The 54,905-nt window shown below is 68.5% G+C and carries 53 protein-coding genes, 1 tRNA gene, 1 other RNA gene and 1 riboswitch (2 of these 56 only partly in view); of the genes, 29 read left to right on the top strand and 26 right to left on the bottom strand.

Features of this window, described 5'->3' with window-relative positions; genetic code table 11:
* Window positions 1–453 carry the end of a LysR family transcriptional regulator gene (locus J8I33_RS06375; protein ID WP_209926354.1) on the top strand. The gene continues 483 nt to the left of window position 1, outside the view, so 453 of the gene's 936 nt are visible here — the last part of the coding sequence; the start codon falls outside the window, past its left edge; its stop codon occupies window positions 451–453.
* A gap of 111 nt (window positions 454–564) precedes the next feature.
* On the opposite strand, the gene J8I33_RS06370 is transcribed toward J8I33_RS06375, so the two are convergent.
* The gene (locus tag J8I33_RS06370; protein WP_124593581.1) at window positions 565–1,452 is read right to left on the bottom strand and encodes a LysR substrate-binding domain-containing protein; all 888 of its coding nucleotides are present in this window, start codon (window positions 1,450–1,452) and stop codon (window positions 565–567) included.
* 106 nt (window positions 1,453–1,558) lie between these two features.
* Between J8I33_RS06370 and J8I33_RS06365 the strand changes: the two genes are divergently transcribed.
* Window positions 1,559–2,449, top strand: a complete 891-nt coding sequence (locus tag J8I33_RS06365; RefSeq protein ID WP_209933944.1) for an alpha/beta hydrolase — start codon at window positions 1,559–1,561, stop codon at window positions 2,447–2,449.
* Window positions 2,450–2,475: 26 nt separating this feature from the next.
* On the opposite strand, the gene J8I33_RS06360 is transcribed toward J8I33_RS06365, so the two are convergent.
* Window positions 2,476–3,375, bottom strand: coding sequence for an SDR family oxidoreductase (locus J8I33_RS06360; protein WP_050017516.1), 900 nt, complete (start codon window positions 3,373–3,375; stop codon window positions 2,476–2,478).
* A 44-nt stretch (window positions 3,376–3,419) separates the two neighbouring features.
* Window positions 3,420–4,157 (bottom strand): SDR family oxidoreductase, encoded by a 738-nt coding sequence (locus J8I33_RS06355; protein ID WP_209933939.1) that lies wholly within the window; start codon window positions 4,155–4,157, stop codon window positions 3,420–3,422.
* A gap of 120 nt (window positions 4,158–4,277) precedes the next feature.
* Here J8I33_RS06355 and J8I33_RS06350 point away from each other — a divergent pair, with 120 nt between their 5' ends.
* Window positions 4,278–5,180, top strand: coding sequence for a LysR family transcriptional regulator (locus J8I33_RS06350; RefSeq protein ID WP_050017513.1), 903 nt, complete (start codon window positions 4,278–4,280; stop codon window positions 5,178–5,180).
* Between the two features lie 128 nt (window positions 5,181–5,308).
* On the opposite strand, the gene J8I33_RS06345 is transcribed toward J8I33_RS06350, so the two are convergent.
* From J8I33_RS06345 to J8I33_RS06335, 3 genes are all read right to left on the bottom strand, one after another.
* Window positions 5,309–5,393 (bottom strand) — tRNA-Leu (locus tag J8I33_RS06345).
* A gap of 95 nt (window positions 5,394–5,488) precedes the next feature.
* A complete protein-coding gene (locus J8I33_RS06340; protein ID WP_050012081.1) occupies window positions 5,489–6,664 on the bottom strand; it encodes an ABC transporter substrate-binding protein in 1,176 nt (391 codons plus the stop codon).
* A gap of 64 nt (window positions 6,665–6,728) precedes the next feature.
* Window positions 6,729–7,670 (bottom strand): CysB family HTH-type transcriptional regulator, encoded by a 942-nt coding sequence (locus J8I33_RS06335; protein ID WP_006478072.1) that lies wholly within the window; start codon window positions 7,668–7,670, stop codon window positions 6,729–6,731.
* A gap of 214 nt (window positions 7,671–7,884) precedes the next feature.
* Between J8I33_RS06335 and J8I33_RS06330 the strand changes: the two genes are divergently transcribed.
* The 6 genes from J8I33_RS06330 (at window position 7,885) to cobA (ending at window position 14,062) form a co-directional block, all read left to right on the top strand.
* Window positions 7,885–9,564 (top strand): nitrite/sulfite reductase, encoded by a 1,680-nt coding sequence (locus tag J8I33_RS06330; protein WP_124593591.1) that lies wholly within the window; start codon window positions 7,885–7,887, stop codon window positions 9,562–9,564.
* Between the two features lie 25 nt (window positions 9,565–9,589).
* Window positions 9,590–10,132: a DUF934 domain-containing protein gene (locus J8I33_RS06325; RefSeq protein ID WP_050012079.1), complete on the top strand. Its 543-nt coding sequence runs from the start codon at window positions 9,590–9,592 to the stop codon at window positions 10,130–10,132.
* Window positions 10,129–10,875 carry a phosphoadenylyl-sulfate reductase gene (locus J8I33_RS06320; RefSeq protein WP_209926356.1) on the top strand — a complete coding sequence of 249 codons (747 nt, stop codon included), beginning with the start codon at window positions 10,129–10,131 and terminating at the stop codon, window positions 10,873–10,875. The genes J8I33_RS06325 and J8I33_RS06320 overlap by 4 nt, the downstream gene beginning before the upstream one ends.
* 75 nt (window positions 10,876–10,950) lie before the next feature.
* On the top strand, window positions 10,951–11,913 hold the full coding sequence (gene cysD, locus J8I33_RS06315; protein WP_124554761.1) for a sulfate adenylyltransferase subunit CysD: 963 nt from the start codon (window positions 10,951–10,953) through the stop codon (window positions 11,911–11,913).
* Window positions 11,914–11,935: 22 nt separating this feature from the next.
* Entirely contained in the window at window positions 11,936–13,252 is a 1,317-nt protein-coding gene (locus J8I33_RS06310) for a sulfate adenylyltransferase subunit 1 (protein WP_050012076.1), read from the top strand.
* Window positions 13,253–13,312: 60 nt separating this feature from the next.
* Window positions 13,313–14,062, top strand: coding sequence for a uroporphyrinogen-III C-methyltransferase (gene cobA / locus J8I33_RS06305; RefSeq protein WP_050012075.1), 750 nt, complete (start codon window positions 13,313–13,315; stop codon window positions 14,060–14,062).
* Window positions 14,063–14,146: 84 nt separating this feature from the next.
* Here the strand turns inward: cobA and J8I33_RS06300 are convergent, their stop codons facing one another.
* From J8I33_RS06300 to lptF, 3 genes are read right to left on the bottom strand one after another with little or no spacing between them, the layout of a single operon-like run.
* A complete protein-coding gene (locus J8I33_RS06300) occupies window positions 14,147–14,527 on the bottom strand; it encodes a CbiX/SirB N-terminal domain-containing protein (protein ID WP_050012074.1) in 381 nt (126 codons plus the stop codon).
* Window positions 14,528–14,554: 27 nt separating this feature from the next.
* Window positions 14,555–15,703 (bottom strand): LPS export ABC transporter permease LptG, encoded by a 1,149-nt coding sequence (gene lptG, locus J8I33_RS06295; protein WP_209933932.1) that lies wholly within the window; start codon window positions 15,701–15,703, stop codon window positions 14,555–14,557.
* A 3-nt stretch (window positions 15,704–15,706) separates the two neighbouring features.
* A complete protein-coding gene (lptF, locus tag J8I33_RS06290) occupies window positions 15,707–16,801 on the bottom strand; it encodes an LPS export ABC transporter permease LptF (protein ID WP_050012072.1) in 1,095 nt (364 codons plus the stop codon).
* A gap of 122 nt (window positions 16,802–16,923) precedes the next feature.
* Here lptF and J8I33_RS06285 point away from each other — a divergent pair, with 122 nt between their 5' ends.
* Genes J8I33_RS06285 through J8I33_RS06275 form a run of 3 tightly spaced genes read left to right on the top strand, consistent with a single transcriptional unit; the run spans window position 16,924 to window position 19,667 of the window.
* Entirely contained in the window at window positions 16,924–18,435 is a 1,512-nt protein-coding gene (locus J8I33_RS06285; protein WP_050012071.1) for a leucyl aminopeptidase, read from the top strand.
* Between the two features lie 34 nt (window positions 18,436–18,469).
* Window positions 18,470–18,886: a DNA polymerase III subunit chi gene (locus tag J8I33_RS06280; RefSeq protein ID WP_050012070.1), complete on the top strand. Its 417-nt coding sequence runs from the start codon at window positions 18,470–18,472 to the stop codon at window positions 18,884–18,886.
* Window positions 18,887–18,911: 25 nt separating this feature from the next.
* Window positions 18,912–19,667 carry a DUF2486 family protein gene (locus J8I33_RS06275; RefSeq protein WP_209933926.1) on the top strand — a complete coding sequence of 252 codons (756 nt, stop codon included), beginning with the start codon at window positions 18,912–18,914 and terminating at the stop codon, window positions 19,665–19,667.
* Between the two features lie 145 nt (window positions 19,668–19,812).
* On the opposite strand, the gene J8I33_RS06270 is transcribed toward J8I33_RS06275, so the two are convergent.
* Together J8I33_RS06270 and ilvD are read right to left on the bottom strand one after the other, a co-directional pair.
* Window positions 19,813–20,139 carry a c-type cytochrome gene (locus J8I33_RS06270; protein ID WP_209926371.1) on the bottom strand — a complete coding sequence of 109 codons (327 nt, stop codon included), beginning with the start codon at window positions 20,137–20,139 and terminating at the stop codon, window positions 19,813–19,815.
* 125 nt (window positions 20,140–20,264) lie between these two features.
* Window positions 20,265–21,938: a dihydroxy-acid dehydratase gene (ilvD, locus tag J8I33_RS06265; RefSeq protein ID WP_050012067.1), complete on the bottom strand. Its 1,674-nt coding sequence runs from the start codon at window positions 21,936–21,938 to the stop codon at window positions 20,265–20,267.
* A 136-nt stretch (window positions 21,939–22,074) separates the two neighbouring features.
* Here ilvD and J8I33_RS06260 point away from each other — a divergent pair, with 136 nt between their 5' ends.
* Both J8I33_RS06260 and lgt read left to right on the top strand, forming a co-directional pair.
* On the top strand, window positions 22,075–22,989 hold the full coding sequence (locus tag J8I33_RS06260) for a LysR substrate-binding domain-containing protein (protein ID WP_209933922.1): 915 nt from the start codon (window positions 22,075–22,077) through the stop codon (window positions 22,987–22,989).
* A gap of 89 nt (window positions 22,990–23,078) precedes the next feature.
* Complete coding sequence (lgt, locus tag J8I33_RS06255) at window positions 23,079–23,975, top strand: prolipoprotein diacylglyceryl transferase (protein ID WP_050012065.1); 897 nt, start codon at window positions 23,079–23,081, stop codon at window positions 23,973–23,975.
* A gap of 144 nt (window positions 23,976–24,119) precedes the next feature.
* Here the strand turns inward: lgt and J8I33_RS06250 are convergent, their stop codons facing one another.
* The 5 genes from J8I33_RS06250 to J8I33_RS06230 form a co-directional block, all read right to left on the bottom strand.
* A complete protein-coding gene (locus tag J8I33_RS06250; protein WP_050012064.1) occupies window positions 24,120–24,860 on the bottom strand; it encodes an SIMPL domain-containing protein in 741 nt (246 codons plus the stop codon).
* 181 nt (window positions 24,861–25,041) lie between these two features.
* The gene (locus J8I33_RS06245) at window positions 25,042–25,503 is read right to left on the bottom strand and encodes an EVE domain-containing protein (protein WP_006478090.1); all 462 of its coding nucleotides are present in this window, start codon (window positions 25,501–25,503) and stop codon (window positions 25,042–25,044) included.
* A 252-nt stretch (window positions 25,504–25,755) separates the two neighbouring features.
* Window positions 25,756–25,937: non-coding RNA, 6S RNA (gene ssrS / locus J8I33_RS06240), on the bottom strand.
* An 81-nt stretch (window positions 25,938–26,018) separates the two neighbouring features.
* Entirely contained in the window at window positions 26,019–26,333 is a 315-nt protein-coding gene (locus J8I33_RS06235) for a cell division protein ZapA (RefSeq protein WP_006478091.1), read from the bottom strand.
* Window positions 26,330–26,680 carry an ATPase gene (locus J8I33_RS06230; protein ID WP_006478092.1) on the bottom strand — a complete coding sequence of 117 codons (351 nt, stop codon included), beginning with the start codon at window positions 26,678–26,680 and terminating at the stop codon, window positions 26,330–26,332. The genes J8I33_RS06235 and J8I33_RS06230 overlap by 4 nt, the downstream gene beginning before the upstream one ends.
* Before the next feature lie 154 nt (window positions 26,681–26,834).
* Window positions 26,835–27,084, top strand: a riboswitch (cobalamin riboswitch).
* Window positions 27,085–27,125: 41 nt separating this feature from the next.
* On the opposite strand from J8I33_RS06230, the gene J8I33_RS06225 reads away from it, so the two are divergent.
* The 5 genes from J8I33_RS06225 (at window position 27,126) to cobC (ending at window position 31,508) form a co-directional block, all read left to right on the top strand.
* The gene (locus J8I33_RS06225; RefSeq protein ID WP_209933918.1) at window positions 27,126–28,241 is read left to right on the top strand and encodes an iron ABC transporter permease; all 1,116 of its coding nucleotides are present in this window, start codon (window positions 27,126–27,128) and stop codon (window positions 28,239–28,241) included.
* Complete coding sequence (locus J8I33_RS06220) at window positions 28,238–29,056, top strand: ABC transporter ATP-binding protein (protein WP_050012062.1); 819 nt, start codon at window positions 28,238–28,240, stop codon at window positions 29,054–29,056. Before J8I33_RS06225 ends, J8I33_RS06220 begins: the two co-directional genes overlap by 4 nt.
* 61 nt (window positions 29,057–29,117) lie before the next feature.
* Window positions 29,118–30,173 carry a nicotinate-nucleotide--dimethylbenzimidazole phosphoribosyltransferase gene (gene cobT / locus J8I33_RS06215; protein ID WP_050012061.1) on the top strand — a complete coding sequence of 352 codons (1,056 nt, stop codon included), beginning with the start codon at window positions 29,118–29,120 and terminating at the stop codon, window positions 30,171–30,173.
* A 13-nt stretch (window positions 30,174–30,186) separates the two neighbouring features.
* On the top strand, window positions 30,187–30,939 hold the full coding sequence (locus J8I33_RS06210) for an adenosylcobinamide-GDP ribazoletransferase (RefSeq protein ID WP_050012060.1): 753 nt from the start codon (window positions 30,187–30,189) through the stop codon (window positions 30,937–30,939).
* Entirely contained in the window at window positions 30,924–31,508 is a 585-nt protein-coding gene (gene cobC, locus J8I33_RS06205; protein WP_124631627.1) for an alpha-ribazole phosphatase, read from the top strand. The genes J8I33_RS06210 and cobC overlap by 16 nt, the downstream gene beginning before the upstream one ends.
* A 104-nt stretch (window positions 31,509–31,612) precedes the next feature.
* Here the strand turns inward: cobC and J8I33_RS06200 are convergent, their stop codons facing one another.
* Genes J8I33_RS06200 through cobU form a run of 4 tightly spaced genes read right to left on the bottom strand, consistent with a single transcriptional unit; the run spans window position 31,613 to window position 35,031 of the window.
* Window positions 31,613–32,530, bottom strand: coding sequence for a cobalamin-binding protein (locus J8I33_RS06200; protein WP_209933915.1), 918 nt, complete (start codon window positions 32,528–32,530; stop codon window positions 31,613–31,615).
* On the bottom strand, window positions 32,527–33,546 hold the full coding sequence (cobD, locus tag J8I33_RS06195; protein ID WP_209933907.1) for a threonine-phosphate decarboxylase CobD: 1,020 nt from the start codon (window positions 33,544–33,546) through the stop codon (window positions 32,527–32,529). Before cobD ends, J8I33_RS06200 begins: the two co-directional genes overlap by 4 nt.
* Window positions 33,539–34,483 (bottom strand): adenosylcobinamide-phosphate synthase CbiB, encoded by a 945-nt coding sequence (gene cbiB, locus J8I33_RS06190; protein WP_209933901.1) that lies wholly within the window; start codon window positions 34,481–34,483, stop codon window positions 33,539–33,541. The genes cobD and cbiB overlap by 8 nt, the downstream gene beginning before the upstream one ends.
* Window positions 34,477–35,031: a bifunctional adenosylcobinamide kinase/adenosylcobinamide-phosphate guanylyltransferase gene (cobU, locus tag J8I33_RS06185; protein ID WP_050012055.1), complete on the bottom strand. Its 555-nt coding sequence runs from the start codon at window positions 35,029–35,031 to the stop codon at window positions 34,477–34,479. The genes cbiB and cobU overlap by 7 nt, the downstream gene beginning before the upstream one ends.
* Window positions 35,032–35,105: 74 nt before the next feature.
* Here cobU and J8I33_RS06180 point away from each other — a divergent pair, with 74 nt between their 5' ends.
* From J8I33_RS06180 to J8I33_RS06165, 4 genes are all read left to right on the top strand, one after another.
* A complete protein-coding gene (locus tag J8I33_RS06180) occupies window positions 35,106–36,608 on the top strand; it encodes a cobyric acid synthase (protein ID WP_209926382.1) in 1,503 nt (500 codons plus the stop codon).
* Between the two features lie 82 nt (window positions 36,609–36,690).
* Entirely contained in the window at window positions 36,691–36,828 is a 138-nt protein-coding gene (locus J8I33_RS06175; RefSeq protein ID WP_162838115.1) for a hypothetical protein, read from the top strand.
* A gap of 151 nt (window positions 36,829–36,979) precedes the next feature.
* On the top strand, window positions 36,980–37,393 hold the full coding sequence (locus tag J8I33_RS06170; protein WP_209933898.1) for a DoxX family protein: 414 nt from the start codon (window positions 36,980–36,982) through the stop codon (window positions 37,391–37,393).
* A 146-nt stretch (window positions 37,394–37,539) separates the two neighbouring features.
* Complete coding sequence (locus J8I33_RS06165; RefSeq protein WP_050012053.1) at window positions 37,540–38,202, top strand: ParA family protein; 663 nt, start codon at window positions 37,540–37,542, stop codon at window positions 38,200–38,202.
* A 132-nt stretch (window positions 38,203–38,334) separates the two neighbouring features.
* Here the strand turns inward: J8I33_RS06165 and panD are convergent, their stop codons facing one another.
* The 4 genes from panD to J8I33_RS06145 all read right to left on the bottom strand — a co-directional run bounded on the left by panD (window position 38,335) and on the right by J8I33_RS06145 (window position 40,929).
* Entirely contained in the window at window positions 38,335–38,721 is a 387-nt protein-coding gene (panD, locus tag J8I33_RS06160) for an aspartate 1-decarboxylase (protein ID WP_006484038.1), read from the bottom strand.
* Window positions 38,722–38,764: 43 nt separating this feature from the next.
* Window positions 38,765–39,604: a pantoate--beta-alanine ligase gene (gene panC / locus J8I33_RS06155; RefSeq protein ID WP_089488927.1), complete on the bottom strand. Its 840-nt coding sequence runs from the start codon at window positions 39,602–39,604 to the stop codon at window positions 38,765–38,767.
* Between the two features lie 259 nt (window positions 39,605–39,863).
* A complete protein-coding gene (locus tag J8I33_RS06150; RefSeq protein WP_021164248.1) occupies window positions 39,864–40,736 on the bottom strand; it encodes a ScpA family protein in 873 nt (290 codons plus the stop codon).
* Between the two features lie 4 nt (window positions 40,737–40,740).
* The gene (locus tag J8I33_RS06145; protein ID WP_006478107.1) at window positions 40,741–40,929 is read right to left on the bottom strand and encodes a DUF3460 family protein; all 189 of its coding nucleotides are present in this window, start codon (window positions 40,927–40,929) and stop codon (window positions 40,741–40,743) included.
* 249 nt (window positions 40,930–41,178) lie between these two features.
* Here J8I33_RS06145 and J8I33_RS06140 point away from each other — a divergent pair, with 249 nt between their 5' ends.
* Window positions 41,179–42,993, top strand: a complete 1,815-nt coding sequence (locus J8I33_RS06140) for an autotransporter assembly complex family protein (RefSeq protein ID WP_089488733.1) — start codon at window positions 41,179–41,181, stop codon at window positions 42,991–42,993.
* A 39-nt stretch (window positions 42,994–43,032) separates the two neighbouring features.
* Window positions 43,033–47,073, top strand: coding sequence for a translocation/assembly module TamB domain-containing protein (locus tag J8I33_RS06135; protein ID WP_209933891.1), 4,041 nt, complete (start codon window positions 43,033–43,035; stop codon window positions 47,071–47,073).
* Window positions 47,074–47,163: 90 nt separating this feature from the next.
* Here J8I33_RS06135 and metG read toward each other — a convergent pair whose 3' ends face one another.
* Entirely contained in the window at window positions 47,164–49,320 is a 2,157-nt protein-coding gene (gene metG / locus J8I33_RS06130) for a methionine--tRNA ligase (protein WP_050012049.1), read from the bottom strand.
* Between the two features lie 380 nt (window positions 49,321–49,700).
* Window positions 49,701–50,348 (bottom strand): OmpA family protein, encoded by a 648-nt coding sequence (locus J8I33_RS06125; protein ID WP_050012048.1) that lies wholly within the window; start codon window positions 50,346–50,348, stop codon window positions 49,701–49,703.
* 353 nt (window positions 50,349–50,701) lie between these two features.
* Here J8I33_RS06125 and apbC point away from each other — a divergent pair, with 353 nt between their 5' ends.
* From apbC to J8I33_RS06105, 4 genes are all read left to right on the top strand, one after another.
* Window positions 50,702–51,793 carry an iron-sulfur cluster carrier protein ApbC gene (apbC, locus tag J8I33_RS06120; RefSeq protein ID WP_050012047.1) on the top strand — a complete coding sequence of 364 codons (1,092 nt, stop codon included), beginning with the start codon at window positions 50,702–50,704 and terminating at the stop codon, window positions 51,791–51,793.
* Window positions 51,794–51,926: 133 nt separating this feature from the next.
* Entirely contained in the window at window positions 51,927–52,463 is a 537-nt protein-coding gene (sodC, locus tag J8I33_RS06115) for a superoxide dismutase [Cu-Zn] (protein WP_050012046.1), read from the top strand.
* Between the two features lie 112 nt (window positions 52,464–52,575).
* A complete protein-coding gene (dcd, locus tag J8I33_RS06110) occupies window positions 52,576–53,145 on the top strand; it encodes a dCTP deaminase (protein WP_006398615.1) in 570 nt (189 codons plus the stop codon).
* Between the two features lie 81 nt (window positions 53,146–53,226).
* Window positions 53,227–54,905, top strand: partial view of an arginine/lysine/ornithine decarboxylase gene (locus tag J8I33_RS06105; RefSeq protein ID WP_089488731.1) — the 5' portion only. The gene runs 601 nt beyond the window's last position; 1,679 of the gene's 2,280 nt are visible here — the first part of the coding sequence; its start codon is at window positions 53,227–53,229; its stop codon lies off the right edge, out of view.

Below are 54,905 nucleotides of genomic sequence, written 5' to 3'. Positions count from 1 at the left end.
ACGCTGATCAACTGCGCGAGCCCCGACTACCTGCGCGAATGCGGCGTGCCCGAGCATCCGGATGCGCTCGCGCACGGGCACCGGGCGATCGGCTATGCGTCGCCGACGACGGGGCGCGAACTCGGCTGGGAATATTGCGCGGACGGGCAGCGGCACATGCTGACGCTGCCGAGCCGCGTGATCGTCAACAACGCCGAAACCTACATCGCCAGCTGCGTCGCGGGAATGGGGCTGATCCAGATTCCGCGCTTCGACGTCGAGCATTTGCTGGCAAGCGGCGCACTCGTCGACGTGATGCCCGGCCACCGCGCCGAGCCGATGGACGTGTCGGCCGTGTATCCGCACCGCCGGCATCGCTCGAGGCGGCTCAACGCGTTCATCGAGTGGTTCGGCGCGTTGATGGTGGAGGCATTGAACGACGCGGGCGCGAGCGACAGCGACAGCGGCGACTGAAAGCGGCATCGTGCCGGTATCCGCGGCCGTCCGCCGATCACCGACTCGCGACGCCGCTCGATCGGCGCCGGCGCGAGACGGCGGCCCGTGCGGCGAGCGCGCCGCGCGTGCTCAGTCGGCGAACTGCCGCGTGCGCCCGGTGGCCCGCACCGCGTCGATCAGCGCGGCGCCGACGCCGGCGGGTTTCGACGCAAATGCGTAAAAGCGGGCGGCCGGCAGCGCCGGCAGGCCGTCGTGCGGCCCGCACGCGCGCAGGCCGTCGCGCAGTTGGCTGCGCGCGAGCGCCGTGACCGCGAAGCCGGCGAGCGCGGCCGACATGCAGCCGGCCATGCTCGCGCTTTCGAACAGCACGCGAAACGGCCGCAGCGCCGCCGCGAGCGCGGACACCGCGGCTTCCCGATACACGCACGGTTCCGGAAACAGCGCGAGCGGCACGCGTTCCTCGGCGTCGAGCGCCGTATCGGCCGCGAATGCCCACACGAGCGGCTCCTCCCACAGCAGTTCGCCGGGCGTGTCGACCTGTCGGCACTGCTTGCCGAACACGACGTCGAGCCGGCCCAGCGATTGCTCCCGTAGCAGCGACGCGGTGATGCCGACTTTCAGTTCGATCGATGTGCGCGGATGGCCGTCGCGGAACGTGCGCAGCACCTGCGGCAGCCATGTGCCCGCGAAATCCTCCGACGCGCCGACTCGCAGCGGCCCGTGCGCCGGTGCGCCGCGCAGCCGCGCGCGCACCTCGCGCTCCATGTCGACGATGTTGCGCGCGTACGCGTACAGCGTGTCGCCGGCCGGCGTCAGCGCGATCCGGCGGGTCGTGCGCGCCAGCAGCACGGTGCCGGCCGCCTGTTCGAGCCGCTTGATGTGGCCGCTGACGGCGGACGGCGTCAACGCGAGGCGTTCCGCGGCCGGCGCGAACCCGTGGCTGTCGACGACTTCGAGAAAGGTGCGCAGCAGCGCGATGTCGAGCGCGGTCGACGCGGGATCGGTCGGCGGTTCCATGGATCGATTCAACGCGATATTCGAAGAGTGAATCATGATACTCCGCGAATCGTGATGAAAGGCCGACCTACCATCGGATGTTCATGCTGACCTGAGGGAGTACACGATGACGACCTATACGCATGCGACGACCGCGTCGCTCGACATTGCCTATCTCGAATGGAACCCGCGCGGCGAGCGCGTGGCCGTGCTGCTGCACGGCTGGCCGGACAGCCCGGTCGGCTGGGAGGCGGTGGCCGCGGGGCTGGCCGCACGCGGCTACCGCGTGCTCGCGCCCGCGTTGCGCGGCTTCGCGCCGACGCGCTTTCGCGACGCATCCGTGCCGCGCAGCGGCCAGCTCGCGGCGCTCGGGCGCGACCTGCTCGAATTCGTCGACGTGCTCGGCATCGAGCGGCCCGTGCTGGTCGGGCACGACTGGGGCGCCCGCGCGGCCGCGAACGCGTGCGGGCTGCGCGACAGTGCCGCATCGCAGCTGGTGATGCTGTCGGTCGGGTACGGCACCAACGATCCCGCCCAGCCGCTGTCGCTGCAGCAGGCGCGCAACTACTGGTATCACTGGTTCATGGCGACGCCGCGCGGCGAGCAGGCGCTGCGCCACGACCGCCGCGCGTTCGCGCGCCTGATGTGGGATACGTGGTCGCCGCCGGGCTGGTATCGCGACAGCGATTTCGACGCGGCAGCCGTCGCGTTCGACGGACCCGACTGGATCGACGTCGTACTGCATTCGTACCGGCAGCGCTGGGGCTTCGCGCCGGGCGCGCCGGCCTATGCCGACGACGACGCGCGGCTGAACCCGGCGCCCGTGCTGGCGGTGCCGACGCTCGTGCTGCATGGCGGCGCGGACACTTGCAACCATCCCGACAGCTCGGCGGGGCGGGAGCGGTTCTTCGCCGGGCGCTACGAGCGGCAGGTGCTCGACGGAATCGGGCACTTCCCGCAGCGCGAATCCGCGGCGGCGGTCGCGGACGCGATTCTCCGGTTCTGCGAGCGGGATTGACGCGCGCCGGCCCGGCGCGCGAACGATCAGCCGTCGATGCGCGGCGCGAGCAGGTCGCCCAGGCCGATGTTCCTGAACATCTCGCGGCGGATGCGATCGCCGACGCGGAACACTTCCTCGGCGCCGTCCTGCGACGGGTCGACGAACACGCGGTACGGGCGCTTGCCGGCCGGCGCCGCGACGAGTTCGGCAATCGCCGTGGCGACGGCGCCCGCGTCGGCGTCCGCCGGTTCAAGCGCGGCGAGGCCCTTCAACGCCTGATCGGCGACGCCCGCGTACGGCCCGCCGTCGTAGGCGGCTTGCACGGCGGTATCGGCCGGCTTGCCCGCATGGAGGAAGTGATTCGTGCCCCGCGTGAACGCGCCCGGCACGACGATCGACGTTTCGATGCCCCAGCGCGCGAGCTCGGCCGCGTAGGACACGGCGAGCGAGTCCATCGCGGCTTTCGCGGCGAAGTAGGGCGCGAGGAACGGCGGCGTGCCGCCGCGCGCCGACGAGGACGACACCCACACGAGCAGGCCGCGGCCCTGGCGGCGCAGATGCGGCAGCGCCGCGCGGTTCACGCGCTGGGTCGACACGACGTTGACGTCGTAGAGCTGCGCAAGCTGCTCGGGCGTGAACGCTTCGGCCGGCCCGAACACCATATGGCCGGCGTTGTGGACGACGACGTCCAGACGCCCATTGTCGGCGATCACGCGATCGATGGCGGCGTCGACGGAGGCGTCGTCGCCGACGTCGAGTTCGACGCTGCGCAAGTCGACGCCGTGTTGTTGCGCATAGGCGGCGATGGCGGCGACGCGCGGCGCATTGCGCCCGGCGCTCTCGCGCATCGATGCGTAGACCGTGTGACCGGCGCGGGCGAGCGCCTGGGCCGTCAGCAAGCCGAAGCCGCTGGACGCGCCGGTGACGAGGACGACTTGGTTCATGAGCATTCTCCTGGCGGAAAGATGAGGCGGCGGTGAGCGGTCCGTCAGCACATGCCGCCGTTGGCGCGCAGGATCTGGCCGTTGATCCACGCGCCGTCCGGGCCGGCGAGGAACGCGACGACGCGCGCGATGTCGTCGGGCTGGCCGAGCCGCTCGAGCGGGTTCAGCTTCGCGAGCCGATCGATGAGTTCGGGGCTCTTGCCCTGCAGGAACAGCTCGGTCGCGACCGGTCCCGGCGCGACGGCGTTCACGCGGACGCTGCGCCCGCGCATTTCCTGCGCGAGCACCTGCGTGAGGCTTTCGACCGCGGCCTTGCTGGCGACGTACACGCCGTACGTCGGCATGCGCATGCCGATCACGCTGGTCGACAGGTTGATGATGCGCCCGCCGTCGCGCACCCGCCTGGCCGCTTCGCGGCAGACGTTGAACGTGCCTTTCACGTTGATCGCGAACGTTTCGTCGAACAGCGCGTCGTCGCAGTCGGCGATGGCCGACAGCTTCATCACGCCTGCGGAATTGACCACCACATCCAGACCGCCGAATGCGTCGCGGGTGGCGTCGAACAGCGCGGCCACGGCCGCTGGATCGGCGACGTTCGCCTGCACCGCGACCGCATGGCCGCCGTCGGCGACGATCGCGTCGACCACTTCGCGGGCCGGGCCGGCGCTGCCGGCATAGTTGACGACGACCCGGAAGCCGTCCCGGGCGAGCTGGCGTGCGATTTCCGCGCCGATGCCGCGCGACGAACCCGTGACGAGGGCGACTTGTTCCGATGTGCTCATGTCCTGCTCCTGATGAAGGTTGAATGCCGTTCGATCCGGCGACAGGACTTACTGTAGGCTTCCTCGATCAATAAAAATAATGAATAATCATCAGTCAATGAATGACTGAAAGTATGTCTCATGGGATTCGACAGCAGATTGCTCAGCGGTATCGGCGTGCTCTCGGCGGTGATCGAGGCCGGCACCTTCGCGCGGGCGGGCGAGGCGATGGGGCTGACTCAACCGGCGGTGAGTCGCGCCGTCGCCCGGCTGGAAGAGCGGGTCGGCATCCGGATCTTCAACCGGACGGCGCGCGCGATCACGTTGACCGACGAAGGGCGACGCTTTTACGAGGCGGTCGCGCCGCTGCTGGCCGGCATCGAGGAGGCGGCGCTCGACGCCGGCCAGTCGAAGGCGCGCGTGAGGGGGCGGCTGCGGGTCAACGTGGACGGCACGTTCGGCCACTACGTGCTGGCGCCGCGGATGGCGGAATTTCTCGACCGCTTTCCCGACCTGTCGGTCGAAATCAGCGTGCGGGACCGGATGGGCGACCTCGTCGCCGACGGCTTCGACGTGGCGGTGCGCTTCGGCATCCCGGAGCCGTCGTCATATCGCGCGCGGCTGCTGCTCGAGACGCGCGTGCTGACCTGCGCGTCGGCGGCCTACGTCGCGCGTCATGGCGAACCGCGGCACCCTCGGGATCTCGCGGACGCTCACCGGTGCGTGCTGATCCGCGATCCGGTGACGGGGCGGCCGTACGAATGGGAGTTTCATCGCGGCAAGGAAGTCGTGCCGGTCGACGCCGCCGGCAGGCTGACGGTCAACGATACGGGCGGGCTGCTCGGCGCGTGCCTGGGCGGTGTCGGCATTGCGCAATTGCTCGAGCTCTATGCGCGGGACGTGCTGGCCGACGGGCGGTTGGTGCAGTTGTTGCCCGAGTGGGCGGACGAGACGTTCCCGCTTTATGCGTATCATCACGCGTCGAATCTCGTTTCGGCGAAGGTGAGGGTGTTTCTGGATTTCGTCCGCGAGTTGATGGCCTGAGCGTACCGGGCGGCAGGCCGCCGTCGATCACTGGGTGCGGTGCGGAACGCGCACCATAAACAAAAAACCCGCGAAGCGGCGAGCTTGCGCGGGTTTCGACAAAGGCAGCGCATGACGCTGCGAAAGACTGGTGCCCAGGGCCGGAATCGAACCGGCACGCCTTGCGGCGGGGGATTTTGAGTCCCCTGCGTCTACCAATTTCACCACCTGGGCTTGATCCTGGCCGCGCATACGGTGGTGCGCGGCGAAACGCGGATTATGGCGGAAAACGGGGCACTGGGCAAGCAACCCGGTGCCCGGCATGCAAGTCACTGGCTCAGATAGACGAACCGGCCCTGTTTCACGATCCCCATCACGCTCGCGCGCTGGTCGAGCCCCACGTGATCCTTGTCGCTCGTATTGACGACGCCGTTCGGCACGACGAGCTCGTGCGCGCGTTCGAGTTCGCGCCGCAGCGCCGTGCGGAAGGCCGGCGTGCCGGGCTGCGCGGCCTTCAGCGCACGGCCGACCGCATCGGCGAGGCGCGGATACACGCCCGCCGCATCGCCCGCGAACTGCGTGACCGTGCCGGCGCCGTACTTCGTCTCGTACGCATCGACGAACGCGAGCGCGGCCTGGCGGGCCGGATGGTCGGCCGGCAACGTGCGCGCGACGACGACCGGCTGGGTCGGGAACAGCGTCCCGTCCACATCCTTGCCGCCGAGCTTGATGAATTCCGGCGTCGCGATCCCGTGCGTCTGGTAGATCGCGCCCTTGTAGCCGCGCTCGATCAGCGTGCGCTGCGGCAGCACGGTCGGCGTGCCCGCGCCCGCGATCAGGATCGCGTCGGGTTTCGCCGCGATCAGCTTCAGCGCCTGACCCGTGACGCTCGCGTCGGTGCGGTTGAAGCGCTCGGTCGCGATCACGCGGATCTTGCGCAGGTCCGCGAAGCGCGTGAATTCGTTGAGCCAGCTGTCGCCATAGCTGTCCGCGAAGCCGATGAAGCCGACCGTTTTCACGCCGTGGTTGGCCATGTAGCGCGTCATCACGTCGGCCATCGCGCGGTCGCTCTGCGCCATCTTGAACGCCCAGGTTCGCGCGCCTTCCTGCGGCTCGACGATCGAGCCCGAGCCGACCAGCGTGATCATCGGCGTCTGCGCGGCGGCCACCGCGTCGAGCGCCGCGAGCGCGGCCGGCGTGATGTTCGGGCCGACCACGACGTCGACGTGATCCTCGTCGACCAGCTTGCGGATGTTGCGCACCGCGGCGCCCGGATCGGACGCGTCGTCGAGCACCGTGACCTGCACGGGCTGCCCGGCGATCGTCTTCGGCCACATCAGGATCGCGTTCTTGCTCGTGATGCCGATCGCGGCGGCCGGGCCGGTCGACGACAGGTCGACGCCGACCTTCAGGTCGGCATGCGCGGCCGCGCAGGCCAGTACGAGGGCGGCGCCGGCGGCGCGGCGCAACGAGGCGGGCAGCCGTGGCAGGGCGGGAAGCGTCATGCGGGAATCTCCGTCGGGCAACAAAACGGGGCGCGACAGGCGCCCCTGTGTTCATACCTGTCCGTCAAAGCTCATACGATTCGGCTTCGCCCTTGAGCGCCTGTTCGATCAGCTTGCGGTTCAGCGTCGGCGACAGCAGTTCGACGAGCGTATACACATAGCTGCGCAGGTAGGCGCCCTGCTTGAGCGCGACGCGCGTCACGTTGCTGCCGAACAGGTGGCCGACCGGGATCAGCCGCAGGCCGCGATCGCGCTCGGGATTGAACGCGATGTCGGCCATGATGCCGACGCCGAGGCCGAGTTCGACATAGGTCTTGATCACGTCGGCGTCGATCGCCTCGAGCACGATGTCCGGCGACAGCCCGCGCAGCGCGAACGCATGATTGATCTTCTTGCGGCCCGCGAACGCGTCGTCGTACGTGATCAGCGGGTATTGGGCGAGATCGTCCAGCGTGACCGGCTTGCGTTCGAGCAGCGGATGGTCGGCCGGCACGACGGCCGCGTGATGCCACTGGAAGCACGGCAGCGACACGAGCTCCTTGTAGTCGGAGATCGCCTCGGTCGCGATCGCGAGATCGGCCTGGTCGTGGATCACCATCTCGGCTACTTGCGTCGGGCTGCCTTGCAGGATCGACAGGTGCACCTTCGGGAAGCGCTTCTTGAACTCGGCGATCGCGGCCGGCAGCGAGTAGCGGGCCTGCGTGTGGGTCGCCGCGATGGTCAGGTTGCCCTGGTCCTGCGCCGCATAATCTTTTCCGACCCTTTTCAGGCTTTCCACTTCCTGGAGAATCCGCTCGACCGACGCGAGAATGATCCGGCCCGGCTCGGTGAGGGAGCGCACGCGCTTGCCGTGCCGCGTGAAGATCTCGACGCCCAGCTCGTCCTCGAGCTCGATGATCGCCTTCGACACCCCCGGTTGCGACGTGTAGAGCGCCTTGGCGGCCTCGGTGAGGTTGAAATTCTGGCGGACGGCCTCGCGCACGAAGCGAAATTGGTGCAGGTTCATTTATAACCCTTCCGCATATCAACAGAATTTTTTAGTCGTTTGAAATATAAGGCGAGTTTATTACGATTCACCGGAGTTTTTCAAATATGGATATCTGTTTTCGTCATTAGCAATCCAGCCGGCCTCGGTTGGCGGCGATGACGACGGAACGGAGATTCGGGCGCGACGTGGCTAGGACGTCGCGCGGTCACCACGAAAACCCTGGGGTCCCCGAATGTATCAGTACGACCAATACGACCAGACGATCGTCGACGAGCGAGTCGCGCAGTACCGCGACCAGGTGCGCCGCCGGCTGTCGGGCGAGTTGAGCGAAGACGAATTCCGTCCGCTGCGTCTGCAGAACGGCCTGTACATGCAGCGCCATGCGTACATGCACCGCATCGCGATTCCGTACGGCAACCTGCGCAGCGACCAGCTCCGGATGCTGGCCCGCATCGCCCGCGAACACGACCGCGGCTACGGTCACTTCTCGACGCGCTCGAACATCCAGTTCAACTGGATCGAGCTCGAAGACACGCCCGAGATCCTCGCGAAGCTCGCGTCGGTGCAGATGCACGGGATCCAGACGTCGGGCAACTGCATCCGCAACATCACGGCCGACCAGTTCGCCGGCGTCGCCCAGGACGAAGAGATCGATCCGCGCCCTTGGGCCGAGGTCCTGCGCCAGTGGTCGACGTTCCATCCCGAATTCGCGTGGCTGCCGCGCAAGTTCAAGATCGCGGTGTCGGGCTCGAAGCACGACCGCGCGGCCGTGCAGATCCACGACCTCGGCGTGTACCTGAAGAAGAACGCGCAGGGCGAGGTGGTCGCGAGCATCCTCGCGGGCGGCGGCCTCGGCCGCACGCCGATCATCGGCGCGGTGATCAAGGAAGACCTGCCGTGGCAGCACCTGCTCACGTACTGCGAAGCCGTGCTGCGCGTATACAACCGCTACGGCCGCCGCGACAACCTCTACAAGGCGCGGATCAAGATCCTCGTGAAGGCGCTGTCGCCGGCGAAGTTCGCGCAGCAGGTCGAGGAAGAGTGGCAGCACCTGAAGGACGGCCCGTCGACGCTCACGCAGGCCGAAATCGATCGCGTGTCGCAATACTTCAAGCCGCCCGTCTACGAAAAGCTGCCCGACACCGACGCATCGTTCGAACAGCATCTGCTCGAGAACAAGGCGTTCGCGCGCTGGGTCGAGCGTAACGTCGCGCCGCACAAGGTGCCGGGCTATGCGGCCGTCACGCTGTCGCTGAAGGATCACCGCGTGGCCCCGGGCGACGCGACCGACGCGCAGATGGACTTGGTGGCCGACTGGGCCGACGCGTACTCGCTGGGCGAGCTGCGCGTGTCGCACGAGCAGAACCTGATCCTCGCGAACGTGAAGAAGCGCGACCTGTTCGCGCTGTGGGAAAAGGCGAAGGCGGCCGGTTTCGCGACGCCGAACGTGGGCCTGTTGACCGACATCATCGCGTGCCCGGGCGGCGACTTCTGCTCGCTCGCGAACGCGAAGTCGATCCCGATCGCGCTGGCGATCCAGCAGCGTTTCGACGATCTCGACTACGTGTACGACCTCGGCGAACTATCGCTGAACATTTCCGGTTGCATGAACTCGTGCGGTCACCACCACGTCGGCAACATCGGCATCCTCGGCGTCGACAAGGACGGCGCCGAGTGGTACCAGGTGTCGCTCGGCGGCGAGCAGGGCACGGGCCGCAACGGCGCGCGCCTCGGCCGCGTGATCGGGCCGTCGTTCTCGGCGGAAGAAGTGCCCGACGTGATCGCGAAGCTGATCGATACGTTCGTCGAGGCACGCATCGACGGCGAGCGCTTCGTCGACACGTACGACCGCATCGGCATCGCACCGTTCAAGGAGCGCGTGTATGCGGCGCGCCAGGCAGTGAACGCGTAACCAACCGGGTAGAGGGAATTTGCAGATGGCTTCGATTATCAAGAACCGCGCAGTGATCGACGACGCATGGCAGGTCGTGCGCGCGGCGGAAGACGGTGCGCTGCCCGCGGTCGACGCATTGCCGGCCGGCAAGGTGCTCGTGCCGTTCGCGTGGTGGCAGGCCGAGCGCGCGGCGCTCGTCGCCGCGAAGACGAAGGACGAGCTCGGCGTGTGGCTCGCGCCGGACAGCGAACCGGCCGATCTCGTGGCCGACTTCGGCGCGATTTCGCTGATCGCCGTGGATTTCCCGCGCTTCGCGGACGGCCGCGGCTACAGCATCGCGCGCCTGTTGCGCGAGCGCCATGGCTGGACCGGCGAGTTGCGCGCGATCGGCGACGTGCTGCGCGACCAGCTGCTGTACATGTCGCGTTGCGGCTTCGACGCATTCGCGGTGCGTGCCGACAAGGACATCCACGACGCGCTGAATGCGTTCACGGAATTCACGCAGCGTTACCAGGGCGCGTTCGACGAGCCGGCGCCGCTGTTCCGCCGCCGCGAGGCGGCGGTCGACACGAAGGTGAGCGCATGAGCACCGCCACCGCGCTGACGCCGGAGCTTGCCGCGAAGGTCGAGCGCCTCGACGCGCTGCTCGCGCAGATCGGCGAGCGTCACGACAAGGTGAAATTCGCGAGCAGCCTCGCCGCGGAAGACATGCTGCTCACGCACGCGATCCTGTCGAAGGGCGTGTCGATCGGCATCTTCTCGCTGAACACGGGCCGCCTGCACGCGGAAACGCTCGGCATGATCGACCGCGTGCGCGAGCGCTACGGCTACGAGATCGAGCAGTTCCATCCGCGGCAGGACGCGGTCGACCAGTACGTGGCCGAGCACGGCTTGAATGCGTTCTACGAGAGCGTCGAGCTGCGCAAGTCGTGCTGCCACATCCGCAAGGTCGAGCCGCTGAACCGCGCGCTGGCCGACGTCGGCGCGTGGGTCACGGGCCAGCGCCGCGAGCAGTCGGTCACGCGCGCGGAGCTGCACGAGGAAGAACAGGACGAAGCGCGCGGGATCGCGAAGTACAACCCGCTCGCCGACTGGACGGAAGCCGACGTGTGGACGTACCTTAAGGCGTTCGACGTGCCGGTCAACCCGCTGCATGCGCGCGGCTACCCGAGCATCGGCTGCGAGCCGTGCACGCGCGCGATCCGTCCGGGCGAAGACAGCCGCGCGGGCCGCTGGTGGTGGGAGTCGCGCGACACGAAGGAATGCGGGCTGCACATCACGACGATCACGCCGATTCCCGCGAACGCCGAAGCCGGCGCCGCGCACTGAAGACCGACAAGAAACTGAATATTGCGCCGCCTGCGACAGCGCGCGGCACGAACCCAGAAGAGAAGGACTGAAATCATGAGCACGACGCTCGAGCAATCCGCCTTTGCCCCGCCCACCGGCGACAGCAGCCGCATGGGCCACCTCGACTGGCTCGAAGCCGAGTCGATCCACATCCTGCGCGAACTCGTTGCCGAATGCAGCAAGCCGGCGCTGCTGTTCTCGGGCGGCAAGGATTCGGTCGTCGTGCTGCATCTGGCGCTGAAGGCCTTCGGCCTCGGCGCGAACCGCAAGACGTCGCTGCCGTTCCCGCTCGTGCACATCGACACGGGCCACAACTACGAGGAAGTGATCGACTTCCGCGATCGCCGTGCGCAAGAGCTCGGCGCCGAGCTGGTGGTCGGCCACGTCGAGGATTCGATCAAGCGCGGCACGGTCGTGCTGCGCCGCGAAACCGATTCGCGCAATGCCGCGCAGGCCGTCACGCTGCTGGAAACGATCGAGCAGCACGGTTACACGGCGCTGATCGGCGGCGCGCGCCGCGACGAAGAGAAGGCACGTGCGAAGGAACGCATCTTCTCGTTCCGCGATGAATTCGGCCAGTGGGACCCGAAGGCTCAGCGCCCGGAACTGTGGAGCCTGTACAACGCCCGCCTGCACAAGGGCGAGCATCTGCGCGTGTTCCCGATCTCGAACTGGACCGAGCTCGACGTGTGGCAGTACATCGCACGCGAGAATCTCGAACTGCCGTCGATCTACTACGCGCACCAGCGCGAGATCGTGCGCCGCAACGGGCTGCTCGTGCCGGTCACGCCGCTCACGCCGATGCGTGACGGCGAGACGAGCGAGCTCGCGCAAGTGCGCTTCCGCACGGTCGGCGACATCAGCTGCACGTGCCCGGTCGAGAGCGACGCGGACGACGTCGAGAAGATCATCGCCGAGACGGCGGTGACCGAGATCACCGAGCGCGGCGCGACCCGGATGGACGACCAGGCATCCGAAGCCGCGATGGAACAGCGCAAGAAGCAAGGTTATTTCTGAAGCACACGAGGACATTCACATCATGAGCATCATCGAGAACAACGAAGACCTCGGCGTGTTGCGCTTCATCACCGCGGGCAGCGTCGACGACGGCAAGAGCACGCTGATCGGCCGCCTGCTGTACGACAGCAAGGCCGTGCTGTCCGACCAGCTGTCCGCGCTGTCGCGCGCGAAGAACAAGCGCACGGTCGGCGACGAGCTCGATCTCGCGCTGCTGACGGACGGCCTCGAAGCCGAGCGCGAGCAGGGCATCACGATCGACGTCGCGTACCGCTACTTCGCGACCGCGAAGCGCAAGTTCATCATCGCCGACACGCCGGGCCACGAGCAGTACACGCGCAACATGGTGACGGGCGCATCGACCGCGCACGCGGCGATCGTGCTGATCGACGCGACGCGCATCACGGTCGAGAACGGCGTCGTGCAACTGCTGCCGCAGACCAAGCGCCACAGCGCGATCGTCAAGCTGCTCGGGCTGCAGCACGTGATCGTCGCGATCAACAAGATGGACCTCGTCGACTACAGCGAGGCGCGCTTCAACGAGATCCGCGACGCGTACGTCGCGCTCGCGAAGCAGCTCGGCCTGACCGACGTGCGCTTCGTGCCGGTGTCGGCGCTGAAGGGCGACAACATCGTCGGCGCGAGCGAGCGCATGCCGTGGTACGCGGGCGAGCCGCTGCTCGACGTGCTCGAGTCGCTGCCGGTCGAGACGCAGGCGCATGACGCGCTGCGCTTCCCGGTGCAGTGGGTCGCGCGCCAGGACGGCAGCTCGGCCGACGATTTCCGCGGCTACATGGGCCGGATCGAGTCGGGCGAAGTGAAGGTCGGCGACGCGATCGTCGTGCTGCCGTCGAACCGCACCGCGACCGTTGCCGAGATCGTCGCACCGGTGCCGGGCGGCACCGCGTCGGTCGCGCACGCGTTCGCGGGCCAGACGGTGACGATCCGTCTCGAAGAGGACGTCGACGTGTCGCGCGGCGACATGTTCGTCACGACGGCCGAGCCGGTCGAGCCGGCCAAGAAGCTGGAAGCCGACCTGTGCTGGTTCGACGACGCGCCGCTGTCGCAGCAGCGCAAGTACCTGCTGAAGCAGACCACCAGCACGGTCTTCGCGAAGATCGGCGCGGTCAAGCAGGTGCTCGACGTGCATACGCTGTCGCACGCGACCGACCGTCAGGAACTGAAGATGAACGACATCGGCCGCGTGGCGCTGACGCTGCAGAAGCCGATCGTCTGCGACACCTACGATGCGCACCCCGGTACGGGCGCGTTCGTGCTGATCGACGAGGCGACGCATCACACGGTCGCCGCGGGCATGATCCGCGCGTTCTCGGCGTAATCGTCAATCTGCGCGGCGGCGAACCGGCCGCCGCGGCAGGACCCTAGCGAAGCGACAAACATGGGCAAGGTATATCTGATCGGAGCAGGGCCGGGCGCCGCGGATCTCATCACGGTACGCGGCGTGCGGCTGCTCGAGCAGGCCGACGTCGTGCTGCACGACGCGCTCGTCGAGCCCGCGATGCTCGACTATGCGCCGAGCGCGCGCAAGATCGCGGTCGGCAAGCGCTGCGGGCAGCGTTCGACCGCGCAGCATTTCATCAACAAGCAGATCGTCGATGCGGCGCGCGAGCATGCATGCGTCGTGCGGCTGAAGGGTGGCGATCCGATGCTGTTCGGCCGAGCCGAAGAGGAAATGCGGGCGCTCGAAGCGGCCGGCATCGACTACGAGGTCGTGCCGGGCATCACCGCAGCGCTGGCCGGCGCGGCGACGCTGAAGCGTTCGCTGACGTTGCGCGGCGTGTCGCGCAGCGTCGCGTTCGCGACGCACAGCCGCGCACCGGGCAGCGACGAGATCCGCGAAGCCGCACGCGCCGATTCGATCGTCTACTACATGGGCCGCGACAGCGCGCCCGGCATCGCGCAGGAGCTGATCGACGCCGGCCGTGCGCCGGCGACGCCGGTGGCGATCGTCGAGGCCTGCAGCACCGCGCGCGAACGCACGCTGACGCTCACGCTCGCGCAGATGGCGGCCGGCGACGCGCAGGCGTGGCTCGATCCGGCGGAGCCGAGCCTGCTGATGATCGGCGATGCGTTCGCCGAACGCGCACGGCTCGCGCAGGCGGGCGATCCAATCCGCAATGCCGCCTGAGCGCGGCTCGAACGCAGTCCCCAACGAAAAAAGCGCTGGCGGATGCCGGCGCTTTTTCGTTGGGGACGACGAATGCGCCGGCTGCTACGTGTCGTCGCCGACCTGCTCGATGCAATAGCGCGCGACCGCGTCGAGCACGCCGTCGTCCTCACCGACCGCCGTCGCGCAACGGATCTCGACGCCCGGATGCGCGGCGCGGCATGCGTCGACGAGCTGCGGCAGGTCGCGGCGGACATGGCCGCCCTGGCCGAAGAATACGGGCACCACGGTGATGCGCGCGCAGCCGGCCGCGACTTGCGCGGCCACGGCCTCACCGAGCGACGGCGTCATCAGTTCGAGGAACGCGAGCGACACCTGCGCGGCCGGGGAGGCGCCGCGCAGCCGCGCGGCGAGCCGCTCGAACGGCTCGGCCCAGCGCGGGTCGCGGGCGCCGTGGCCGAACAGGACGATACCGTGCGAATGCATGTCGAAGCCTCCGTCGCGACGCGGCGCTCAGTGCCGGTCGACCCATTTGAGCGCGAACAGGCCGAGCGCGAGATAGATGAGGCCCGGCGTCGCGGCGGTGAGCGGCGCGGGCCACGTGTTCAGCGTGCCGATGTGCGAGAACAGCGTGTTGAGCAGCTGGAAGCTCATGCCGAGCATGATGCCGCCGAACACCTTCACGCCGACCACGCCGGCCCGCGTGTGCAGATACGCGAACGGCAGCGACAGCACGAGCATCACGAACACCGCGAACGGATACAGCAGCTTGCGCCACAGCGCGATGTCGTAGCGCTGCGTGTCCTGCTGGTTCTCGCGCAAGTGCTGGATGTAGCGGAACAGGTTGATGATCGACATGCGCTCCGGCGACACGAGCAGCACCGACAGAATCTGCGGCGTCAGGTCGGACCGCAGCCGGTATTCGGGCAGCGACACCTGCTGCGACCGGTACACGGGGTTCAGCGCATCGGCCGGCTGGCCGCTGATCGGCTTGATCGGCGTCAGCTCCGTTTCGGTGACGCCCGTCAGCAGCCAGTGGCCGGGCGGCTCGTAGCGGCCGGTCTGCGCGATCCGCACGTTCTGCAGCTGGAATTTCGAGTCGAATTCGTAGATGCGCACGCTGCTGATCGTCGAGTCGGGCGACAGGCTGCCGACGTTGACGAAGCGCGTGACCTGCTCGCCGTTCTCGCGGGCCGCGAGCGTGTCCTTCACCCACACGCCCGACTGGAAGTTCGACGACACCGATGCGCCGAGCGCCTGCAGCCGCACGCGTTCGGACAACTGGTCGGCGTACGGGCCGACGAATTCGCCGATCAGGTAGGTGACGATCACGAGCGGCACGCCGATCTTCAGCAGCGAGCGCAGCGCCTGGTTGGTCGCGAGGCCCGACACGCGGAAGATCGTGAATTCCGAGTTCGCGGCCATCTGCGCGAACACGTAGATCGCGCTGATCAGCGCGGCGACCGGGATGATCTCGTAGAAGCGCGACGGCGTCTGCAGCGCGACGCGCAGCACCGCGTAGCCGAACTTGTAGTTGCCGTGCCCGACCGAATTCAGTTCGCTGATCAGGTCGAAGAAGAAGAACAGACCGGAGAACGCGAACAGGATGAAGATGAACGTGACATAGATCTGCCGCGCGAAGTACTTTTCATAGAGCCGCATCGATCATGCTCCCGAGCGGCCGAACAGCGCGCGTGTCAACAGCGGACGATTGCGCACGCGCAACCAGAAAATGAATGCGACGATCGCCGCGACGAGCACGTGCAGGCCGACCAGACCGACGCCGAACGACATCTTGCCCTGCTCGATCTGCGCCTGCACGACGTTCAGCAGGTTCGAGTACGTGAGGTAGATCAGCACAGCCATCACGAGGTTGATCGTGCGGCTGCGGCGCGGGTTCTGGTACGAGAGTGGGATGCCGAGCACCATCAGGTTGATCGCGATCAGCGGCAGCCCCGCGCGCCACGCGAATTCCGCGAGGTTGTCGCGCGTCGGGTTGCGCAGCAGGTCGGGCGTGGGCGTGCTGTTGGTGGTCTGCACGTTGACGACCGGCTTGCTCGTGATCTTCACGCCGTAGCGCTCGAACTCCATGATCTTGAAGTTCGGCTGGCCGGGCGTACCGTCGTAGCGGCGGCCGTCCTCGAGGACGACGAAGCGATCGCCGTCCTTCGAGGTTTCCGTATGGCCGGTTTGCGACACGACCACGTTGAGCTTGCCGTTTTCCGTCGACGTGACGAAGACGTTCTGCACCTTGCTCTGGTCGGGCGACATCTTCTCGATGAAGAACACCCGATGGTTCGCGGCCGATTCGCGGAACTGGCCGGGCGCGAGCAGCGAGATTTCGTCGCGCTGCTGGAAGCGCGCCTTGATCAGCTTGCTCTGCTGGTTCGACCACGGCCAGCCGACGAACGCGAAGAACGTGATCAGCAGGATGATCGGCGCGGCGAACACGCCGATTGGCTTGATGAGGCGCGTGAGGCTCACGCCAGACGCGAGCCACACGACCATTTCGGAGTCCCGGTACCACCGGGTCAGCACGAACAGGATCGACACGAACAGCGTGACGACCAGCATCACGGCGAGATAGCCGATCACGGTCAGGCCGATCAGCACGAGCACGTCCCGCGGATCGATTTCGCCGGACGCGGCGTAGCCGACGATGCGAATCATCATCGTCGTGAGCATGATCGTGAGCAGCACCATGAACACGGCGCCAGCCGTATACGCAAGCTCGCGCTGGAGGGAGCGTTCGAAGATCATTCTTGATGAGAAGAGGGCGGGAGGCTGCGCACGCGTGGTGGGGCGCTCGCGCCGCCACGGGAAAAATAGCGGATAATTGCGGCTTTCATCCTTAGCCCAGATTTTATCCGAGGACAAGCGCGATGGACTTTAGCATAAAAGGCTGTGATTGGAGCAAAGGCGAAGCCAAGGGGTTCCTGACCGGGAAGTCCGACTGCATCGTGCTCGGCATCTTCGAGGCGCAGACGCTGTCGGGCGCGGCGCTCGACATCGACACGGCCACCAAGGGGCTGATCTCGCGCGTGGTGAAGGCCGGCGACATGGACGGCAAGCGCGGCAAGACGCTGTTCCTGCACGAAGTATCGGGCATCGGCGCGTCGCGCGTGCTGCTCGTCGGGCTCGGCAAGCAGGATGCTTTCAATCAGAAAGCCTACAACGATGCGGTGACGGCCGCGTGGCGCGCGCTGCTGGCGACCAAGGTCGTCCAGGTCACGTTCTCGCTCGCGCAACTGCCGGTCGACGAGCGCAGCTCCGACTGGGGCGTGCGCGCCGCGATCCTCGCGCTGCGCAACGAGACGTACCGCTTCACGCAGATGAAGAGCAAGCCGGAACCGGCGTCGCACACGCTCAAGCGCGTCGTGTTCAGCGTCGATCCGGCCGACGAAAAGGCCGCGAAGGTCGCGATCAAGCAGGCCGTCGCGCTCGCGAACGGGATGGATCTGACCCGCGACCTCGGCAACCTGCCGGGCAACGTCTGCACGCCGACCTACCTGGGCAACACCGCGAAGCAGATCGCGAAGGATTGGGGCCTGAAGGCCGAAGTGCTCGGGCTCAAGCAGATCCAGGCGCTGAAGATGGGGTCGTTCCTGTCGGTCGCGCGCGCATCGGTCGAGCCGCCGCAGTTCATCGTGCTGCACTACCAGGGCGGCGCCGCGAAGGCCGCGCCGGTCGTGCTGGTCGGCAAGGGCATCACGTTCGATACGGGCGGCATCTCGCTGAAGCCGGGCGAAGGCATGGACGAGATGAAGTACGACATGTGCGGCGCGGGCTCGGTGCTCGGCACGATCCGCGCGGTCGCCGAGATGGGCCTGAAGATCAACGTCGTCGCGATCGTGCCGACCTGCGAGAACATGCCGGGCGGCAACGCGACGAAGCCGGGCGACATCGTCACCAGCATGAAGGGGCTGACGATCGAGGTCCTGAACACCGACGCCGAAGGCCGCCTGATCCTGTGCGACGCACTCACGTATGCCGAGCGCTTCAAGCCGGCCGCCGTGATCGACGTCGCGACGCTGACGGGCGCGTGCGTGATCGCGCTGGGCGGCCACAACAGCGGGCTGTTCTCGACCAACGACGCGCTCGCGGGCGAACTGCTCGACGCATCGCGCGAGGCGAACGACCCGGCATGGCGCATGCCGCTCGACGACGAATACCAGGATCAGCTGAAGTCGAATTTCGCGGATCTCGCGAACATCGGCGGGCGTCCGGCCGGCGCCGTGACGGCCGCATGCTTCCTGTCGCGCTTCACCGACAGCTATCCGTGGGCTCACCTCGACATCGCGGGCACCGCATGGAAGGGCGGTGCCGCGAAGGGCGCGACGGGGCGTCCGGTGCCGCTGCTCGCGCAGTTCCTGATCGACCGCGCCGGCCAGTGATGGCGGGGCTGACGACGCCGCGGGTGCGCGGGCAATGACGCGGATCGATTTCCACTCGAACGTCGGCGATTCGCTCGCGTACGCGTGCCGGCTGCTGCGCAAGGCCTATCTGGCCGGGCAGCCGGTCGTCGTGCTCGCCGAGCCCGCGCGCCTGCGCGCGCTCGACGAGCGGCTCTGGACGTTCTCGCCGCTCGATTTCATTCCGCATTGCGGCGTCGACAGCGAGCACGCAGCCGGTACGCCGATCGTGCTGGCCGCCGATCTCGACCGCGCGCCGCATCATCACGTGCTGCTGAACCTCGGCGCGACCGTGCCCGCGCAGTTCGCCCGCTTCGAGCGCCTGCTCGAAGTGGTCGGCAACGCGCCGGACGAGCTGGCCGCGGGCCGCGACCGCTACCGGTTCTACCGCGACCGCGGCTACGCGCTGAACAACTACAAGCAGGGCGGCTAGCCGCAACCGTCGACGGAGTGTTCCCGTGACAGAAGCCGATTCATCCTCGATCCCGACGCTGACCGACGTGCTGGTGCCCGGCAAGCCGGCGCCGGCGCGCTCGCCCGCGTCTGCCGCACCCGGGCCGCACGGAAGCGCGGCGATTCCGGTGCTCACCGACGTGATCGTACCGGGCGCCGCCGCGGCCGCGCCGGCCGAATCCCGTCAAACCGAAGCCGACCCCGATTCCGTCGTGGTCGAACCCGTGCCGACACCGCACGTGCCGACCGTCGAGTTGCCGGGCGACGTGGCGATGGCCGCCGCTGCGGGCGACACCGATGCGCCGGCCGGACCCGGCGCATCGGAGCACGTGGTTGCCGAAGAGGTGGCGGTGATGACGGCGCCGCTGCGCTCGTCGCTGGTCGATGACGGTCTGCCGCAGCACACGTTCGCTCCGATTGCGCACGAAGCGGCCGGGCACGCGCCGGACGCGGCAATGCCGGAGGCGGTCCTGCCGAGCGCAGCGCTGCAACCGGAAGCATCGGACGCCGCCGCGCTGACGCCGGAAGATGCGCAGCACATCGCCGAACGGCTTCGCAATCGCCTGACGAACTATCTGACCGGGCCGGGGCGCGAGGCCATCGAAGCGCGTTGTCGCGATGCGCTGCACGAGCATTCGGCCTGGCTGGTCGGCCAGGTCACGCGCGAAGTCGCCCTCGCGCTGGAAACAGAGGTGATGGACTGGGTACGCGATGCGGTCGATGAAGAGATCGCCCGCCGCCGCGCCGGTCACTCCGGCTGAACGGCAATCGCTCGCGGCGGTGAAAAGGGGGCGGTCCAGTAAGGGCCTGCGAAGCCGGCGGTGATGCGCCGCCGGTCGGGCGGTACGCGGTTGCCTGCCTGCCACGCCCTGCACACCGCGTCGGTGCGTCGCGCGGATATCCGATTCAGCGAACCGACAGCACCCACTGGGCGAGCGTGCGGGCTTCGGTGCCCGTCAGTTGCGTGTTGGCGGGCATCGGCACGCTGCCCCATACGCCGACGCTGCCTTTCACTATCGATTGCGCAAGATAATCGGCGGCGTCGTTGCGCGTCGCGTACTTGCCGGCGATGTCGTGGAACGACGGACCCATCAGCGGCTTGCCGATCGCATGGCAGGCCATGCAGTTCTTGCGCTGCGCGAGCGCGAGCCCGTCGGCCTGGTCGGCGCGCGCCGCCGCCGCGCCGCCGGCCAGCAGCGTCGCGAGCAGCACGCGCAATATCGTCTGTTTCATGCGGTTCTCCGCCGGCGGGGATGGCCGGCTTCATGGTCCGCGCATTATAGAAGCAAAGGGGAAGCACGTTTTGCGCGTTCCCCCGGTGGTCCGTTTATCGGGGTCGCATGAGAGGGTGCCCTGCCTCAACCCGTGACCGCCCCTTGGTTCGCCGGCCGGGCAAGCGCCGCGAATTTCGCGAGCACGCCGCGCGTATAGCGCGGCGCGGGCTGCCGCCACGCGGCGCGGCGGCGTGCGAGTTCCGCATCGTCGACGTTCAGTTGCAGCAGCAGCCGGTGCGCGTCGATCGTGATCGAATCGCCTTCCTGCACCAGTGCGATCGTGCCGCCGACGAACGCCTCCGGCGCGACGTGGCCGACCACCATGCCCCAGGTGCCGCCCGAGAAGCGGCCGTCCGTGATGAAGCCGACCGATTCGCCAAGCCCCTTGCCGATGATCGCGGACGTCGGTGCGAGCATTTCCGGCATGCCGGGGCCGCCCTGCGGGCCGAGGTAGCGCAGCACGAGGATGTCGCCCGCCCGGATCCGGTCGCCGAGGATCGCATCCATCGCGCTCTGCTCGTCGTCGAACACGCGCGCCGGGCCCGTGATCACCGGGTTCTTCAGGCCGGTGATTTTCGCGACCGCGCCGTCTTCCGCGAGATTGCCCTTCAGGATCGCCAGATGGCCTTCCTTGTACAGCGCGCGGTCGATCGGAAAGATCACGTCCTGATCCGCGCGCGGCGCGGCCGGCACGTCCTTCAGCTCGTCGGCGATCGTGCGGCCGGTGATCGTCATGCAGTCGCCGTGCAGCAGCCCCGCATCGAGCAGGATCTTCAGCACCTGCGGAATCCCGCCGGCCCGGTGCAGGTCGGTCGCGACGTACTGTCCCGACGGCTTCAGGTCGCAGATCACCGGTACCCGCTTGCGGATGCGTTCGAAGTCGTCGATCGTCCAGTCGACCTCGGCCGCGTGCGCGATCGCGAGATAGTGCAGCACCGCATTGGTCGAGCCGCCGGTGGCCATGATCACCGACACCGCGTTCTCGATCGATTTCTTCGTGATGATGTCGCGCGGCTTCAGGTCGCGTTTCACGGCCTCGACCAGCACGCGCGCCGATTCGGCGGCCGAATCGACTTTCTCCTGGTCGGGATTCGCCATCGTCGACGAATACAGCAGCGACATCCCGAGCGCCTCGAACGACGAGCTCATCGTGTTCGCGGTGTACATCCCGCCGCACGAACCCGACGTCGGGCACGCGTTCTTCTCGACGCCTTCGAAATCCTCCTGCGACATCCGGCCCGCGGTGAATTCGCCGACGGCCTCGAACGACGACACGATCGTCAGGTCCCGGCCCTTCCAGTTGCCGGGGCGGATCGTGCCGCCGTACACGTAGATGCCCGGCACGTTCAGGCGCGCGAGCGCGATCATGCCGCCCGGCATGTTCTTGTCGCAGCCGCCGACGACTACCACGCCGTCCATCCACTGGCCCTGCACGCAGGTTTCGATGCAGTCGGCGATCACTTCGCGCGACACGAGCGAGTACTTCATCCCTTCGGTGCCCATCGACATGCCGTCCGAAATCGTCGGCGTGCCGAAGATCTGCGGGTTCGCGCCGGCCGCCTTCACGGCGTCGACCGCCGCGTCCGACAGCCGTTGCAGGCCGGAATTGCACGGCGTGATCGTCGAATGGCCGTTCGCGATGCCGATCATCGGCTTGTCGAAATCGTCCTTCTGGTAGCCGAGCGCGTAGTACATCGAGCGGTTCGGCGAACGGGCCACGCCTTGCGTGATGTTTTTAGAGCGGCGGTTGTACGACATGGGGAGCTCCATCGTTGTTTTGGCGACGCCGGCGCGAACAGTGCGCCGGGTGGGTCGATCAAGCATGGAGTTTCCGTTCTGGGATGTCCAATATATTATTTGTCGCCTATTAAGTCGTTTTACGAATGAGTCGAGCATGGCCGATCCGATCCCCGACCTGCGCCAGTGGCGCTATTTCGCGACCGTCGCCGACGAGCGCCATTTCGGCCGCGCGGCCGAGCGGCTGTCGATGACGCAGCCGCCGTTGTCGCAGGCGATCCGCGCGCTCGAGGACGCGCTCGGCGTCGCGCTGTTCGTGCGCACCAAGCGCTCGGTCGCGCTGACGGCGGTCGGCGCGGCGCTGCTGCCGGAGGTGCGCCGGCTGCTCGCGTCGGCCGATGCGCTGCCGCCGATGGCGCGGCGGCTCGCGCGCGGCGAGGCCGGCTCGCTGTCGCTCGCGTTCGTGTCGACCGCCGATTACGGGCTGCTGCCGTCATTGCTGCGCGCGTTCGGCGCGCGCTATCCGCAGGTGCGGCTGCAGCTCACGGAAGCGACGAGCGACGTGCAGATCGACGAACTCGTCGCCGGGCGCATCGACGCCGGGCTCGTCATTCCGCCCGTGCCGCCGCGCCACGCGGCCGGGCTGTCGTACCTGCCCGTCGTGCGCGAGCCGCTGGTGGCCGCGATGCCGGCCGGGGCGTCCGACGCGCCCGAGGACGAGCCCGTGCAGCTCGCCGACGTCGCCGCGTTTCCGCTCGTGATCTTTCCGCGCCGTTTGGCGCCCGGCTTTTATGACATCATTACGGGCTGCTACGGCGCGGCGGGGGAAACTCCGCGCATCGGCCAGGAGGCGATCCAGATGCAGACGATCGTCAGCCTCGTGTCGGCCGGCATGGGCGTCGCACTGGTGCCGCAATCGCTGCGTAACCTGCGGCGCACCGGCGTGGTCTACCGGCCGCTCGCCGGTCACGCGCCGGTCGTCGAGACGGGCCTCGTGTGGCGCACCGGCGACGTGAGCCCCGTGCTCGCCGGCTTCATCGACGTCGTGCGCGCGCAGGGTCCGGCCGCGTGACGTGAACGATGGCGCGCGGGCGCCGTCCAACGCGCGGTCCTGCACGTGTGCGACGGCCGTACCGTATTCGAAAACTTCTTCGCTAACCCATGATCATTCACCCGAATTTCGACCCCGTTGCGATCCATCTCGGGCCGCTGGCCGTGCGCTGGTACGGCCTCATGTATCTCGTCGGCTTCATCGCGGCGATCGTCGTCGGCCGGATCCGCCTGAAGCTGCCGTATGTCGCCGCGCAGGGCTGGACCGCGAAGGACATCGACGACATGATGTTCTACGGCGTGCTCGGCACCGTGCTCGGTGGCCGGCTCGGCTACGTGCTGTTCTACAAGGCCGATTTCTACTTCTCGCATCCGCTCGACGTGTTCAAGGTGTGGGAAGGCGGCATGTCGTTTCACGGCGGCTTCCTCGGCGTGACGCTCGCGATGATGCTGTTCGCGTGGCAGCGCAAGCGGCACTGGCTGCAGGTCACCGATTTCGTCGCGCCGATGGTGCCGTTGGGGCTGGCAGCGGGGCGGCTCGGCAATTTCATCAACGGCGAGCTGTGGGGCCGCGTGACCGATCCGACGGCGCCGTGGGCGATGCTGTTCCCGGGGGCGATGCGCGACGACGCGGCATGGCTGCCGAAACATCCGGCACTCGTCGAGAAGTGGCATCTCGCCGACGTGTTCATGCAATACCAGATGCTGCCGCGCCATCCTTCGCAGCTCTATGAAATCGCGCTCGAGGGCATCGCGCTGTTCTTCGTGCTGTTCCTGTTCGCGCGCAAGCCGCGGCCGATGGGCGCGATATCCGCGCTGTTCCTGATCGGTTATGGCCTCGCACGTTTCACGGTCGAGTTCGCGCGCGAGCCCGACGACTTCCTCGGCCTGCTCGCGCTCGGCCTGTCGATGGGGCAGTGGTTGTCGCTGCCGATGATCCTCGCGGGTATCGCGATGATGGTCTGGGCGTATCGCCGTCGCGCGGCGAACGCGAATGCGGCTGCTTGAAGTGGCTGCGTGAGGTCGCTGCATGACGCGGTATCGATGTACGCGCGATCGGCGTGCGCATCGGTTACCCGGATGCACATGAAAAACGCCGGCCCTCGGGCCGGCGTTTTCGTTTCCGACAACGGCGCGATGCGCGTTACTGCGTTACTTCATCTGCACGGAGCCGTTGACGGTGACCGACACGGTGGCCTTGCCGCCTTCGACCGCGATCGGCGCACTCATCTTCGCGCTGTCCATCGGCGCCGCGGCCATCGCCATCATGCGCGGGTACGGCTGCACGTTGCGGCCGCTGCCGACGTTCACGTCGCGGATCGTGTAGCTGTTGTAGCCGAACGCCTTCGCGGCTTCGTCCGCGCGGGCGCGGAACGACTTGATCGCTTCGGTCGTGAGCTTCTGCTCGGCCGTGCGCTGCGCTTCCGGCGACAGCGAGAACTCGACGTTCGCAACCTGCATCAGGTTCGACAACTGGCCTGCCAGCTTCGACGCCGCGGCGAAATCGCGCGATTCGAGCGCGACCTCGGTGCGGCCGCGCCATGCGGAGATCTTGCCGTCGCGATCGGTGCTCGGATACACGGAGAACGCGCCCGTGTGCGCGGTGACGCCCGACACGCCCTTCGCCTGCGACAGCGCCGCATCCGCGCGCTGGTTCAGCTGCGCGGTGAGGCTGCCCGGGTCCTTGGCCTGCTGCTCGTAGAACAGCGTGATGTGGATGATGTCCTGCGGCACGTCGGCGCTGGCCTGCGACGAAAGCGACAGCACGCCGGCCGGCTCGGGAAAGTGCGGGTTCGCCGTCTGGGCGTGCGCGGCGGGCGACGCGAGCGTCAGCGCGACGGGAACGGCGGCGGCGAGAGCGAGCGACAGCGCGAGTGCGGATTTCTTGGTCATTGTTGGACTCCTTGTGCGAAGGCGCGCACGCGGATCACGCGTGCGCGACGCGGGCGTACCGCGCGACGAAAAAAACGACGGCCGGCCGATCGGCCGACAGCGGTTGCTTAGGCTGCGCGAAAGCGCCGCGAGTTCCGTTGCGGCAGTGCGTACTGAACAGATTTGACCTTTTGGCCGGCGCCTACTTCATCAACTTTTCGGTGATGAACCGCCATTCCGCGCGCGTGACGGGCGTGATCGACAGCCGGTTGCCGCGGGCGAGCACGCGCATGTCGGCGAGCTCGTCGTGCTCGCGCAGCGCGGCGAGCGGCACGAGCGGCGACTTCTTCACGAAGCGCACGTCGACGAGCAGCCAGCGTGGCGCTTCCTGCGTCGATTTCGGGTCGTAATAGGGGCTTTTCGGATCGAACTGTGTGGGATCGGGGTAGGGCGTGGACGATACTTCGGCGAGGCCCGCGATGCCCGGCTCGGGGCAGCTCGAGTGATAGAACAGCACGCCGTCGCCGATCTTCATCGTGTCGCGCATGAAATTACGCGCTTGATAATTGCGCACGCCGGTCCACGGCAGCGAGCGCTGCGGTGCGTTGGCGAGATCGTCGATGCTTGCTTCGTCCGGTTCGGACTTCATCAGCCAATATTGCATGGATCGTAATCGACGCAGAAGGGGCATGAGGGTCTGTTTGCATGCGGAACGCGCACCCCAAACGAAAAATACCATTCACGGGAATGCCCGAAATCGCCCGCATGGCGGCGTCGCTCGTCACTTGTTTGGCTCGGCCAAACGGCGCTCCTCACTTCTTGCCCTGCGAGCGATTTCGGGCATTCGCATGCGCGTTCCGCATGCAAACAGCCCCTCAAAAAGGAAACGGCATCGGGAGTTCCCGATGCCGTTGGATAGGCCCCCGCCTTGGCCGCTAGGCCGGCATCCTGAACCTGAGGTTCAGAATTGGTCGCAGTTAGCAGCACTTCGGGTACATCAGACAGAGTGACGCGCGCGCCCGTGCTACAAATTTCCGCAACCGTGCACATGGCATTGGTTCAAGGAATATATGACCTTGGCGAACCAGGCAGGGAAGCTGACTGAACTGTGTTTCGATGCGCCAATTTGACCACCGTTGACCGTCGAGATCAAGCGGAATCGACGCATCGTTTCAAACGTTACTGCGTCTCGTGCTGTGCGAGCACCGCGCCGAGCTGTTCGTTCATCTGGTGCATTGTACGACGGATTTCTTCCGCCGGAAATGCTTCACCGTGCCGCACGCTCGTTTGCAGCCGCAGCAATTCCGACGCAAGCGACAGCGCCGCCATCACCGCGATGCGATCGGTGCCGCGCACCGAGCTGTTCGAGCGGATTTTCGACATTTCGGCATCGACGCGCGCGACCGCTTCGAGCAGCGCCGCTTCGGTCTCGGCCGAACAGGCGAGCCGATAGGGCTGACCGAGAATCGAGACTTCGATCTGCTTGGTGCTCATGCATGTTCTCCGTGGCTGGCCGCGTCATCGCCATCCGTGCGCGCCTGCGCATCCAGCAGGTCGAGCTGGTTGTCGGCTTGCTCCGCGCTCTTCGAGCGCGGCAGCTTTTCGAGAATCGCGTTCAGTTTCACCTGGGCGTCGTCGATCTTCGCCGACAGCGTGTCGCGCTCGGCCGCGAGCGCATTGCGTTCGTCGCGCAGCTGCGCGAGTTCCGCGCGGACCGTATCCGCTTCCGCGCGCAATTGCGCGACCTGCTCCTCGAGCGCGAGCCGTTCCGAGTGATAGCGCTTGTTCAGCGAAATCAGACGGCCAATATTTTGAGACAGGGTTTCGAGTTCGTTGAGCATTTGCTGCGTCCTCTAAAGACCCAGCATTTTAGCGCGGAATACCGCGCAATCCGACATCTGTAACGTTTCCAGTCGTAACACCCCTGCTTCTTGCCGCGAATAGGCATGTCCGACGCCGGTCCGGACGCTTCCTTGACGCTCGCGCGACCGGCTCCTAAACTGGCGCCGCCTCGGTGCTCGCGCGCAGGATGCGCGGTTAAACGGGAAGCAGGGTGCGGGCTCCGCGAGCGCGCCAACCTGCGCTGCCCCCGCAACGGTAAGCGGCCGCGTCGCGTGACGCAGGCCGGCTCGGGCGCGTTTCGCGTGCAGGTCGCACGCAGGCGCGGGCCACTGCGCGTCATCGCGCGGGAAGGCGAGCCGGACCGCCGCCAGCCCGGATACCGGCCGAGACGGGGAGCCCGCAAGGGCTCCATGACGCGCGGCCTGCGGGGAAGCGGGGCGCGCAATGCTTCACGGAACGTTCTTCGATGCCGACCCCAATCGTTCGCCACGCGCCCCTGTCGCGCCCGGCCGGCCACCGCAAGCGGATGCACCGCGCGTCGGGCGCGCGGCCGTGCGCCGCATGAGCGCCGCACGCGCCACCGTCATCTGGGCCGCGCTGGCCGCCGTGGTCGCGCTGCTGTTCGTCGCGTCGCTGTCGATCGGCAGCGTGCCGATGTCGCCGTGGCAGGCGCTCGCGTCGCTCGTGCCGCACGGCGGCGATACCTTGTTTGCCGATATCGTCCGGACGCTGCGCCTGCCGCGCGCGCTCGCGGGTTTCGCGTGCGGCGCGCTGCTCGCGCTGGCCGGCGCGTTGTTGCAGGTGCTGCTGCGCAATCCGCTCGCGGAGCCGTACGTGCTGGGCGTGTCCGGCGGCGCGGCCGGCTTCGCGCTCGTCGCGATGATCGCGGGCGGCGCGTGGTGGCTCGTCGACGCATCCGCATTCGCCGGTTCGCTCGTCTCGGTCGCGCTCGTGCTCGGTCTCGCGAGGCGCGAGCTGTGGCGCGGCGAATCGCGCGACGCATCGCCGCGGCTGCTGCTCACGGGCGTCGTGATCGCGGCGGGATGGGGCGCGCTCGTCACGCTGTTGCTGTCGCTCGCGCCCGATGCACGGCTGCGCGGCCTCATCTTCTGGCTGACCGGCGACCTGAACGGCGCGACGGCGCCGTGGTTCGCGTGGGGCGCGCTGTTGCTGAGCGCATGCGCCGCGCTGCCGGCCGCGCCGCAACTGAACGTGCTGCTGCGCGGCGACGCGACCGCGCAGGCGCTCGGCGTGCCGGTCGCGCGGCTGCGCGTGCGGATCTATCTCGTCGCGTCGCTGGCCGCCGCGGCCGCGGTCACGACGGCCGGTACGATCGGCTTCGTCGGCCTCGTCGTGCCGCACGCGTTGCGGCTCGCGTTCGGCAACGACCAGCGGATGCTGCTGCCGGCCGCGATGCTCGCGGGCGGTGGCGGCGTGATGGCGGCCGACCTGCTCGCGCGCACCGCGATCGCGCCTGCACAATTGCCGGTGGGCGTGATGACCGCGTTGATCGGCGTGCCCGTGTTCCTGTGGATGTTGCTGAGGAGGCCGATGCGATGACAGGCACCGCAGCACCGCACGCCGCTGCCGGCGACATGCGCTACATGGCCGTCGACCTGACGCTGAAGGCCGGCGCGCGCACGCTGCTCGACCGCTTCACGCACGCGTTCCGCCCCGGCGAGATCTGGTGCGTCGCCGGGCCGAACGGCGCGGGCAAGACGACGCTGCTCGCCACGCTCGCGGGACTGCAGCCGCCCGCCGGCGGACACGTCGAGATCGACGGTCGGCCGCTTGCCGCATGGCGTCCCGAGCAACTCGCGCAGCGCCGCGCGCTGATGCCGCAGCAACTGCACGATGCGTTCAGCGCGACCGTGTTCGACACGGTGCTGCTCAACCGCTTTCCATATCTCGGCGGCTGGGGTTGGGAGCGCGACGGCGACCGCGCGGCCGCGCGCGAGGCGCTCGCGACATTCGACCTGAACCCGCTCGCGTCGCGCGACGTGATGTCGCTGTCGGGCGGCGAGCGGCAGCGGGTCGCGCTGGCCGCGACGCTGTGCCAGGATGCGCCGCTGATGTTGCTGGACGAACCGCTCGCGCATCTCGACCTGCATCACCAGATCGACTGCCTGACCGCGCTGGCCGCCTGGCTCGCGGCGGGCCCGCGTACGGTGATGTTTTCGTGTCACGACCTGAATCTCGCGCGGCGTTTCGCGACGCATGCGCTGTTGCTCGACGGCCGCGGGCATGCGTGGGCCGGCCGCGTGCATGATGTGCTGACGCCCGAGCGCGCGAGCGACGCGTTCGGCTATCCGCTCGTGCTGATCCGCGAGAACGGCCGCGATGCGCTGTTGCCGGCGTGGCCCGCGCGACAATGATCTTTCCCGTTCCGAATTTTCCGATGCGCGGCGCATGCCGCGCCCACCATACGGCCCCTCGATGACCACTTCGACCCAATTCCCGCCCGCGATCGCGCCGCTAGACGACGCGCTGCGCACGCGCCTGCAGCATGTGATCGACCACAAGACCAAGCCGCCCGGCAGCCTCGGCCAGCTCGAGGCGCTCGCGCTGCAGATCGGCCTGATCCAGCGCACCGAGCGGCCGGTCGTGCAGCGTCCGGTGACGATCGTGTTCGCGGGCGACCACGGGATCGCGGCCGAGGGCGTCAGCCCTTATCCGCAGGCGGTGACCGCGCAGATGGTCGCGAACTTCCTCGCCGGCGGCGCGGCGATCAACGCGTTCTCGGGCGTCGCGCAGAGCACGCTCGAGATCGTCGATGCGGGCGTCGCGTCGCCGCTGCCGCTGTCGGACCGGCTGGTGTCGGTTCCGGTCGCGCGTGGCACGCGCAACTTCGCGGCGGAACCCGCGATGACGCGTGAAGAAGCGATGACGGCGCTGGCCGCGGGCGCGGCGCGCGTGCGCCTGCACGCGTCGCTCGGCACGAACGTGATCGGCTTCGGCGAGATGGGGATCGCGAATACGTCGTCGGCCGCGTGCCTGATGAGCCGCCTGCTCGACGTGCCGATCGACGCCTGCGTCGGCCGCGGCACGGGCCTCGACGATCAGGGCCTCGCGCACAAGCGTGCGGTGCTCGGTCGCGCGCTCGTCAAGCACTCGCATGCGATCGCGCCGCTCGACGTGCTCGCGACGTTCGGCGGCTTCGAGATCGCGATGATGACCGGCGCGTACCTCGCGGCCGCGAGCGAGCGGATGACGATCCTCGTCGACGGCTTCATCGCGACCGCCGCGCTGCTCGTCGCCGAGCGCATCGCGCCCGGCGTGCGCGACTACTGCGTGTTCTCGCATACGTCGCACGAGGCCGGCCACCGGCGCATGCTCGAGCATTTCGGCGCGAAGCCGCTGCTCGCGCTCGACCTGCGGCTCGGCGAAGGCACGGGCGCCGCGCTCGCGCTGCCGCTGGTGCGCGCGGCGGCCGCGTTCCTCAGCGAGATGGCGAGCTTCGAATCCGCCGGCGTCGACGATCGTGACGCCTGAGCGCGTGCGCGGCATGCGCGCCGAGCTGCGCTACTTCTTCGTCGCGCTCGGCTATTTCACGCGCGTACCCGTGCCGCGCTCGATCGGCTACGCGGCCGGCGATCTCGACCAGGCCGCGCGCTATTTCCCGCTCGTCGGCGCGTGCGTCGGCGCGTGGGGCGCGCTCGTCTATCTCGTCGCGCTGCGCGTGCTGCCGCCATCGATCGCGGTCGGGCTGTCGATGGCCGCGACGCTGCTCGCGACCGGCGCGTTCCACGAAGACGGCCTCGCCGACAGTTGCGATGCGTTCGGCGGCGGTTACACGCGCGACGACGTGCTGCGCATCATGCACGATTCGCGGATCGGCACGTTCGGCGCCGTTGCGCTCGTGATCGCACTCGGCCTGAAATGGCAGGCGCTGGCGTCGATGCTGCCGCTGCGCGCCGCATGGACGATGATCGCCGCGCACGCGGCGAGCCGCGCGATGGCCGTGAGCCTGCTGATGACGCTCGACTACGTGCGGCCCGAAGGCAAGGCGAAGCCGGTCGCGCAACGAATGGACGCACGTGCGGCGTGCGTCGCGGCGGTGTTCGGACTGCCGTGGCTGTTCTGGCCGGACTGGCGCATGGGCGTTGCCGCCTGCGTGGCGCTCGTGCTCGTGCGCGCGTGGGCGGCCCGCTATTTCGTGAAGCGGATCGGCGGTTATACGGGCGACTGTCTCGGCTTCGCGCAGCAACTGGGCGAACTGGCGATCTATCTGGTGGTGCTCGGATGGACGTCGTCCTGATCCGTCATCCGGCCGTCGGCATCGAGCCGGGCGTCTGCTATGGGCGCAGCGACGTGCCGCTCGCCGAATCGGCCGATGGCGGCGCGCAGGCCGTGCGCATGCATCTGGCGGAACTAAGTGCGCCGTCGCCCGAACAGGTGCGGACGAGCCCGCTGACGCGCTGCGCGTCGGTTGCCGAACGGCTCGCGCGGGCATTCGACGTACCGCTGCTGGGCGATGACGACTGGCAGGAAATGGATTTCGGCGCGTGGGAAATGCAGCGCTGGGACGATATCGACCGCGCCGCACTCGATGCGTGGGCGGCCGACCTGATGCATGCGTGCGCGCACGGCGGAGAAAGCGTCGCGCGATTCGTCGCGCGGGTGGCGCGGCAGGCCGATGCGGTTGCGGCGTTCGACGGACCGCAATGGGTCGTCACGCATGCGGGCGTGATCCGCGCATTCGCGTCGCATGTGTTGCGCGTGCCGCTCGACACGTTGCTGTCGCGGCCGGTGCCGACGGGCGGGGCGGTGTGGCTGCGCAGGGAGGGCGCCGCGCGAACGTGGGAAGTCGTGCACTGGGATGCATAGGCGCACTTGCGTCTGCATGTGAACTGCGCTGCGCACGGAGCGATCTGTTTCGAGCACCGCACGCATCCGGCACCGGTGCACGATGCACCGCAACCCGCCGGAAATCAGCGCGCCGGCCGCCGCGCACGCGCGGCCTCCAGATCCTCGCACAGCGCGGCCGCACCCTGCGCGATCCGCGGCGCCGGCCGCGTCAGCAGATCGCCGTCGATCGCGAACAGGTTGTTGCGCGCCACGGCCGTCAGCGCGGGCCACGCGCGCCAGCGCGCGAGGCTCGGCAGCGGTTCGTTCGAACGGGTCGCGCCGGCACTCGTCGTGACGATCGCTTCCGGATTCGCCGCGAGCACCGCCTCGTCGGTCACGGTCGGCGCAAGCGGCTTGAGCGACGCGAACACGTTGCGGCCGCCGCAAAGTTCGAATACTTCGTTGATCAGGTGCGTGCCGTTGAGCGTCGTCAGCGGGCGGTCCCACACCTGGAAGAACATCGCGACGGGCGGGCGTGCCGCGTAGCGTGCGCGCAGTGTCGCGATGTCCCGCGTAAAGGCGGCCGCGGCGGCATCGGCGGCCGGTTGCGTGCCGAGCAGCGTGCCGAGCCGGCGCAACGACGACGACACGTCGTCGAGATGCTTCGGTTCGCTGAAGAACAGCGGGATGTGCAGCGCGCGCAGCGCGTCGGTCTGCCGCTCGGCGTTGCCGTGCCGCCAGACGACGATCAGGTCGGGCTTCAGCGCGGCGATGCGTTCGAGATCGAGCGCCTTGTTGTCGCCGACGCGCGGCACCGCTTGCGCGGCGGCCGGATAGTCGCTGTACGTGACGGTGCCGACGAGCTTCGCACCGCCGCCGGCCGCGTAGACGAGCTCGGTCGCGTGCGGCGCGAGGCTGATCACGCGCTGCGCGGGCGCGGGCAGCGTGACCGTATTGCCGGCGTCGTCGCGGGTCGTGACGTTGGCGTGGACGAGCGGCGCGTGAGCGAGCGCGACCAGCAGCGCGGCTGGCGTCGGCCGATGGAACACGCGTGAACTCATGCGGAGGCCCGCCGCAGCAGCGGTGCGCAATGTGCGAGCGCATCGCCGAGGCGCCGCCATTCGGCTTCGCTGCCCGGCAGGCCGATGCGCACGCTCGACGGCGTCGGGAAGTACCGCGTCCAGATCCCGCGCGCCGCGAGCGCCGCATGCAGCGCCGCGGCGCGCGGATCGTCGGTCCAGCTGAACAGCGGCGTCGCGCGCACCGCGAAGCCGTGCGCGCGCAGCAACGCGGCCAGTCGTTCGCCGTCGGCCCCGAGCCGCTCGCGCGCGGCGGCCTGCCATGCGCGGTCGGCGAATGCCGCGGCGACCGCATGGCGTGCGGGGCCGCTGACGGTCCACGCGCCGAGCATGTCGCGCAGCGCGGCGATCAGCAAGGGATCCGCGAGCACGAAGCCCGCGCGGATCCCGGCCAGCCCGAAGAACTTGCCGACCGAGCGCAGCACGACGAGCCCCGGACGATCGACCTGCGGCGCGAGCGATGGCGTCGCGCCCGTATCGGCGAACGCTTCGTCGACGATCAACGCGCCGCCGCGTGCCGCCAGTTGCGCGTGCCAGCCGAGCAAGCGCGCGGTCGGCACGAATTCGGCGGTCGGATTATTCGGATTCCCGACGATGACGTGGCGCAGCGTCGCGGGCAGCGTATCCGCGCGGATGTCGAGCGCGACGACGCGATGGCCGTGGCGCGCGAACGCGGGCGCGTATTCGCCGTACGCGAGCGCCGCGACGCCTGCGTCGCCGGCCGACAGCAACGCCGGCAACGCGCGGATCGCGGCCTGGCTGCCGGCAACCGGTAGCACGTGCGCGGCGTCGGGAGCATGGTAGTACCGCGCGGCGCAGGCCGCGAGGCCGTCGCCGTCGTCGGGCAGCCGGCGCCACGCGTCGGCCGGCACGGGCGGAACCGGGTAGCCGACCGGATTGATGCCGGTCGACAGGTCGAGCCACGCGTCGTACGGAATGCCGTGGCGGCGGGCGGCTTCGTGCAGGTTGCCGCCGTGCGCGATGGATGAATCAGACATGATGGGAGGCCATGACGAGTGCGCCGCTCGCGACCAGCAGCGCGAGCCACAGCGCGAGCGTGCGCGTGACGAGCGACAGCGCGGCGACGATGTGAAGGGCGGTGGCCGTGGCGCCGGTGCCGAGCGCCGGCCGATCCTCGATCTCGCCGTGATAGACGGCCGGGCCGCCGAGCTGCACGTTCAGGCTGCCGGCGCCCGCGGCCATCACGGGGCCCGCGTTCGGGCTGTCCCAGTGGTGCGCCTGCGTGCGCCAGCAGCGCCACGCGGCGGCCGTGTCGCCGAGCAGCGCGTAGCTCGCGGCGGTGAGGCGCGCGGGAATCCAGTTCAGCGCATCGTCGATGCGCGCGGCGGCCCAGCCGAAGGTCAGGAAGCGCGGCGTGCGGTAACCCCACATCGCGTCGAGCGTGTTCGCGAGCCGGAACAGCAACGCGCCGGGGCCGCCCGCGACGACGAACCAGAAGAGCGCGCCGAAGATCGCGTCGTTGCCGTTTTCGAGCGCCGATTCGACGGCCGCGCGCGACAGCGCACCTTCGTCCGCGTTGCTCGTGTCGCGCGACACGATGCGCGCGGTCAGCGTGCGCGCCGCGTCGAGGTCGTGCCGCAGCAGCGCGGCGGCGATCGGCGCGACGTGGTCGGCGAGGCTCTTCGCGCCGAGCGTGAACCACAGCAGCGCGATGTGCAGCGCCGCCGCGAACGGCCAGGGCAGCACGGCGACGAGCCATGCCGCGACGGCCACCGGCGGCACGACCGCCGCGAGCCACGCGGCGACGCCGACCACGCGGCCGCGCCGGCCCGTGTTCAGCGCGGCTTCGATGCGCGCGGCGACGCGGCCGAACGCGACGAGCGGATGCCAGCCGGCCGGCTCGCCGATGGCGCGGTCGACGATCGCGGCCGCGACCGCCAGCATCGCGACGACGGGCAGCGACAGCATCAGCATGACGGCGCGCCCGCCTTGAGGTCGAGCGGCAGCCCGGCAACCAGCAGCGTGACGCGCGTCGCGAGCGCGGCGACGCGCTGGTTCAGGCGGCCGAGCTCGTCGACGTAGCGGCGCGTGACCGACCCGAGCGGCACGACGCCGAGCCCGATCTCGTTGCTGACGACGATCACCTTCGCGTGCGCGCCGCGCAGCGCGTGCTCGAGCCGCTCGACCTGGGCCGCGTACTGCGCGTCGTCGAGCGGCGCGCCGTCGGCGGGGCACAGCAGGTTCGTGAGCCACAGCGTCAGGCAGTCGACGAGCAGGCACGCGTGCGGATCGTCGAGCCGCGCGAGCGTGCCGGCGAGATCGACGCTCGCGTCGGCGAACCCCCAGTCGGCCGGCCGGCGCGCGCGGTGATGCGCGATGCGCTGCGCGAATTCGGGATCGGCGGCGGTCGCGGTCGCGATGTAGGTGACGGGGCGGCCGCTGTCGGCGGCGAGCCGCTCGGCATGCGCGCTCTTGCCCGAGCGCGCGCCGCCGAGGACGAAGGTGAGGTCGTGCGGAATCATCGCGTGATTGTAACGGCGCGGGCGACCCGGCGCGGGCGATAATGCCGCCTTTGCTTCGCGACACCTTTCACACGATGAATGCACCCGAGCCGCGGCCGCGCGGCACGCTGATGATCCAGGGCACGACGTCCGACGCGGGCAAGAGCACGCTCGTCGCGGGCCTGTGCCGCCTCGCGCGCCGCGGCGGCGTGCGCGTCGCGCCGTTCAAGCCGCAGAACATGGCGCTCAACAGCGCGGTGACGGTCGACGGCGGCGAGATCGGCCGCGCGCAGGCGTTGCAGGCGCTGGCCGCCGGCGTCGCGCCGCATACGGATTTCAATCCGGTGCTGCTGAAGCCGACGAGCGACCGCGGCGCGCAGGTGATCATTCACGGCAAGGCGCGCATGAACCTCGACGCGCGGGCGTATCACGACTACAAGCCGGTCGCGTTCGATGCGGTGCTCGAGTCGTATGCGCGCCTGCGCGCCGGTTACGACACGGTGATCGTCGAAGGCGCCGGCAGCCCGGCCGAGATCAACCTGCGCGACGGCGACATCGCGAACATGGGCTTTGCCGAGCGCGTCGACTGCCCGGTCGTGCTCGTCGCCGACATCGATCGCGGCGGCGTGTTCGCGCATCTGGTCGGCACGCTCGCCTGCCTGTCGGACAGCGAGCGCGCGCGCGTGCGCGGCTTCGTGATCAACCGTTTCCGCGGCGACCTCAAGCTGCTCGAACCGGGGCTCGACTGGCTGCGCGCGCAGACGGGCAAGCCGGTGTTCGGCGTGCTGCCGTATCTGCACGGGCTGCTGCTCGACGCCGAGGACATGCTGCCCGCGCAGGCGCGCAGTGCCGCCGCCCGCGGCGATGCCGGCGTGTTGCGCGTCGTCGTGCCCGCGCTGCCGCGCATCAGCAACCACACCGATTTCGATCCGCTGCGCGCGCATCCGCAGATCGAATTCACGTACTGGAAGAGCGGCCCCGTGCCCGACGCCGACCTGCTGATCCTGCCCGGTTCGAAGAGCGTGCAGCGCGATCTCGCGTGGCTGCGCGATGCGGGCTGGGACGCGCTGATCCGGCGCCATCTGCGCTACGGCGGCAAGGTGATCGGCATCTGCGGCGGCATGCAGATGCTCGGCCGCACGCTCGACGATCCGCTCGGCCTCGAAGGCGCGCCCGGCAGCGTGCCGGGGCTCGGGCTGCTCGAGTTCGACACGACGCTGCAGCCCGACAAGACGCTGAAGAACGTGACCGGTCGACTCGCGCTGCCGGGCGCGGCGGCCGTGCGCGGCTACGAGATTCACATGGGCGACACGCGCGGGCCGGCGCTCGCGACGCCCGCGCTGACGCTGGCCGCCGATGCCGCGCAGGACGGCATGCGTCCCGACGGCGCGAGATCGGCCGACGGCCAGATCCTCGCGACCTACGTGCACGGGCTGTTCGACGCGCCCGCCGCCTGCGCGGCGCTGCTCGCGTGGGCGGGGCTCGACGGCGCGGCCCGCATCGACTACCCGGCGCTGCGCGAGGCGTCGCTCGAGCGGCTGGCCGACACGTTCGCCGAGCACCTCGACCTCGACGCGCTGTACGCCGAGTTTCGTTGAAACCGCGCCGGTCGACTCTCGCTTTTTCCGCGCGATCGCGTACAACAGAGGAGGGCGGAGGTCCGCCCGAAGGAGGGCGACGATGAGGGCTCGATGGTGGTGGAGCGTCCTGCTCGCGGCGCTGCTGGGCGCGTCCGCGGCCGCGCATGCCTGCGATTCGTATGCGCCGGGCGGCGGCCAGTCCGGCGGTGACGCCACGCAAGGCAAGAGCGGTTACTGAGCAGGAAGGACGCAGGGCATGATCGGTCATGCCCTTTTTTTGCGTCGATTCATTCCTGAATGGAGGTAATTTAAGCGGGCTGGCGCGTTTATCGGCCGAATGGATTCGAATAGAGTGCGATCCATTCCATCCACTCACCAAGGAATCCGTCATGAACGCCAATCGCCTGAACGATTTCGCCGCGACGCTGCTGCGCGTCGCCCTCGGCGTGCTGTACCTCGCGCACGTCGCACAGAAAGTATTCGTCTTCACGCTGCCGGGCACCGCGCAGTTTTTCACGTCGATCGGCCTGCCGGGCTGGCTCGCGTACCTGACCACGTTCGTCGAACTGGCGGGCGGCCTCGCGCTGCTCACGGGGTTCCGCGTGCGCATCGCCGCGCTGGTGCTGCTGCCGTTCATGCTCGGCGCGGTCGCCGCGCATCTGCCGAACGGCTGGGGCTTCTCGTCGCCGCACGGCGGCTGGGAATATCCGGCGTTCTGGGCCGTCACGCTGGCCGTGCAGGCCCTGCTGGGCGGCGGCGCGTTCGCGCTCGGCGCGCGGGAGGCCGCGGTCCAGCGCGCGTGACGTGAAGGAAAGCAGACGAAAGGGGCACAGGTTCGGTGCGACCGGTTCCGGTGACCCCCCGTTTGCCGATATCATCGCTCCCTGTATCCGCAATCGAGCGGCGCCTGCCATGCGGCCGGCGCCGCGCGGCTTTTTCGGGGGAATTCATGACGGTCATCGTGGTGGCGAATCCGAAGGGCGGCGTGGGCAAGAGCACGCTGTCCACCAATCTAGCCGGCTATTTCGCGGCGCAGGGCGCATGGGTCGCGCTGGCCGACCTGGACCGGCAGCAGTCCGCGCATGCGTGGCTCGACCTGCGGCCGGCCGGCTTGCCGGCGATCGAGGCGTGGGCGCTCGATCCGGAGGCGCCGTCGAAGCCGCCGCGCGGCCTCGAATACGCGGTGATCGATACGCCGGCCGGCCTGCACGGCACGCGGCTCAACGTCGCGCTGCAACTGGCCGACAAGGTGATCGTGCCGCTGCAGCCGTCGATGTTCGATATTCTCGCGACCCAGCAGTTTCTGGAACGCCTTGCCGGCGAGAAGGCCGTGCGCAAGGGCAGCGTCGAGGTCGGGATCGTCGGGATGCGGGTCGACGCGCGCACGCGCTCGTCCGACCAGCTGCACCGGTTCGTCGAAGGGCTCGGCCTGCCGGTGCTCGGCTACGTGCGCGACACGCAGAACTACGTGCAGATCGCCGCGCACGGCCTGACGCTGTGGGATGTCGCGAAAAGCCGCGTCGAGAAGGATCTCGAACAGTGGCGGCCGATCGTCGAATGGGCCGAGCGCCGCGCGCCGAAGGCCGAGAAGGCCGTCAAGGCCGCGTCCTGAACGCCCGGCCGTCCGGCCGGCGCGACATCCAATGAGAAGGGCCGGATCCCGTCGCGTACGGTGTCCGGCCCTTCGGTCGCAGGCGGCATCGCTGCACCGCATGCCGCGGCATGCGGGCGTGCCCCGCTCAGGTCACGTCCAGTTCTGCGTCGGCACGTGATCGCGGTGGCCCTTGATCTTGTTGCCTTCGTCGATGAACACGAGCTTCGGCTTCCAGCCGGCCTGCAGTTCCGCTTCGTCAACCATCGCGAATGCCGCGATGATCACGAGGTCGCCGAGCTGCGCGCGGCGTGCGGCCGAGCCGTTCAGCGAGATCATCCCGCTGCCGCGCTCGCCCTTGATCGCGTAGGTCGAGAAGCGCTCGCCGTTGTTGATGTTCCAGATGTCGATCCGTTCGTTTTCGATGAGGCCCGCCGCTTCGAGCAGGTCTTCGTCGATCGCGCACGAACCTTCGTAGTGCAGTTCGCAGTGCGTGACCGCCGCACGGTGGATCTTCGATTTGAGCATGTGGCGCTGCATGGTGTCTCCGTGATGCGTCGTGAGAGGCGCGGCGGGCCGCGCGTCAGATTTCCAGGTTGTCGATGAGGCGCGTCGCGCCGAGCTTCGCGGCCGCGAGCACGACGAGCGGTTCGCCGGCTTCGAGTTCGGCTGCGCTCGGGGCGATCAGGTTCGCGCGGCGGCGGATCGCGATGTAGTCGGGCACCCAGCCGCGTTCGGCCAGGTGCGCGTGCGCATGCTGCTCGAGCTTGCCGAGATCGCGTTCGCCGCCGAGCACGCTGTCGCGCACGCGCTGCAGCGTTTTCGCCAGTTCGGGCGCTTCGTTGCGCTCGTCGGTCGTCAGGTAGCGGTTGCGCGACGACAGCGCGAGGCCGTCGTCGTCGCGCACGGTTTCGGCGGCGATGATGTCGACCGGCAGCGCGAGCTGCTGGCACATCCGGCGCACGATCATCAACTGCTGGTAGTCCTTCTTGCCGAACACGGCGACGCGCGGCTGCACGCAGGACATCAGCTTCGTGACGACCGTGCACACGCCGGCGAAGAAGCCGGGCCGGAACTCGCCCTCGAGGATCCCGCCGAGATCGTCCGGCGGCAGCACGCGGTATTCCTGCGGCTCAGGGTACATGTCGCGCTCGGTCGGCGCGAACAGCACGTACACGTTTTCCTGCTGCAGCTTCTCGATATCGTCCTGGAGCGTGCGCGGGTACTTGTCGAAATCCTCGTTCGGGCCGAATTGCAGCCGGTTGACGAAGATGCTCGCCACGACCGGGTCGCCGTGCTGGCGCGCGAGGCGCATCAGCGACAGGTGCCCTTCGTGCAGGTTGCCCATCGTCGGCACGAACGCCGTGCGGTTCTGTCCGCGCAGCTGGTCGCGCAGTTCCTGGATCGAGCTGATGACTTTCATGATCGGGTAGCGGGTTCCTCGCGCAGGCGCGCGTTGACGCCGCGGCAGCGGCATCGGGGTCGAAGCGGAGAACGCCGGCGCGCGGGCGGCGCATCGGGTGTCGGCGGATTGTAGAGGATTTGGCCGCGCGACGCATCGATAAAAGAACGATCGTTCACTTTATAGTGGGACGTGCCGGATACCCGCCGGACGGCCATTCGCCGCGGCGAAGCGTCGAGCGTCGGGATACACCGGGGAACGGGGAGCGGCGGGGCGGCCCTTACGCGGGCAGGTAAGCGAGACGCACGTAGATCGGCGCGAACGGTTCGGCCTGCGTGATCTCGAGCAGCGATTCGCGCGCGAGTTCGAGCATCGCGATGAAGTTCACGACGACGACCGGCACGCCGCGCGACGTGTCGAACAGCTCGGCGAATTCCATGAAGCGCGCGTTCTGCAGCCGGCGCAGGATCAGGCTCATGTGTTCGCGCACCGACAGCTCCTCGCGGGAGATCTTGTGGTGCTGGACGAGCTTCGCGCGCTTGAGCACGTCGGCCCACGCGGCGCGCAGGTCGTCCGAATTCACGTCGGGAAAGCGCGGCGTGACGCTCTGCTCGATGTAGACCTCGGCGCGCAGGAAATCGCGGCCAAGCTGCGGCAACTGGTCGAGCCGCTGCGCGGCGAGCTTCATCTGCTCGTACTCGAGCAGCCGGCGCACGAGTTCGGCGCGCGGATCCTCGGCTTCCTCGCCGGTGTCGGCCTTCTTGACCGGCAGCAGCATCCGCGACTTGATCTCGATCAGCATCGCGGCCATCAGCAGGTACTCGGCCGCGAGCTCGAGGTTCGACGTGCGGATCTGGTCGACGTAGCCCAGATATTGCGCGGTGACCTGCGCCATCGGGATGTCGAGCACGTTGAAGTTCTGCTTGCGGATCAGGTACAGCAGCAGGTCGAGCGGGCCTTCGAACGTCTCGAGGAACACCTCGAGCGCGTCGGGCGGGATGTACAGATCCTGCGGCAGCTTGAACAGCGGCTCGCCGTACAGGCGAGCGAACGCCGCGACACCGTCGACCGTGTCGGGCGTCGAATCGGCGCCCGCGGGCGCGGCGATCGCGTCGTCCTGCCGGGCGGCGCTGGCCTCGTCGGCGGCGCTCACGTCGTCAGAAGTTCTGGTAGTAGACGTACGACGTTTGCTTCACGCGCGATTCCTGCTGCTCGGCGCGCTCTTCGAGATCGATCGGCTGCTTGTCCCACAGCAGGGAACGGCCCTTGCGTTGCTCTTCCTCGAGCGTCGGCTTCTGCTGCTTGAGCTGGTTCAGGAACTGCGTGACGTCGGACTGGTACGGCATGGCTGGATCTTCCGTTTCGGGCGGCGCACGATGCGCCGGATTCTCGATGGCGGGATTTTACCGCATCGCGGGGAACAGCCGGCGCCAATCGAGCGTCGAATCCGCGGGCCGGCGCTGGCGGGCGTCGTGCGGTGGCCCTGCCGCGGCCTTGGCACTCTTTCACAATCGTTTGGCCGTGACGTCGGCGCCCTGTGGTCAAATACAGGGTTTTCCACGAAACCGTAACACACCAGGACGGCGAGGTCATATTTGGCGGGGCAGTCGAACCAGCAAGCACACACGGCGCATCACGCGGGCCGGCGCGCGGCACGCGATCGCGCCGACGCCGCGGCCCGCGTCGCGCGGGCGGCCCTCGCGGGTTGCCTGGCCGCGTGCTTCGCGCTGCCGGCCCACGCGAAGTACGACGTCGACATCGACGCGCCGCGCTCGATCCGCAAGCTCCTGAAGACGCATCTCGACATCGCCCGCTTCGCGAAGCGCGACGACATCAGCGACGACCAGTTCGACTTCCTCGTGACCGCCACGCCGCAGCAGGTGCGCGACCTGGCCGCGACGGCCGGCTATTTCTCGCCGGTCGTGCGCACCGACGTGCGCACCCGCGACGGCAAGCGCGACGTGCGCATCGCGGTCGATCCGGGCAAGCAGACCGTCGTGTCGACGGTCGACCTGACGTTCAAGGGGCCGGTGGAAACCGAGGATCCGAAGCAGGAGACCGCGACGCGGTTCGCGTTCTCGATGAAGCCGGGCGACCCGTTCACGCAGTCCGACTGGGACGACGCGAAGGGTGCGGCGCTCCGGCAACTGCAGTCGCGCCGCTATCTCGGCGCGAAGATCGCGTCGTCCGAGGCGCGCATCGATCCGCGCACGCAGCGCGCGACGCTCGCGGTCGCGTTCGACAGCGGTCCGACGTTCACGATCGGCAAGGTCGACGTCGACGGCGTGCGCCGTTATCCGGAAAGGATCGTCACGAACGTCAATCCGCTGTCGGAAGGCGAGATCTACGACGTGCGGCGGATCACCGAACTGCAGCGGCAGCTGCAGAACACGCCGTACTACGCGAGCGTCGCGATCGACGTCGGCGACGATACGTCGAAACCCGATCGCACGCCCGTGCACGTGAAGGTCAGCGAGTTTCCGTACAACAACATCCGCGGCGGCGTCGGCTTCGCGACCGACACCGGGCCGCACGTGCAGGGTTCCTATACGTATCTCGACACGTTCGGCGCCGCGTGGCCGCTGACCGTGTCGGGCCGGGTCGACCAGATCCAGCAGTACGGGCAGGTCCAGCTGTCGATGCCGCCGGGCGAGAAGGGCTGGACCAACAGCGTGCTCGCGTCGTACACGAACACCAACGTGTCGGATACGCGCATCTACAGCGCGCGGATCGGCGCGCAGCGCACGCGCACCGGCCAGTTCATCGACTATGCGTATTCGCTGATGTACTACCAGGACCGGCTCGACCAGAACGGCGCGGGGCCGACCACGAGCCGCGCGCTGGTGCCGCAGTGGGCGTGGACCCGCCGCAACGTCGACGATCCACTGTTTCCGCGCTCGGGCAACCTGATTCACGCGGAGGCCGGCTTCGCGGTCAAGCACGTGCTGGCCGACGAAACCTTCATCCGCGGCTACGCGCGCGGGCAGCAGTATTTGCCGATCGGCAAGCGCGACCTGTTCGTGTTCCGCGCGGAGCTCGGCGGCGTGTTCACGAGCGGCAGTTCGACCGGCGTGCCGGCGTCGCTGCTGTTCCGTGCCGGCGGCTCGAATTCGGTGCGCGGTTACGGCTACCAGAGCATCGGCAACAGCGTCGACGGCTCCGTCTTGCCGACCAAGTACCTGATGACGGGGACGGCCGAATACCAGCACTGGTTCAACCGCGACTGGGGCGCCGCGACGTTCTTCGACATCGGCACCGCGACCGATGCGTGGGGCGAGCGCGTGTTCTACCCGGGCGTGGGCGTCGGTGCGCGCTGGCGCAGCCCGGTCGGTCCGATCAACGTCGACGTCGCGTACGGGTTGCGCAACCACAGCGTGCGCCCGTACCTGACGCTCGGCATCGCTTTCTGAACCTGCCGCCCTATTGACGACGACCGCACGACGAACCGCATGACGAAGGACCCGAACGACACGCCGCCGCCTCACGATCCGGATTCGCCCGACGGCGCGCCCGGCACGCCGCCGCGCGTGCCGCGCCGCGGCCGCGCGTGGCGGGCCGTCGCGTGGACGCTCGCGACGGTCGTGCTGCTCGTCATGCTGGCGGCGGGGCTCGTGCTGGGCGCGGTGACGACCGAGCGCGGCACGCGGCTCGCGTGGCAGGTAGCCGGCAAGGTGCTGGGCACGCGGCTCGCGGGCACGCTCGAAGGCGGCTCGCTCGCGACCGGCGTGCGCTTGCGCGGGTTCGCATGGACCAGCCCCGACGGCACCGGCACCGAGGTCCGCATCGACCGGCTCGACGGCCGCTGGGCACTGACGCGCGCGCCGTGGCGGCTGTCCGTCGCCTATCTGCGCGCCGGCACGATCGACGTGCGGATCGTGCCGGGGCCGTCGACGCCGAGTACGACGCCGCAGAATCTGAGCCTGCCGCTGCAGGTGCGGATCGACGACCTGCGCGTCGCTCGCCTCGCCATTCACGAAGGCGCGTCGACGACGCAGCTCGACCATCTCGCGCTGAACGGCCGCAGCGACGGCCGCCACCATGAACTCGTGCTCGACGGCGTCGATACGCCGTACGGCGCGCTGACCGCGCGCGCGAAGCTCGACGGCGTGAAGCCGTTCGCGCTGACGGGCGACGCCACCTACGTGGGCAAACTCGCCGATGAACCGGTCAACGCGAGCGCGAACGTGTCGGGGTCGCTCGAAGCGCTCGTCGCCGACGTCTCCGCGAGCGGGATGAAGCTGAACGGGCGCGCGCACGTCGAGGCTGCGCCGTTCGGCACGGTGCCGCTCACGCGTGCGTCGCTCGCGTTCGACCACGTGAACCCGCAGGCGCTGTCGCCCGGCGCGCCTGCGGCCGATCTCGCGGTGCGCGCGGAACTCGCGCCGGTGAGCGCGCCGGCCGGCGCGGCGCCCGCGAAGGGCTTCGCGGTGACGGGCCCGGTGTCGATCGTCAACGCGAAACCCGGCACGCTCGGCGACCATCTGCTGCCGGTGATCGACGCGCACGCGAGCGTGCATCTCGACGCGCACGCGCAGCGCATCGACGGTCTCGCGCTGAAACTGATCCGCGACGGCAGCGTGACCGGCGGCGGCACGCTCGCGGGTGGCAAGGGCCGCTTCGACCTGAAGGTCGCGAACCTCGACCTGAACGCGTTCGTCGCCGAGCTGCGGCCGATGCGCCTCGGCGGCCCGCTCGGCGTCACGCTCGCGGGCGACGTGACGACCGTCGATTTCAACCTGAACGACCCGAAGCTCGCGCTCGGCGCGCGGGCCAAGGTCGCGCTGACGCAGCAGCAGACCGTGCTGACCGATACGCGCGTGACTGCGGGCAAGGGCCGCATCGACCTGACGGGCGTGTTCCGCCACGACGCGCATTCGACCTATGACGCGAAGGCGACACTGACCGCGTTCGATCCGCTGCTGCTCGCCGCGATGAGCGCGCCGAAGGCGGGCGGCAAGGCGCCTGCGAAAGCGGCCAAGGCGCCGGCCAAGCGCGGCGAGACGCGCGTGTCCGGCACGCTGACCGCGTCGGGCGCGTTCGCGCCGCAGGTATCGACGAAGGCGACCTTCAAGCTCGCCGACAGCCTGTACGACGGCGTGCCGCTGACCGGCGCCGGCGTCGTGCAGCTCGCCGGCTCACGAATTCTGCCGAGCAACGCGAACCTGTCGATCGCCGGCAACCACGTCGACCTGCGCGGCAGCTTCGGCGCACCCGGCGACCGGCTGCGCTTCGTCGTCGACGCGCCGCAGCTCGACCGGCTCGGCTTCGGCGTCGAAGGGCTCGTGCAGGCGCAGGGCGACCTGACCGGCAGCTTCGCGCATCCGAACGTGACGGCCACCTACAAGGCCGAGCACGTCGTCGTCGGTTCGAACCGGATCGGCACCGCCCAGGGCCGCGCCGACATCCGCGACGGCGCGCACGGCGCGCTCGTGTTCACGGCCGACGCGGCCGACATCGCGCTCGGCTCGTTCAAGCTGAAGTCGTTGCGCGCGAACCTCGACGGCACGCGCGCGAAGCACACGCTCGACGCGTCGGCGCTCGGAATGGCCGGCGGCCGCGTGATCGACCTGACGCTGGCGGCGAACGGCGGCGTGGTCGAGAACCGCGACGGCATGCGCTGGGACGGCACCGTTACGCGGCTCGCGAATCGCGGCACGCCGGCGCTTGCGCTGCAGGCGCCGCTGACGATCTCGGCCGGCGCCGGCCGCGTGACGCTCGGCGCGACGCGGCTCACGCTCGAAGGCGCGGCGATCGACCTGAAATCGTTCGTGTTCGATCGCGGCCAGATGCGCTCGGCCGGTTCGGTGACCGGCGCATCGGTCGCGCGTTTCCTCGAGGTTCGCCAGGTGCTGACCGGCCAGCGGCCGCCGGTGCGCACCGACGTCGTGCTCGATGCCGACTGGGATTTCTCGCTCGGCGTGAACGCGACGGGCTACGTGCAGGTGAAGCGCCGTGGCGGCGACGTGACGATCGAGACCGGCCGCGGCATCGCGTCGCTCGGCCTGACCGACCTGTCCGCCCGCGCGAGCTTCGCGCCCGGCAACCGGCTCAACGTGACCGGGCTCGCAAAGGCGAGCCGGATCGGCACGCTGGACGCGAACGTCACGGTGCCGTTCGCGCTGCGCGACGGCGTGTTCGGCATCGTCGACGACGGTCCGCTGTCGGGCCGCATCGATGCCGACATCCCGGCGCTGAAGACCACCGGCAACCTGTTCGGCCCGAGCTACCTGCTCGGCGGACGCGCGGCGCTGAAGCTGACGGTGTCCGGCACGCCGGTGAAACCGAACTTGTCGGGGACGCTGACGGGCGACGAGCTGTCCGCGACGTTGATCGACCAGGGCGTCCAGTTGAAGGACGGCATCGTGCGCGTGAAGCTGTCGGACAACCTCGTCGAATTTCAGCAGGTCGAGTTTCACGGCGGCGACGGCACGCTGCGCGCGCTCGGCCGCGTGCGCCTCGACGGCGAGGCGCCGGACCTGACCGCGAGCATCGTCGCGGACAAGCTCGAACTGTTCGCGGCGCCGGATCGCAAGCTGTCGCTGTCGGGCAAGGCCACCGTCGCGAACGACGGGCCGCGCGGCGCGCTGGCGATCGACGGCAAGTTCGTCGTCGATCGCGCGCTGTTCGACCTGCCCGAGCAATCGGCGCCGCATCTGTCGGACGACGTCGTGATCGTGCAGCCGGACGGCACGGTGCGCGGCGAGACGCCCACCGGCACCGCGGCCGCGAAGCCGAAGCCGGTCGAGAACAAGCCGGCGCCGTCGCTGGCGCCGCGCGCGAACATCGACGTCGGGCTCGGCAACAACTTCCGCTTCAAGGGCCACGGTGCGGATCTCGGGCTGCGCGGCACGATCACCGTAATGAGCGCGCCGGGCGTGCCGCTGCGCGCGATCGGCAACGTGCGCGTGACCGAGGGCTCGACGTACACGACGTTCGGCCGCAAGCTCGCGGTCGAGAACGGCTTCTTCACGTTCAACGGCCCGGTGGCGAACCCCGGCGTCAACATCCTCGCGATGCGGCGCAACCAGGAGGTCGAGGCTGGCGTGCAGGTGACGGGGACGATCCAGTCGCCGACGGTCAAGCTCGTGTCGGAGCCGAACGTGACGGACAACGAAAAGCTGTCGTGGCTGCTGTTCGGGCACGGCACCGACCAGGGCAACAACGTCGGTCAGCAGGGGGCGATGACGGCGGCGCTCGGGCTGCTCGGCAGCGTGACCGGCAAGCGGGTCGCGCAGACCTTCGGTCTCGACGAGGTGTCGGTCGGCCGCAGCGAAGTCGGACTGACCGATCCGCAGGTCGTGCTGGTGTCGAAGGCGATCAACGAGCGGTTCGTGCTCGGCTTCGAGCAGGGGCTGCAATCGGCGAGCAACGCGTTCAAGGCGACGATCAACCTGACGCGCTTCTGGTCGGTGTCCGCGTACGGCGGCACGTTCCAGGGCGTCGACTTGAACTACACGCGGCGCTTCGACCGGTGGTTCGGGCAGCGGTGACGGAGGGCCGGCGTACCGGACAGCGATAAAAAAGCCCCGCACGATTCAAACCGTGCGGGGCTTTTTTGCGCCAGCAGCAGCGCGTTTCGCTTACTTCACGCGCATGCCCGGCTTCGCGCCGCTGTGCGGCTCGAGGATGTAGAGGCCCGGTTCCGCCTTCTCGTCGGTGGCCGACGCGGCGAGCACCATCCCTTCGGACAGGCCGAACTTCATCTTGCGCGGCGCGAGGTTCGCGACCATCACCGTCAGCTTGCCGACGAGCTGCTCGGGCTGGTACGCGGACTTGATGCCCGAGAACACGTTGCGGGTCTTTTCCTCGCCGACGTCGAGCGTGAGCTGCAGCAGCTTGTCCGAGCCCTCGACGGCCTGGCACGCGACGATCTTCGCGATGCGCAGGTCGATCTTCGCGAAATCGTCGATCGAGATCGGTGCATCGTCGGCGCCGTTCGCGGCGGCCGGCTTCGCGTTCGCCTTCGCGTTGTTTTTCGCATCCTTCGCGGCGTTCGCGCTCGCGGCGGCCGCACCCGTTGCCTCGGCCTGCAGCGAATCGCGGTTCGCGGCGAGCAGCGCTTCGAGCTGCTTCGCGTCGACACGCGTCATCAGGTGCTGGTACGCCTTGATCGGCTGCGCCGACGACAGCGGCTTTGCGGCATCGGCCCACGCGAGCGGCGCGATCCCGAAGAACGCCTCGACCGCTTCGGCGACGCGCGGCAGCACCGGCTTCAGCGCGAGCGACAGCAGGCGGAACGCCTCGAGGCTCACGCTGCAGGTTTCGTGCAGCGCGACCGCGTTGGCCGGATCCTTCGCGAGATCCCACGGTTTCGCGCCGTCGACGTACGCGTTCACTTCGTCAGCGAGCTCCATCGTGTGGCGCAGCGCGCGGCCGTATTCGCGTGCTTCGTAGCTCGCGGCGATTTGCGGAATCGCATCGCGCAGCTTCGCGACGAGCGGATGATTCATCGCGCTGTCCTGCACGCGGCCGTCGAAGCGCTTGATCAGGAAGCCGGCTGCGCGGCTCGCGATGTTCACGTACTTGCCGACGAGATCGCTGTTCACGCGCGCCTGGAAGTCGTCGAGGTTCAGGTCGATGTCTTCCATCGTCGCGTTCAGCTTCGCCGCGAAGTAGTAGCGCAGCCACTCGGGGTTCAGGCCCGTGTCGATGTAGCTCTGCGCGGTGATGAACGTACCGCGCGACTTCGACATCTTCGCGCCGTCGACGGTCAGGAAGCCGTGCGCGAACACGTTGGTCGGCGTGCGATGGCCCGAGAACTCGAGCATCGCGGGCCAGAACAGCGTGTGGAAGTACAGGATGTCCTTGCCGATGAAGTGATACTGCTCGGCCGTCGAGCCCGGGCGGATCCACGCGTCGAAATCGATGCCGTTACGGTCGCACAGGTTCTTGAAGCTCGCGTAGTAGCCGACCGGCGCGTCGAGCCACACGTAGAAATACTTGCCGGGCGCGCCCGGGATCTCGAAGCCGAAGTACGGCGCGTCGCGCGAGATGTCCCAGTCGGCGAGCTTGGCTTCGCCGGCGTCGCCGAGCCATTCGCGCATCTTGTTGGTCGCTTCGGGCTGCGCGAGGCCGCTCACCCATTCGCGCAGGAACGATTCGCAACGCGGGTCGGACAGGCGGAAGAAGTAGTGCTTCGAGGTCTTGCGCACCGGCGTCGCGCCCGACACGACCGAATACGGGTTCAGCAGTTCGGTCGGCAGGTACGTCGAGCCGCACACTTCGCAGCTGTCGCCGTACTGGTCCTTCGCGTGGCACTTCGGGCACTCGCCCTTGATGAAGCGGTCCGGCAGGAACATTTCCTTGACCGGATCGTAGGCCTGCTCGATTTCGCGTTCGGCGATCAGGCCGGCTTCCTGCAGCGCGAGATAGATCTTCTCGCTCAGCACGCGGTTCTCGTCCGAATCGGTCGAGTAGAAGTTGTCGAACGACACGCCGAAGCTGTCGAAGTCGCGCTTGTGCTCGGTCCACACGCGGTCGATCAGCTGCTTCGGCGTCACGCCTTCCTTCTCCGCGCGCAGCATGACCGGCGTGCCGTGCGTATCGTCGGCGCCGATGTAGTAGACCTCATGGCCATGCATTCGCAGCGTCCGCACCCAGATGTCGGTCTGGATGTACTCGACCAGGTGGCCGATGTGGATCTGCCCGTTGGCATAGGGCAGTGCGGACGTAACGAGGATCTGGCGGCTGCCTTGCGGCGCCGCAGCCTGCACGGAGGTGAGGTCGGATGCGGACATAGTGTCTGGAGAAGAACAGCGGGAAAAACGACGGGAAACCGCGATTCTAGCAGGGGCGCGGGCCAGCGCGGCGGGCGGGCGCCGCGGACCGGGCGCCGGAACGGGCAGGGGCGCCCGCGCGGCGTGCCGGGGGGGTGTTGTGCTGCAGCGCAACACGAATTCTGCGGGCAAAAAAAACCGGGGCGGATACGGCCCCGGAGCAACAACGACAAGAGGAGAATGGTGACGCGCCGGCAACACCAGCCGCGTACCGTAAATACTGACCACGGCCTGCGACAGAAGTTCGAAAATTTTTTCGATTTGTTACCGGCCCCGCCCAACGCCTTGTCAGGCGGGGCTGTGCGGGCGCGGCGCCCGCACGTTTCCTCTCGTGGTCGCGCTTATTGATGCTGTTGCGGCGCGCGCAGGTAGATCTCGACGCGGCGGTTCTGCGCGCGGCCGGCTTCGGTCGCGTTGTCCGCGATCGGGTTCGACGGGCCCATGCCTTGCGCGGACAGACGGCCGCCGTTCACGCCGCGCTGCACGAGCGCGTTCACGACGCTTTGCGCGCGGTTCTGCGACAGCGTCTGGTTCAGCTGCGCCGAGCCCGTGCTGTCCGTGTAGCCGACGATCGACGCCGTCACTTGCGGGTTCTGGTTCAGCGTGGTCGCCAGGTCGTTCAGCAGCGGCGTGAACGCCGGCGTGATCGCGTACTGGTTCGTCGCGAACGTGACCGAGCTCGGCACGTTCAGCTTCAGCGAGCCGTCCGGCTGCTCGGTGACCTGCGTGCCCGTCTGCGCTGCCGACGGCGCGAGCTTGTTCTTGATCGCTTGCCAGTTGTAACCCGTCACGCCGCCGACCAGTGCGCCGACGCCCGCGCCGATCGCCGCGCCCTTGCCGCCACCGGCCAGTGCACCGATGCCCGCGCCCAGCGCCGCACCCGTGCCGGTACCGACGGCCGTGTTGTTACCTTGCTGCGTGGCGCAGCCTGCCAGCAGCGCGCCGGCGAGTGCGAAGACGGACAGGCGAGTCGCGATTTTCATGTTCATCTTGGATTCCTCTCTTGGTTGAACGAGTCGACAACGACGACAAACAACAGTGATGGCTCCCTGCGCGGGCCGTCCGAAAAAGGAAGGCCGGCCGGCGCTCGCGGCAGCCGCCGAGGCGCTCGCATGCCCTGTCCGTCAGCGTGGCTGTTCGGGCAGTGCGACGCGTCAGCCTCTACAATATAGGCGGTGAGTGGCCGATTTGGCCCTATAGCATGCCGCACGCGAAGAGTGCGCCGGGTCGCGCGTTCGCGCAATGGCGTGCAACAGATTCTTTCACTTTTCCCGAATTTCGCCGCGGAATTTGATATTTTTTGACGTTTTGCGCGCGAGAAAAACGTTTTCACGGAGTTTCGATGAGCATTGACCGGGCCCAAGTCGACGCCGCGCTGGCGGCAGTCGTCGACCCCAATACCGGCCGCCCGTACGCGGCGAACAAGGGCGTGCGCAACGTCGCGATCGACGGCGATGTCGTGGCGCTCGACGTGGTGCTCGGTTATCCGGCGCGCAGCCAGCACGACGACGTGCGCGCGCGCGTCGCCGCAGCGCTCCAGGCCGTGCCGGGCGTGCGCGACGCGCGCGTCGCCGTGTCGCAGGAGATCGTCGCGCATACGGTACAGCGCGGCGTGAAGCTGTTGCCGAATGTGAAGAACATCGTCGCGGTCGCGTCGGGCAAGGGCGGGGTCGGGAAGAGCACGACGGCCGTCAATCTCGCGCTCGCGCTCGCCGCGGAAGGCGCGTCGGTCGGCATTCTCGACGCCGACATCTACGGCCCGTCGCTGCCGACGATGCTCGGCATCCACGGCCAGCGCCCCGAGTCGCCGGACAACCAGTCGATGAACCCGCTGGTCGGCCACGGGCTGCAGGCGAACTCGATCGGCTTCCTGATCGAGGAAGACAACCCGATGGTGTGGCGCGGCCCGATGGCCACGTCCGCGCTCGAGCAGCTGCTGCGCCAGACCAACTGGCGCGAGCTCGACTACCTGATCGTCGACATGCCGCCGGGCACGGGCGACATCCAGCTCACGCTCGCGCAGCGCGTGCCCGTCACCGGCGCGGTGATCGTCACGACGCCGCAGGACATCGCGCTGCTGGACGCGAAGAAGGGGCTGAAGATGTTCGAGAAGGTCGGGATCCCGATCCTCGGCATCGTCGAGAACATGAGCATCCACGTCTGCTCGAACTGCGGCCACGAGGAGCACATCTTCGGCGCCGGCGGGGCGGAGCGGATGGCGAAGGATTACGACGTGACCGTGCTCGGCAGCCTGCCGCTCGACATCGCGATCCGCGAGCGCGCCGACAGCGGCACGCCGACGGTCGCGGCCGATCCCGAAGGCGCGCTCGCGCGTCGTTACCGCGACATCGCGCGTGGGGTCGCGCTGGCGATTGCCGAGCGATCGCGCGACATGACGTCGAAGTTCCCGTCGATCGTTGTTCAAAATACGTAAAACCCTTGCGGGGCGGGGCCTCACGCTGTTTGCTGCGCCGCGAGGCGCGGTATCATGGCGACTTTTCCCGGGTCCCTTTACCCGCCCGGCGCGGCCGTCGTCTCGAACGGTCGCCAGCCGGCATGAGGATCGAATGAAACAACGACATCACGGCGTGCGCGCCGGCCGCGCGCGGCGCGCGCTGCTGGCCGCCGCCGCGCTGGGCCTGCTGGCCGGCTGTACCTCCTTTTCCTCGTCGCACGAAAAACGGGCCGACGCGCAACTGCAGCCGACGGTCGGCTCGCAGGCGCGTGGCGCGGTGACGTTCGTCGAGCGCCCGGACGGCGTGCAGGTCACCTACAACCTGGTCGGCCTGCCGCCGAACAGCGATCACGCGCTGCAGGTGCACGAACGCGGCGACTGCAACGCGGGCGACGGCTCGAGCGCCGGCCAGGTGTTCGCGCCGGCCGCCGACCGGTTGCGCGCGGGCGCGCGCGTCGCCGGCGATCTCGGCAACATCCACGCGGATGCGAACGGCGTCGCGGCCGGCTTCATCGTCGCGCCCGATCTGGCCCTCGATGGCGTGCGCTCGGCGATGAACCGCGCGGCGCTGGTGCACCGCGACGCGAGCGACCCCGCGTTTTCGCAGCATGGCGCGGGGCCTGCGCTGGCCTGCGGCGTGATCCGTTGACGGCCGCCGCGTGCGTGGGCCGATGATCGCGTAAAATGTCCGCCTTTCCCGGCCGCCGCCTCGCGCGAGCGGCCCTCCCTGATTGTCACGCAGCGTTTCCAGGCGCCCAGATATGAGCATCAAGTCCGACAAATGGATTCGGCGCATGGCCGAAGAGCACAAGATGATCGAGCCGTTCGTGCCCGATCAGGTCCGCGCGTCCGAGGACGGCCGCCGGATCGTCAGCTACGGCACGTCGAGCTACGGCTACGACATCCGCTGCGCGGACGAATTCAAGATCTTCACGAACATCAACTCGACGATCGTCGATCCGAAGAACTTCGACGAGGGTTCGTTTGTCGATTTCAAGGGCGACGTGTGCATCATCCCGCCGAATTCGTTCGCGCTGGCCCGCACCGTCGAATATTTCCGCATCCCGCGCACCGTGCTGACCGTCTGCCTCGGCAAGTCGACCTATGCGCGCTGCGGGATCATCGTCAACGTGACGCCGTTCGAACCCGAATGGGAAGGCTACGTCACGCTGGAATTCTCGAATACCACGCCGTTGCCCGCGAAGATCTACGCGAACGAAGGCGTCGCGCAGGTGCTCTTCTTCGAAAGCGACGAGGTGTGCGACGTGTCGTACGCCGATCGCGGCGGCAAGTATCAGGGGCAGCGCGGTGTCACGCTGCCGAAAACCTGATCTGGTTGCATAACGTCTCACCAGTTTCCGGGTGACCGCTGCGCGTGACGCGCCGCGGTCGTTCTTTTTGGAGAATCGCCCATGAAGTTTCGTTTCCCCGTCGTCATCATCGACGAAGATTTCCGCTCCGAGAACATCTCGGGCTCCGGCATCCGGGCGTTGGCCGAAGCGATCGAGAAGGAGGGCGTCGAAGTCCTCGGCCTCACGAGCTACGGCGATCTGACGTCGTTCGCGCAGCAATCGAGCCGCGCGTCGTGCTTCATCCTGTCGATCGACGACGACGAACTCATGCTCGGCGAAACCGGCCCGGACGGCGAGCTGCCGGAGCTCGCGACCGCGATCATCGAGCTGCGCGCGTTCGTCACCGAAGTGCGCCGCCGCAACGCGGACATCCCGATCTTCCTGTACGGCGAGACGCGCACGTCGCGCCATCTGCCGAACGACATCCTGCGCGAACTGCACGGCTTCATCCACATGTTCGAGGACACGCCGGAGTTCGTCGCGCGCCACATCATCCGCGAGGCGAAGGTCTATCTCGATTCGCTCGCGCCGCCGTTCTTCAAGGAACTGGTGAAGTACGCGGACGAAGGCTCGTACTCGTGGCACTGCCCCGGGCACTCGGGCGGCGTCGCGTTCCTGAAGAACCCGCTCGGCCAGATGTTCCACCAGTTCTTCGGCGAGAACATGCTGCGCGCGGACGTCTGCAACGCGGTGGACGAACTCGGTCAGCTGCTCGACCACACGGGCCCGGTCGCGGCGTCCGAGCGCAACGCGGCGCGCATCTTCAGCGCCGATCACCTGTTTTTCGTGACCAACGGCACGTCGACGTCGAACAAGATCGTCTGGCACGCGACGGTCGCACCGGGCGACATCGTGCTGGTCGACCGCAACTGCCACAAGTCGATCCTGCACGCGATCACGATGACGGGCGCGATCCCCGTGTTCCTCACGCCGACGCGCAACCATTTCGGCATCATCGGGCCGATCCCGCGCGACGAATTCAAGCCGGAGAACATCCGCCGGAAGATCGAGGCGAACCCGTTCGCGCGCGAGGCGCTGCGCCAGAACCCGGACATGAAGCCGCGGATCCTGACGATCACGCAGAGCACGTACGACGGCGTCGTCTACAACGTCGAGATGATCAAGGACCTGCTCGGCGACCTGCTCGACACGCTGCACTTCGACGAAGCGTGGCTGCCGCACGCGACGTTCCACGATTTCTACCGCGACATGCACGCGATCGGCGACGGCCGTCCGCGCACCGGCGCGCTCGTGTTCGCGACGCACTCGACGCACAAGCTGCTCGCGGGCATTTCGCAGGCGTCGCAGATCGTCGTGCAGGATTCCGAGAACCGCACGTTCGACAAGCACCGCTTCAACGAGGCGTACCTGATGCACACGTCGACGAGCCCGCAGTACGCGATCATCGCGTCGTGCGACGTCGCGGCCGCGATGATGGAGCCGCCGGGCGGCACCGCGCTCGTCGAGGAATCGATCGCCGAGGCGATCGACTTCCGCCGCGCGATGCGCAAGGTCGACGCCGAATACGGCGACGACTGGTTCTTCAGCGTGTGGGGGCCGGACAACCTGTCCGAGGAAGGTATCGGGTCGCGCGAAGACTGGATGCTGAAGCCGAACGACCACTGGCACGGCTTCGGCCCGCTCGCGGAAGGCTTCAACATGCTCGACCCGATCAAGGCGACGATCATCACGCCGGGGCTCGACGTCGACGGCGAGTTCGGCGAGACCGGCATTCCGGC

This window comes from Burkholderia sp. AcTa6-5 (assembly GCF_017815075.1).
Lineage (GTDB): Bacteria > Pseudomonadota > Gammaproteobacteria > Burkholderiales > Burkholderiaceae > Burkholderia > Burkholderia sola.
This window is presented reverse-complemented; position numbering and strand designations above follow the sequence as displayed.

What these genes read in the sequence shown, in the direction of transcription:
- J8I33_RS06370 (WP_124593581.1), bottom strand. Translation starts at nt 1,452, where the DNA reads ATGGAACCGCCGACCGATCCCGCGTCGACCGCGCTCGACATCGCGCTG.
- J8I33_RS06365 (WP_209933944.1), top strand. Translation starts at nt 1,559, where the DNA reads ATGACGACCTATACGCATGCGACGACCGCGTCGCTCGACATTGCCTAT.
- J8I33_RS06360 (WP_050017516.1), bottom strand. Translation starts at nt 3,375, where the DNA reads ATGAACCAAGTCGTCCTCGTCACCGGCGCGTCCAGCGGCTTCGGCTTG.
- J8I33_RS06355 (WP_209933939.1), bottom strand. Translation starts at nt 4,157, where the DNA reads ATGAGCACATCGGAACAAGTCGCCCTCGTCACGGGTTCGTCGCGCGGC.
- J8I33_RS06350 (WP_050017513.1), top strand. Translation starts at nt 4,278, where the DNA reads ATGGGATTCGACAGCAGATTGCTCAGCGGTATCGGCGTGCTCTCGGCG.
- J8I33_RS06340 (WP_050012081.1), bottom strand. Translation starts at nt 6,664, where the DNA reads ATGACGCTTCCCGCCCTGCCACGGCTGCCCGCCTCGTTGCGCCGCGCC.
- J8I33_RS06335 (WP_006478072.1), bottom strand. Translation starts at nt 7,670, where the DNA reads ATGAACCTGCACCAATTTCGCTTCGTGCGCGAGGCCGTCCGCCAGAAT.
- J8I33_RS06330 (WP_124593591.1), top strand. Translation starts at nt 7,885, where the DNA reads ATGTATCAGTACGACCAATACGACCAGACGATCGTCGACGAGCGAGTC.
- J8I33_RS06325 (WP_050012079.1), top strand. Translation starts at nt 9,590, where the DNA reads ATGGCTTCGATTATCAAGAACCGCGCAGTGATCGACGACGCATGGCAG.
- J8I33_RS06320 (WP_209926356.1), top strand. Translation starts at nt 10,129, where the DNA reads ATGAGCACCGCCACCGCGCTGACGCCGGAGCTTGCCGCGAAGGTCGAG.
- cysD (WP_124554761.1), top strand. Translation starts at nt 10,951, where the DNA reads ATGAGCACGACGCTCGAGCAATCCGCCTTTGCCCCGCCCACCGGCGAC.
- J8I33_RS06310 (WP_050012076.1), top strand. Translation starts at nt 11,936, where the DNA reads ATGAGCATCATCGAGAACAACGAAGACCTCGGCGTGTTGCGCTTCATC.
- cobA (WP_050012075.1), top strand. Translation starts at nt 13,313, where the DNA reads ATGGGCAAGGTATATCTGATCGGAGCAGGGCCGGGCGCCGCGGATCTC.
- J8I33_RS06300 (WP_050012074.1), bottom strand. Translation starts at nt 14,527, where the DNA reads ATGCATTCGCACGGTATCGTCCTGTTCGGCCACGGCGCCCGCGACCCG.
- lptG (WP_209933932.1), bottom strand. Translation starts at nt 15,703, where the DNA reads ATGCGGCTCTATGAAAAGTACTTCGCGCGGCAGATCTATGTCACGTTC.
- lptF (WP_050012072.1), bottom strand. Translation starts at nt 16,801, where the DNA reads ATGATCTTCGAACGCTCCCTCCAGCGCGAGCTTGCGTATACGGCTGGC.
- J8I33_RS06285 (WP_050012071.1), top strand. Translation starts at nt 16,924, where the DNA reads ATGGACTTTAGCATAAAAGGCTGTGATTGGAGCAAAGGCGAAGCCAAG.
- J8I33_RS06280 (WP_050012070.1), top strand. Translation starts at nt 18,470, where the DNA reads ATGACGCGGATCGATTTCCACTCGAACGTCGGCGATTCGCTCGCGTAC.
- J8I33_RS06270 (WP_209926371.1), bottom strand. Translation starts at nt 20,139, where the DNA reads ATGAAACAGACGATATTGCGCGTGCTGCTCGCGACGCTGCTGGCCGGC.
- ilvD (WP_050012067.1), bottom strand. Translation starts at nt 21,938, where the DNA reads ATGTCGTACAACCGCCGCTCTAAAAACATCACGCAAGGCGTGGCCCGT.
- J8I33_RS06260 (WP_209933922.1), top strand. Translation starts at nt 22,075, where the DNA reads ATGGCCGATCCGATCCCCGACCTGCGCCAGTGGCGCTATTTCGCGACC.
- lgt (WP_050012065.1), top strand. Translation starts at nt 23,079, where the DNA reads ATGATCATTCACCCGAATTTCGACCCCGTTGCGATCCATCTCGGGCCG.
- J8I33_RS06250 (WP_050012064.1), bottom strand. Translation starts at nt 24,860, where the DNA reads ATGACCAAGAAATCCGCACTCGCGCTGTCGCTCGCTCTCGCCGCCGCC.
- J8I33_RS06245 (WP_006478090.1), bottom strand. Translation starts at nt 25,503, where the DNA reads ATGCAATATTGGCTGATGAAGTCCGAACCGGACGAAGCAAGCATCGAC.
- J8I33_RS06235 (WP_006478091.1), bottom strand. Translation starts at nt 26,333, where the DNA reads ATGAGCACCAAGCAGATCGAAGTCTCGATTCTCGGTCAGCCCTATCGG.
- J8I33_RS06230 (WP_006478092.1), bottom strand. Translation starts at nt 26,680, where the DNA reads ATGCTCAACGAACTCGAAACCCTGTCTCAAAATATTGGCCGTCTGATT.
- J8I33_RS06225 (WP_209933918.1), top strand. Translation starts at nt 27,126, where the DNA reads ATGCTTCACGGAACGTTCTTCGATGCCGACCCCAATCGTTCGCCACGC.
- J8I33_RS06220 (WP_050012062.1), top strand. Translation starts at nt 28,238, where the DNA reads ATGACAGGCACCGCAGCACCGCACGCCGCTGCCGGCGACATGCGCTAC.
- cobT (WP_050012061.1), top strand. Translation starts at nt 29,118, where the DNA reads ATGACCACTTCGACCCAATTCCCGCCCGCGATCGCGCCGCTAGACGAC.
- J8I33_RS06210 (WP_050012060.1), top strand. Translation starts at nt 30,187, where the DNA reads ATGCGCGCCGAGCTGCGCTACTTCTTCGTCGCGCTCGGCTATTTCACG.
- cobC (WP_124631627.1), top strand. Translation starts at nt 30,924, where the DNA reads ATGGACGTCGTCCTGATCCGTCATCCGGCCGTCGGCATCGAGCCGGGC.
- J8I33_RS06200 (WP_209933915.1), bottom strand. Translation starts at nt 32,530, where the DNA reads ATGAGTTCACGCGTGTTCCATCGGCCGACGCCAGCCGCGCTGCTGGTC.
- cobD (WP_209933907.1), bottom strand. Translation starts at nt 33,546, where the DNA reads ATGTCTGATTCATCCATCGCGCACGGCGGCAACCTGCACGAAGCCGCC.
- cbiB (WP_209933901.1), bottom strand. Translation starts at nt 34,483, where the DNA reads ATGCTGATGCTGTCGCTGCCCGTCGTCGCGATGCTGGCGGTCGCGGCC.
- cobU (WP_050012055.1), bottom strand. Translation starts at nt 35,031, where the DNA reads ATGATTCCGCACGACCTCACCTTCGTCCTCGGCGGCGCGCGCTCGGGC.
- J8I33_RS06180 (WP_209926382.1), top strand. Translation starts at nt 35,106, where the DNA reads ATGAATGCACCCGAGCCGCGGCCGCGCGGCACGCTGATGATCCAGGGC.
- J8I33_RS06175 (WP_162838115.1), top strand. Translation starts at nt 36,691, where the DNA reads ATGAGGGCTCGATGGTGGTGGAGCGTCCTGCTCGCGGCGCTGCTGGGC.
- J8I33_RS06170 (WP_209933898.1), top strand. Translation starts at nt 36,980, where the DNA reads ATGAACGCCAATCGCCTGAACGATTTCGCCGCGACGCTGCTGCGCGTC.
- J8I33_RS06165 (WP_050012053.1), top strand. Translation starts at nt 37,540, where the DNA reads ATGACGGTCATCGTGGTGGCGAATCCGAAGGGCGGCGTGGGCAAGAGC.
- panD (WP_006484038.1), bottom strand. Translation starts at nt 38,721, where the DNA reads ATGCAGCGCCACATGCTCAAATCGAAGATCCACCGTGCGGCGGTCACG.
- panC (WP_089488927.1), bottom strand. Translation starts at nt 39,604, where the DNA reads ATGAAAGTCATCAGCTCGATCCAGGAACTGCGCGACCAGCTGCGCGGA.
- J8I33_RS06145 (WP_006478107.1), bottom strand. Translation starts at nt 40,929, where the DNA reads ATGCCGTACCAGTCCGACGTCACGCAGTTCCTGAACCAGCTCAAGCAG.
- J8I33_RS06135 (WP_209933891.1), top strand. Translation starts at nt 43,033, where the DNA reads ATGACGAAGGACCCGAACGACACGCCGCCGCCTCACGATCCGGATTCG.
- metG (WP_050012049.1), bottom strand. Translation starts at nt 49,320, where the DNA reads ATGTCCGCATCCGACCTCACCTCCGTGCAGGCTGCGGCGCCGCAAGGC.
- J8I33_RS06125 (WP_050012048.1), bottom strand. Translation starts at nt 50,348, where the DNA reads ATGAACATGAAAATCGCGACTCGCCTGTCCGTCTTCGCACTCGCCGGC.
- apbC (WP_050012047.1), top strand. Translation starts at nt 50,702, where the DNA reads ATGAGCATTGACCGGGCCCAAGTCGACGCCGCGCTGGCGGCAGTCGTC.
- sodC (WP_050012046.1), top strand. Translation starts at nt 51,927, where the DNA reads ATGAAACAACGACATCACGGCGTGCGCGCCGGCCGCGCGCGGCGCGCG.
- dcd (WP_006398615.1), top strand. Translation starts at nt 52,576, where the DNA reads ATGAGCATCAAGTCCGACAAATGGATTCGGCGCATGGCCGAAGAGCAC.